Here is a 55,729-nt window from a genome sequence, read left to right as displayed (position 1 = left end):
TGCCGAGCCGATCAGCAGCGGGCAGAAGGCGAAGGCGGAGGAAATCTATCGCTACCTCCGGGACAAGTACGGCCTGACACACAACGAAGCGGTGGCGATCCTCGGCAATATGCAAATCGAATCCAGCTTCAACACCGGGGCCTACAATTCCGCGGAAGGCGCCATCGGCTTGATCCAGTGGGAAGGCGGCCGGGACGACGCGCTGCGAGCCTACGCGGGCAAGAATGTCGGCAGCTGGAAGAAGCAAGTCGACTTCATGATGCATGAAATGAACACCAGCGAATCGTCGGCTTACGCGAAATTCAAGGCAGCCGCCGCGAGATCGCCTTCAGCGGGCGCCGCGGCCTTCGATCAGTACTACGAAAGAAGCGCCGGTACGAGTCGGCAGAAACGTATGGATGCTGCGGAGGCGTTCGCGGACTCCATTCCCGATACTTCGAAGACCTCCGTGTCGGCGTAGTTCGCATATCAGCCCAGGCGTGCCGGACTCGCGAACCCGCTGCCTGATCCGCGAACGCTCAGGCGGTGGCGGTGCGCAGGGCGAACCAGCCCCGGCCAGGATCGGCGAAACCGTGGTACATCAAGCGGATTCGCTGATCGACCTCGAACAGGCGATAGACCGCGAGCATGGCGCGGGCGGTCGCTACTTGCTGGAAGTCGTCGATCCGGCGGTAGCCGATCGAGTGTTCGGGCAGCAGTGCCAGGCGGGTGAGTTCGGTGGGGTCGCCGACGTCCAGGCCCATCGGGGCGACGTCGGTGATGTGGTGGTCGTGCAGGATGTCGTGCACTTGGTGCGGATCGGGGCGGCCGGGACGGAATTCGTGGACCTCGGTGCGCAGTGCTGGACCGGTGGGCTCGGTCTCGACCAGACCGATCAGCTCGGGATCGACGCCGGGTGCGCCGGTGTCATCGGCGATCGGGGTTTGTTCGACCAGGTGCAGCATGTTGCCGCCCGGAATCAGTGGCTCGGGTGCGAGGAATACGGTGACCGTCGGGCAGACGCAGCCCTGGCCGAGCAGACAGACGCGCATGTGGAACGAGTCGGGCATGCGGCCCTCCTCCATCGGGACGGGCCGCGGTAGGCGGCCCTTGCTGATCGGGACATCTGGTTTTGCCGATCGCGGAAAATGCCGTGGCATTTCCTGCGGTCGACCGCGCCGCAGTTCTCCAGTCTAGGAGCCGGGCAATGCCCGCGCACCGGCGTTATGTGGATCGGCGGAAAGTCAGGACATCGGGTCGCATGCATGCGGTGAGGGCGGAGAAGTTGTGCGCAGGATGGCGGTCAGCCGGGCAGATGACAGAGTCCGAGGGTTTTGCTGCGCAGGGCGCCGAGGCTGACCTTGTCGCCGTCGGCGCCGGTGGCCCGTAGGGGCTCGATGTCGGCGAATCCGGCATGAGAGGCGTTGTCGTTCAGGGCGTAGACGGCGCCGTCCGGGCCGATGAACACGGCCAGGTCACCGGGGCGGCATTCCAGAGTGCCCCGATCGACGGTGAGCGGCCACAGGTAGCCCAGGTTCTCGCTGCTTATCGCCTGGCTGCTGGAAGTAGGCGCCGGGAGGGGCGACGGTGTGGGGTGCGCGGGATGCTTCGGGCCTGATCCGCCGCCACATGCCGAGGTCGCCAATGCACCGGCGATGGCGCAGGCGGCCAGTATTCGCGCGACATATCCTGCGCGACTCTCGAGAGCGGTGCGTTCCTTTGACACGGTCATCCGTGCTCCCCCCTTTTTGTTGCGCCGTCCCCAGGCGCTCCGCAGGCAGCTTACTGGTCGAAACCCTCTCGGCGCGAGCGATATCGAGATCGGGTGAGGTGATTGGGAGATTGGGCACTGGTTCCCAGCAGCAGATGTCGCCGAAGGTGTGGATCACTCCGCGAGCACTCTCGGACGGCCACCCTGCCTCGTTCGTGCCGGTCGCGGTTCGATTCCAGGCACGCCGTCGTATGCCGACCGGGCCCGCGACCGGTGCGCGGATGCTTAGCATCGGAACGTGGAGCGAGGATCGTTGCTGAAGGCGCGGGCGGGCGGGAAACTGCACGGCGGCAATCACGGGATCGCGCCGGAAGAGGTGGTGGCCGCGCAGCGGTCGCGCATGCTGGTGGCGATGATCGAGGCGGCCGCGGACAAGGGCTACGCCGCGGCGACGGTGGCGGACGTGCTGAAGCGGGCCGAGGTGTCCAGGATGACCTTCTACCAGCACTTCGCCAACAAGGAGGCGTGTTTCCTGGCCGCCTACGACATGGCCGTGGAGATCGTGATGACCAGGATCGCGGGCGCGCTCGCGGCCGACGGTGCGCCGCTGGAGCGGATCGACCGGGCGCTCGACGCGTATTTCTCCACCCTCGCGCAGGAGCCCCAGGTCGCGCGGGTCTTCTTGGTGGAGGTGTACGCGGCGGGAAGGCCGGTGCTGGAGCGGCGGCTGGCCACCCAGGCGGCTCTGGTGGACGGATTCGCCGCCGCCCTCGGCGCGACCCGCCCGCATCAGCGGCTTGCGGGTGAAGCGGTGATCGGCGCGGTGGTCGCGCTGGCGACCAACCGTGTGGTCGCGGGCGACTTCGCCGCGCTGCCCGGCCTGCGCGAGCCGCTGATGTCCTCGCTGATCAGGAATCTGGTGTGAGGCCGGACAGCCGTCCGGCGACCGCGGGCAGCCGATCCAGCATCGCCACGGTGAAATCGGCCAGCAATGCGATCAGACCGTTCCGATCCACGTCGAGACCCCCGTCCAGCCAGACCAAGACCAGCTCGGCCGCGCCGCCGGTGATCAGCTGGGAGGTCGCGGCGATCGCGGTGTCCTGTCCCTCCGGCAACTCGAGCACCAGGCGGGTCTGCTCGATGATGACGTCGGCGACCTGGCGCATGCCCGCGAACCGGCTGCGCATGAGCGCCTCGTCGCCATAGGTCTGGGCGAACGCCACTTTCGCGCGCCGCGGATCGTCGGTGAGTTCGACGATGAGGGCCGCGACCCCGGCGCGGATGCGGTCGGCGGGCGTGCCCTGGGTCTCGGCGATCGCGGCCTTCGCCCGATCCAGCGCCGCCTGCTGGATTTCTATCAGCACGCCGGAGGCGAGCGCGTCGCGATCGGGGAACGCTTCGTAGAAGAACCGCGGACCGACCTTGGCGTGTTCACACACCCCGCGCACGGTCAACGCCGACAGCCCCTGGGTGCCGATGATGTCGAGCGCGGCGTCGAGCAACCGCCTGCGCCGGTCCTCGCGGCGCTCGGCCGTCGACGCCCCGCGGTAGGTGCCGCTGACGGTTCGGGTCACCAGGTCAGCTTGGCACAGCCAAAATTGGGAAACAAATGTTTACGGAAACGGTCGTTTCCTCTATCGTCGGACTATCGCAGTGTCGCGAAGGGAAAGACGGTCATGAGTCTGCTTGTGCCCCAGTCGCTCGACGAAGTCTCCGGCACGATCCGCCAGGCGCGGACCACGTGGGCCTGGCACGCGCAGCGCGCCGCCGCGCGGGCGGTCGCGCATTACCCCGCTCCGGTGCGTCCGCTCGCCGATCCGCCGCCGGGCAGCGGCCTGAAACCGGTGCCGGGCGACTTCGGGCTCCCCGGGATCGGGTACACCGTGCACGCGCTGGCCGATCCGATCGGATTCGCGCGAGCGCGATTCGATCGACTCGGACCAGTGCAGTGGATGGGCATGCTCGGTCGCCGGATGGTCACCTTCGGCAGTCCGGAGGGGTACGAGGCGGTGATGCTCGACCGGAACAAGGTGCTGTCGGCGCAGCGCGGCTGGGAGTGGCTGATCGGCCCGTTCTTCCGCGGCGGCTTGTTGCTGCGGGACTTCGACGACCACCTCTTCCATCGGCGTGTCATGCAGCAGGCCTTCACCCGGCCACGGTTGATCGGCTACCTCGACATGACCACGCCTCGGATCACCAGCGCCATCGCGCGGTGGGAGCCCGCCGAGGACTTCCGCGTCTACCGGGCGATCAAGAAGCTGCTGCTCCAGCAGGCCACCGAGGTCTTCGCGGGCGCGGAACCCAGCGCGGACGCCGCACGCCTGGAACGCGCTTTCGAGGACGCGGTGCGCGGCGGAGCGGCCCTGATCCGGGCGAACGTGCCGGGCGGGGTGTGGGCGCGCGGCGTGCGCGGGCGCCGGGTGCTCGAGGAACACTTCCGCCGCGAGTTGCCCGCCAAGCGCGCCGGTGACGGCAACGACCTGTTCAGCGTGCTGTGCCGGGCCGGCACCGCCGACGGCGAGAGCTTCACCGACGCCGAGGTGGTCGAGCACATGATCTTCGTGATGATGGCCGCCCACGACACCAGCACCATCGCGGCCTCCATGCTCGCCTACGAGCTCGGCAGGCATCCCGAATGGCAGGAGCGGCTGCGCGCCGAATCCGTCGCGCTGGGCAAGCCGGCGCTGGACTACGACGATCTCGACCGCCTGCCCTCGCTCGACCTCGCGTTCAAGGAGGCGCTGCGGGTCTATTCGCCGGTGGCTCAGCAGGTCCGCGAAACCATCGCCGACACCGACATTCTCGGCTACTACCTGCCGAAGGGAACGTTCATCCTCTGTGGCACGTACGGGCTCATGCGCAACGCGGAGTACTGGCACGATCCCGACACCTTCGACCCGGAGCGTTTCGCCGAGCATCGTCGCGAGGACCGATCGCACCGCTTCGCGTGGGCGCCTTTCGGCGGCGGGGCGCACAAGTGCATCGGCCTCTACTTCGGCGGCATGACGGTGAAAGCCGTGATGCACCAGATGCTGCTGCGGTATCGCTGGAGCGTGCCGGACGGCTATCAGCTGCCGCTGGTCGCGGGGACCGGGCCGGTGCCCGCCGACGGCCTGCCCATCCGGTTGGAGCGGATCGGCCGATGAGGATCATCGCCGACCGCGCCGTGTGCGCCGGTCACGGCATGTGTGAAGCGCTGGCGCCGGACCTTTTCCAGGTCGGCGCGGACGGAGTCGTCGTCGCGGCCGACACCGAAGGGTCCGACCGGGAGTTGCTCGAGCTCGTCGTGGACAGCTGCCCGGTCGGAGCTCTGCGCCTGGGCTGAGGTCTTCCGATCGTTTCGCGCGCACGGCACTGGGTACCGCGAACTGCGATGCTCGAGCCCATCGACGCGAGAGGACCACAGCTCATGGCCACCTGCGACACCTGCGGAAACGAGTACGACAAGACGTTCACCATCACCCGTGACGGCCAGTCCGCCACCTTCGACAGCTTCGAATGCGCGATCACCGCCATGGCCCCGACGTGCACGCACTGTTCCTGCCGGATCGTCGGTCACGGCGTCGAGGCGCGCGGGGACTACTTCTGCTGCGCGCACTGCGCCCATGAAGCAGGTCATCCGGCCCTGGTCGATCACGTCTGAACCCGCTGCCGAGCGGCGATGCGCGCCCGGTCATCCGCGCGGCGCGTGGCCGCGCCGCACCTCGAGCCCCGCGGCCAGCGCCGCTTCGGCCAGCACCGCTTCCAGCATGGTCGGGGTGAGTCGTCCGGTGAAGGTGTTCTGCTGACTGACGTGGTAGCAGCCGAACAAGTGCAGCGGAGCGCGGCCCGCCTCGGACGCCGCCAGTTCGACGTGCGCGCCGTGGCCGAATTTCGGTCGCGGGCGCGGCACGGCCCAGCCGGCGCCCGCCAGCACCGGAAGCAGGGCTTGCCAGCCGAACGCGCCGAGCACCACCACCGCGCGGACGGTGGGCGTCAGCAGGCGCAATTCGGTTTTCAGCCAGTGACCGCAGCGATCCCGCTCGGCCGGTGTCGGCTTGTTGTCCGGCGGCGCGCAGTGCACCGGGGCGGTGACGCGCACGCCGTGCAGCCGCAGACCGTCGTCGGCGCTGACCGCCGTCGGCTGGTTGGCCAGACCCACCGCGTGCAGCGCCGCGAAGAGCACGTCGCCGCTGCGGTCGCCCGTGAACATGCGGCCGGTGCGGTTGCCGCCGTGTGCGGCGGGTGCGAGGCCGACGAGGAGCATCCGCGCGTCCGCCGGACCGAAGCCGGGTACCGGGCGGCCCCAATAGGTCTGGTCGCGGAAGGCGGCGCGTTTGTCTCGCGCGACGAGTTCACGCCACGCGACCAGTCTGGGGCAGGCGAAGCAGTCGGCGACCGCCGCGTCGAGTTCGGCGATGGTCCGGCACACGTCAGTGGCCGTCCGGGGTGGTTCCGGCGCGACTCCCCGGGCGCCGGGATCGGCCGAAGATCGGCGTCTCGTGCATCAGAACTCCGTTCGGTGCTGCCACGGGAGGGACGAACCGGACGATCGCGCTTCGAGGCGACCGGCCGGTGCCGTTGCCCGTTGATCGGTCCCGTCCGGACCGTACCGCTTCGGACATCCGTCCAGTTCAGCGGGGTGATCGAGCGGTCACCGACGGTGATATGTGATCGGTACCACCCGGTCCGGGTTGGTAGCATGGCGGTTCCGACCGACCGGATGCGGTGGTTCACCTCCGGCTTCTTTCGAAAGAGTCTTTCCATGCAGTTTGAGATCGTCGAGCGGGACGAGACGTGGGTTGCCGGGCTGCCGGTACGCAGCCCCAAACGCGCGCTCGGGGAACTGCGTGACCGCGATCTGGAGGCCGCCTGGGCCGCGGTGCTGCACCAGGAACTCGGCGGCCCGCTGGCCAGCGCCTACACCGATTACACCGGTGAGCTGGGCACGTACAACACCCAGATCGTCGGGTATCAGTGCGCGTCCTTCGGTGAAGTCACCCGCGGTCACCTGGTGGCCCGGCTGCCGCGCGGCGCCTACGCCCGGTTCTCCTCGGTGGGCAACTTCCCGCAGGTGATGACCGACCTGTGGACGCAGATCGCCTACGCCGAGGAACACAACCAGATCAAACGGACCTACACCGGCGATTTCGAGTGCTATCCGCACGCCTACAAGATCGATCTGTACCTGGCGGTCGACGCGCGATGAGCTATGCGATCGTGGTGCGGGCCGAGGCGATCTACGGCGGGCTGGTCGTCCCGCGGGTGCGCCCGAGCTTCAAGGTCAGCAACAGCGACCTCATCGAGTTCCTCAAGGACCGGCTGCGCGACCGGGACGGTGCCGACCGTCCGATGTACACGGTGTACGTGCCGGACCCGGCCGGGAACTACAACGCGGTGGTCTGTTTCGAGTATCCCGCGCCGGACGCCGTGCCGGTGGGCGACGTCTTGGTACGCGTCCCCAAAGGCGTCTATGCCCGATTCGCGCCGAACGGCGACTATCACGATCCGGTGGAGGACGTCTGGGCGCAGGTAGACGACGCGACGGCATCCGCGGAGATCACGCGGGCCTACCGTGAAGAGATCGAGATCTGGCACGGCCCGGAATCGGTCGAGTTGTTCATTTCCATCCTCGTTTAGCTTGCTGATAAGTAACTAACCCCGAACCAACTGGTCTCCATGTTATTTCCGATATGGAATACATTCGGTTTGACCTGCGAAGATATCGCGTGTACCGGAGAGTTTTCGGAAGATTAGCCGGACGGCTGGTCAATTCCTGTCCGATGACGGATACTGCCCTGGGCAACTTCGTCTCGGCTCGGGCCGTGGGGGGCTGCATCGGGCTGGACTATCGCGCATGGCAGCGCGGCGATGGAGTAGGAACAACATGACTGTGGATCTGATTGCAGTCGTGCCGAGGAACTCCCGTGGGCGGGGAGTGCGACGGTATTACGACGCGCAATCCGAGTGTGCGTTCTTTGTCTCCGAACCGGACGTGCAACCGGAACTCTGGCGCCGGTATCTGCACGGGGCGCGGGAGGTCTACCGGCGTTTCGGTGTCGAACAGGCGCTCGAATACGAATCGGTCGCCGACGGGGCGTCGTCGTCGCTGTTCTTCGTCGCGCTCGACGCCGGCGGCGAGATGGTCGCGGGGGTGCGGATGCAGGGCCCGTACACCGACGCGCGGCAGGCGCACGCGCTGGTCGAGTGGGCCGGTCAGCCGGGCGCGGACGACCTGCGGCGGATGATTGCCGACCGGATACCGCAGGGCGTGGTCGAGGCCAAAGGCGCGTGGGTCGCTCGTGACGCCGCCCACCGGGGCGAACTCAGTGCCGCGATCTCACGCACCGTGCTGCACGGCGCGCGCCTGCTCGGCGCCCGCTACGGTTTCGCGACGGTGGCCTCCTTCACCGTGGCCCGCCACGAGGCCTGCGGCGCCGTCGCGGCCGAACACATCCGCGCGGTGCCGTATCCGGACGAGCGCTACCGAACCGTTCCATTGTGGTGGGACACCCGCGGCCACGCCGCGATAGCCGAGGAGTCGCAGCGATTCCTGACGCGACGCGAACAGGACGAGCTCGGCCTGCCTGCCGAGCATCCGGCCGACCTGCGATGCGGAATCGGGCGGGCGACGGAGGGCCGGCGCGGACATGGGCGATGACCGCAGCCGAGCGGCGGATCACCGGCCACTGATCCTCGACCCCGCCGAACCCGAGGACGCGCGGACACTCGCCGCGCTGCGCGCCGACCCGCATATCGAATTCCGCGACCTGCGCGCGTCCTTGCGGTCCGAACACGACAGAATGGTGGCCGCGCCGGATTTCACGGAGGGGCCGGAAGCGGATCGCTGGATCTACTATCCCTGGCGCGCCGCGGTGGTCGCATTGCCGGGGCCGCGCACTTTCCGGATGATCCGGCTCGATCGCAATCGCAACAAACTGACCAGGGCCGAACAGGAACGTCTGGCCGGACGCGCCATCGGGATCATCGGACAAAGCGCAGGGCACGCGATCGCGCATCTGCTCGCACTGGAGGGCGTTTGCGGGGAACTGCGGTTGGCCGACCTGGACGATATCGAGTTGTCGAATCTGAACCGGGTCCCTGGAACGCTGTTCGACATCGGCGTCAACAAAGCGGTGGTAACCGCGCGCCGGATCGCCGAGTTGGACCCTTATCTCCCGGTGCGGATCTTCGAGACCGGAGTCGATGAGAATTCGGTGGACGAGTTCGTGGACGGTCTCGCGATAGTGGTCGAGGAATGCGATTCACTGGATATGAAACTCGTGGTTCGCGAGGCGGCGGCGCGGCACCGTGTTCCCGTACTGATGGAAACCAGCGACCGCGGTTTGCTGGACGTCGAGCGTTTCGATCTCGAACCGGGACGCCCCGCGTTTCACGGATTACTCGGCGAGGTCAGCGCGCAGGATCTGCGCGGGCTGACCTCGCGCGAGAAGGCGCCGTTCGTGGTGCAGCTGCTCGGCGCCGCCGGGCTGTCGCCGCGGCTGGGGGCGAGCCTGGTCGAAGTCGGCGAGACGGTGAACAGCTGGCCGCAGCTGGCCGGTGACGTCGCCCTCGGGGCCGCGAGCGTGGCCGCCGCGGTGCGCCGCATCGGTCTGGGCATGAAGCTGGATTCCGGCCGTGTCCGCATCGATGTGGAAGGGCATCTCGACGAGCTGGCCGACCCGCCGCCGAACGACGAGCCGGTGTGGGCCGACGCGCCGCCGGAGCCCGCCTGCGGGCCCGTCGAAAGCGTCCTCGCCTGCGCGCAACGGGCTCCTTCCGGGGGAAACATGCAGCCGTGGTCGTTGCGCGCCGGGCCCGACGACATCTCCATCGAGCTGGCGCCGGAGTACAGCACGGCGATGGACATCGGCTATCGCGGCAGCGCGGTGGCGCTCGGCGCGGCCGTGTACAACGCCCGGGTCGCCGCGGCCGCGCACGGCATCCTCGGCCCGCACGAGTTCGTCGAGGGCGCCCCTGGGTCCGGTCGTCTCCTCGCCCGCCTGCGGCTGGGGAACGATCGCAATGCCGAGCTGGCGGCCGACTATCCCGCTGTGCTGCGCCGCGAGACCAACCGCAGGGCCGGTACCGGGGCCAGGCTGGCCGACGGCGTGCTGGATGAGCTCACGGCTGTCGCCGAAGCGGCCGGTGCGCGTCTGCGCGCGGTCGTGGAACCGGAGGACATCGAAGAAGCTGCGCGTTTGCTGGGGGATTCCGATCGCATTCGCTATCTCACGCCCCGTTTATACGAGGAAATGCTCGCCGAAGTCCGCTGGGCCCACGACGACCCGGAGACCGGAATCGACGCGCGCAGCCTGGAACTGACCGGCGACGAGCGAGCGGCGTTCGAGATCACCGCCCGCGCCGACGTCATGGCGCAGGTGCGGTCCTGGTCGGGTGGTTCGGCGCTGGGGAAATACACCGGTGACCGGGTGCGGTCCAGTTCCGCCATTCTGGCGGTGACCTTCGACGCGATCGACCCGCGATTGACCGACTACGCGGCGGCGGGCGCTGCGGTCGCGCGGGTTTGGGTGCGGGCCGAGCGCCTCGGATTGTGCGTGCAGCCGATTTCGCCGGTATACCTCTACGCCCGACGCCATGGCGAACTTGCTGCGATTTCCCCCGACTTCGCGGATACACTAGCGTCACTTCAGGGCCGTTTCCTGGACCTGCTGGAAGTGCCTGAGCATGAGACCATGGCGTTGGTGCTTCGCCTGAGCTACGCCTCCGCCGCCACCGTACGCAGCAGGCGGCGTCCGGTGCTCGGTGTGGACACCAGTAGTTAGCGCGATCGGAGACAATGTGCCACGGCGGACACTCGACTCGTTGGTGACCCAGGTCGCCTCTGAGCTCATGGGTGTGGACGCCACGACCATGGTCGCCGCCACCGAGCGGGTGCTCGCACAACTGGTCGAGTACTTCGACGTGGATTTCAGCTACGTGCGCCACACCGACCGCGAACGCCGGGCAACCGTGCTCATCGCCGAGTGGCCGCACCGCCAGAACATTCCCGATCCCGATCCGCTCGGCGTCATCTATTTCGACGGCGCCGACCCGGTCTTCCGCGCCCTGGAGAACGCGACCGAGCCGATGGTCGCGCGCCCGACCCCGGAATTCGCCGATTACCAGGAGACCGTTCGCCGCGGCTCCGGCATCGTCGGGGTGACCTCGGCGGCGGTCCCGCTGCTGTCGCGCGGCGAGCCGACCGGCGTGCTCGGGTTCGTGAAGTCGGGTGATCGCGAGTGGAGCAATCGCGAACTCAACGTGCTCAAAGCCATCGCGGCTCTGTTCGCGCAACTGCAAGCGCGGGTGGTCGCGGAGGAACGTCTGCGATATATCGCGCTGCACGACGACCTGACCGGGCTGGCGAACCGGCGTGCGCTGCTCGAGCACATGGAGGAGCGATTACGCGCGGGCAGTCCCGGCCCGGTGGCCGCGTTCTTCCTTGACCTGGATCGCTTGAAAGCGCTCAACGATTTCCTCGGCCACACCGCGGGGGACAACTTCATCCGCACCTTGTCGACGCGATTGCGGGAGAACCTGGACCCGAACGACATGATCGCGCGACTAGGGGGCGACGAATTCGTCATCGTCCCCGCCAAGCCGATGGACGCGGTGGCCGCCGAGTACGAGGCGAACCGCATCCAGCAGTTGATCGCCCGGCGCGTCACCGTGGGCGGCGAGTCGGTCAGCCGGGGCGCCAGCGTCGGCGTCGCGCTCGGCTTCCCCGGGGAGACCACGGTCGCCGATGTGCTGCGCCGCGCCGATCACGCCCTGTTGTCGGCGAAATCCGGCGGCGGCAACGGCGTTGCGGTGTTCACCGACACCATGCGCGCGCAGTTCGAACTCCAGGACGACGTGGAGCTCAACCTGCGCGGCGCGGTGTCGGACGGCTCGCTGCTGTTGCACTACCAGCCCGAGGTGGATCTGCGCACCGGCCGCATCGTCGCGTTGGAGGCGCTGGTCCGCTGGCTGCACCCGACCAGGGGGTTGCTGCCGCCCGCCGCGTTCGTCACCGTCGCCGAGGCGACGAACCTGGCCGGTGAACTGGGGCGCTGGGTGATCCGGTCGGCCTGTGCGCAATTCGCCGAATGGCGCAGGCGCGGCCTTGCGGGCAATGTCGTGATGCGGATCAACGTCTCGCCGGTGCAGTTGGTGAGCCTCGATTTCGTCGAGCGCATCGAGGACATCCTGCGCCTGTTCGGCATCGACGGCAGCTCGGTGTGCCTGGAGATCACCGAGCACGTCGTGGTCCAGGACCTGGCCAGGACCCAGGTCACGCTGCGCGGGCTCAAGCGGATGGGCGTGCAGATCGCCATCGACGATTTCGGCACCGGCTACAGCTCGCTGTCGCATCTGAAGGCGCTGCCGGTGGACGCGGTGAAGATCGACCGAGGTTTCGTGCAGCGGCTCGGCGCCAGCACCGACGATCTGGCCATCGTGAAATCCATCATCGGTCTGGCCGGCTCGTTCGGGCTGGGCGTGGTCGGTGAGGGCGTCGAGACGGCGGTGGCCGCGCGCACCCTGGTCGGCCTCGGCTGCTACCGCGCGCAGGGCTTCCTCATCGCGAAGCCGATGCCGGCCGAGCAGGTCGAGACGCATCTCGCCGCGGGCCGGATTCCGCTGGATCTCGATCTGCCGCGGGCCGGTCGCGGGCTGCCCGCGCACTGAGATCACGGCCTCCGCCGCCGGTTATCCCGTTCTTTCACGGCAGTTCATGCGGCGTTGGGCGCGGGTAACCCGATCCGCTGCACGATCGGCGACGTGCGCATAGTTCAGCTTGCGAACTTCTACGGCCCGCGGTCGGGTGGGTTGCGCACGGCGCTGCACCACCTGGGCGAGGGTTACGTCGCCGCCGGACACGACGTGGTGCTGATCGTGCCGGGCCCGCACCGGTCGGAGGAGATCCTGCCCACCGGGGTCGTGCGGATCACGCTGCCGGCGTTGGCCATTCCGTGGACCGGCGGTTACCGTGCCGCCGATCCACGCCGGGTGGCCGACGTCCTGGACGGATTGCGGCCGGACGTGCTCGAGGTCTCCGACCGGTTGACGCTGCGCGGCTTCGGTCGCTGGGCGCGGCGGCGCGGCGTGACCGGCGTGATGATCTCCCACGAGCGGCTCGACCGCCTGCTCGGTCAGGTGCTGCCCGGTCCGATGGCGCGGCGGTGCGCCGACGTGGCCAACCGGCACACCGCCACCGATTACGACATCGTCGTGTGCACCACCCGCTTCGCGCGGGAGGAGTTCTCGCGCATCGGCGCGGAGAACGTCGAGCTGGTCCCGCTCGGCGTCGACCTCGAGCTGTTCAATCCGCACCGGCGTGATCGCGGGCTGCGGGCCGATCTGGGGGTCCCGGGTCATCCGCTGCTGGTGCACTGCGGCCGGTTGTCGGTCGAGAAACGGGTGGATCGCAGCATCGAGGCGGTCGGCGCGTTGCGGGAAGCAGGCATCGAGGCGCGGTTGGTCGTCGCCGGGGACGGTCCGCGCCGGGAGGCGTTGCGGCGGCGGGCCCGCGCGCTGGCCCCGCTGCCCGGCGGGGTGCCCGCCGTGCACTTCACCGGTTTCATCGCCGAGCGCGCGATGGTCGCCACCCTGCTCGCCACCGCCGACGTCTCGCTGGCGCCGGGCCCGCACGAGACCTTCGGCCTCGCGGCGCTGGAGGCGCTCGCGGCGGGCACGCCCGTGGTGGCGAGCCGATCCTCCGCGCTGGCCGACATCGTGACCGCCGACTGCGGCGCGGTGGCCGCCGACCATCCCTCCGCGTTCGCGCGGGCGGTCAGCGACGTGCTCGCCATGCCGCAGGCCCGTCGGCGCAGCGCCGCGCGCAGTCGCGCCGAGCAGTTCACCTGGCCGCGCGCCGTCGCGGGCATGCTGGCGGTACTGGGTCGTTGACGGCGTCCCGGTCGGCGGCCGTCCGCTGGACTACCCTGCGGAGAACCGATTCGGCGATTCGAGATGGGATGCGCAGTTGCTGGGTAGAGGTCGCGGGCGAGCGGGTCGAACGACGGTGCGCGATGCGAAGGTGCTGGTCACGGGTGCGGCGAGCGGCATAGGCCGGGCCACCGCGCTGGCCGCCGCCGCGCAGGGGGCGCATCTGGTGCTCACCGACATCAACGCCGAGGGCTTGGACGCCACGGTGGCGGACATCCGCGCGGCGGGCGGGGACGTCGCCGCGGCGCGAGCGCTGGACATCACCGACTACGACGCCGTGCGCGCCTTCGCCGACCGGGTGCACGCGGACCTCGGCAGCCTGGACGTCGTGATGAACATCGCGGGCACGTCGGTCTGGGGGACGGTGGAGAACCTGGAGCACAAGCACTGGCGGCGCATGGTCGAGGTCAACCTGATGGGGCCGATCCACGTCATCGAGACGTTCGTGCCGCCCATGGTGCGCGCGGGCAATGGCGGTGCGCTGGTGAACGTGTCGTCGGCGGCGGGCCTGCTCGCGTTGCCGTGGCACGCGGCCTACAGCGCGGGCAAATTCGGCATTCGCGGCGTGTCCGAGGTCCTGCGGGTGGATCTGGCGCAGCACGGCATCTCGGTGCACTTGGTGGCGCCCGGCGCGGTGAACACTCCGCTGGTGCACAGCGTCGAGCTGGTCGGGGTGAACAAAGAGGACCCGAAGATCAAGCGGCTCACCGCGGCGTTCACCGAGCACGCGGTGCCGCCGGAGCGGGTGGCCACGGCGATACTGCGCGGGATCGAACGCAATCGGTTCCTGATCTACAGCTCGTTCGACATCCGTTTCGGTTACTGGTGGAAGCGCAAGTTCGCCTTTCCCTACGAGTTCCTGATGCGGCGCACCAGCGCGCGGTTCAGCAGGCTGTTGGCTTCGACGGGCAGTTGAGCTGCACGTCGAGCACCCGCGCGCCGGGGCCTTCGGCGCCGAGCCGGTCGTGCTCGTTGACCAGGCGGCAGGTGCCGAGGGACAGGCAGCCGCAGCCGATGCAGCCGGTGAGGCTGTCGCGCAGCCGGATCAGCTGGGTGATCCGGTCGTCGAGGTCGGCGCGCCAGGTGGTGGACAGGGTCTCCCAGTCGCGCCGGGTGGGCGTGCGGCCTTCCGGCAGTTGATCGAGGGCGGCGCGGATCTCGCTCAGCGGTATGCCGACGCGCTGGGAGATGCGGATGAACGCCACGCGGCGCAAGGTCTCGCGGGCATATCTGCGCTGATTCCCGCTGGTGCGTCTGCTCGTGATGAGCCCTTCGCGTTCGTAGAAGTGCAACGCGGAGACCGCGACTCCACTACGCTCGGAGAGCTGCCCGGGGGTCAGCTCTTTCGCCCGCCAATCGGCTGCTGTCGACATGCACGCTCCTCCCAATCACCTCAACAATACTTGAGGTTAGGGTGTGTCGGATCGGATTCGCCGATCGCATGGCGATCCGCACGCCGAAGCCGGAATTTCCGTGCTCTCCCGGCCGCGGCGCACTACGGTTCGATCATGGGAGCAGATGCTGTGTCCGCGCGGGAGGGCGCGCGTTTGGCCGTGACATCCGAAGTCGGCACGCTGCGTACGGTGCTGTTGCACCGGCCTGGCAACGAACTGCGCAGGCTGACCCCGCGCAACAACGATCAGTTGCTGTTCGACGGCATCCCGTGGGTGGAGCGCGCACAGCAGGAGCACGACACGTTCGCCGACGTCCTGCGCGGCCGCGGCACCGAGGTGCTGTTGCTGTCGGACCTGCTCGCCGAGACCATCGAGGTCAGCGGCGCGGCGCGGATCCAGGGCATCTCGGCTGCCGTCGACGCGCGCAGGCTGGGACACACGCTGGCCGACGAACTGGCCGCCTACCTGCGCGGCGTGCCCGCGCGGGAACTGGCCGAGATCCTGATGGCGGGGATGACCTTCGACGAGTTGCCGTTCGGGCCCGACGCCACCTCGCTGGTGCGCCGCATGCACCACGGCGGCGACTTCGTCATCGATCCGCTGCCCAATCTGCTGTTCACCCGGGATTCCTCGTTCTGGGTGGGGCCGCGCGTCGCGATCACCTCGCTGGCGCTGCCCGCCCGGGCCAGGGAGACCTCGCTGACCGATCTGATCTACGCGTTCCATCCCCGCTTCCTGGGCGTGCGCCGGGCGTACGAATCGCATACCGCTCCGATCGAAGGGGGCGACGTGCTGCTGCTGTCGGACGGTGTGGTCGCGGTGGGCGTCGGCGAGCGCACCTCGCCCGCGGGGGCGGAAGCGTTGGCGCGCAGCCTGTTCGACGACGACCTCGCCCACACCGTGCTGGTGGTGCCGATCGCGCAGACCCGAGCGACCATGCATTTGGACACGGTGTGCACGATGGTCGACGCCGACGCCATCGTGATGTATCCGGCGGTGCGTGAATCGCTGTGCGCCTTCACCATCCGCAAGGCCGACGACTACGGCGGACGGCTCGGCAGCGGCCGGGTCGACATCAGCGGCCCCGATCCGTTCCTGCCCGCGGCCGCCGAGGCGATGGGCATCGGCAAGCTGCGGGTGATCGACACGGGGCTGGACGGCGTCACCGCCGAACGGGAGCAGTGGGACGACGGCAACAACACCCTCGCGCTCGCTCCTGGCGTGGTCGTCGCCTACGAGCGCAACGAGATGACCAACGCCAGACTGGAGGACGAAGGCATCGAGGTGCTGCGCATCCCCGGCTCGGAACTCGGCTCCGGCCGCGGCGGCCCGCGCTGCCTGTCCTGCCCGCTGTCGCGCGACGAGCTGTGAGCGCGGGCATGTTCACCATCACGGTCTCGCACGACTCCGCTGTGCCGCCCTACGAGCAGCTACGCCTCGGCATCATCGCCCAGGTGCGCTCCGGCGAGCTGACCGCGGGCACCAAGATCCCCACCGTCCGCGCCCTTGCGGCCCAACTCGGCCTCGCCCCCAACACGGTGGCACGCGCCTACCGCGAGCTGGAGGCGGACGGGGTGGTCGAAACCCGGGGCAGGCAAGGTTCGTTCATCGCCTCCTCAGGAGACCCGACCCGCGACGTGGCGGGCCGCGCGGCCACGGCGTACGTCGCGACCGTGCGCAGACTGGGTTTGGACGACGCCACCGCCCTCCGCTACGTGCAGGCGGCGCTGGAAGGTTGAGGTGTCCGGCCGTCTGCCCGGGCTGATCGCCGTCTTCGCGACGGGCTGGTCACACCTCTCACCTCCAGCTGGGCAGCCAGAGGTGGTCGTGCCAGTTGGCCGGGGTGATCGGTAGCGCGGTGAGAATCGGCCACAGCCAGATGAAATTGGCGATCACCAGGCCCAGGTAGAGGCAGACCGCGAGGAGGCCGAGGCTGCGGCGTTCGTTCGGGGGAGCGGGCAGGTAGGTCCCGGCGGGGCTGCGTGGGATGGTGCTCGCCCGCGCGGGGCCGAGCACGTCGCCGAGCACCAGCGCCACGCCCATCGCCAGGAACGGAGCCATCGGGACGGCGTAGAAGTAGTACATCTGCCGGTCGAGGGTGGCGAACCAGGGCAGCAGCGCGGCGCCGTAGCCGACCAGCACCGCGCCGTGGCGCCAGTCGCGCCGGACCACGGCGCGCCACAGCATCCAGGCCAGCACCGGGAAGGCCACCCACCAGATGGCGGGCGTCCCGATCAGCATCACGGCCTTCACGCATTGGGTCTGCCCGCACCCGGTGACGCCGCTGTCGGCGTAGTAGTACAGCATCGGGCGCAAGCCCATCGGCCAGGTCCACGGCTTGGATTCCCAGGGGTGATGGTTGCCCGCCGAATTGGTCAGTTCCGTGTGGAATTCCAGCGATCTGGCATTGAAATACCAGAGCGAACGCAGTGCGCCCGGCACCACGTGCGACCAGAATCCTCCGGTGCCGATCGGATCCGTCGGCGCGGACGGATTGCCCGGCATGTACCGGTACACGCCGGTCTCGCTCGCGAACCAGGCCCAGTAGCTGGCCAGATAGACGCCGAGCGGCACGAGCACCAGCGCGTACAGCGCGGGCCCGATGTCGCGCAGCGCCACCCCGAGCCAGGGACGGCGCACGCCGTAGAGCCGCCGCGCCGAGAGGTCGAAGTAGACGCTCATCAAGCCGAAGGCGGCGATGAAATAGATCCCGGACCATTTGGTCCCGCAGGCCAGCCCGAGCAGCACGCCGGCGCCGAAGCGCCACCAGCGCACCCCGAGGCGCGGCCCCCAGTCGGTCACGCCGATCCGGCCCTCCGCGTCGGCGCGCGCGAACCGGGCGCGCTCCTCGTCGCGGTCGACGATCAGGCAGCCGAAGGCGGCGGTGACGAACAGCGCCATGAAGATGTCCAGCATGCCGATGCGCGAGGAGACGAAGGTCAGCCCGTCGGCGATCAGCAGGATGCCCGCGATCGCGCCGATCAGCGTCGACCGCGTCATCCGCCGCGTGATCCGGATGACCAGCAGCACCAGCAGTGTGCCGGCGAGCGCGGCGGTGAACCGCCAGCCCCAGCCGTTGTAGCCGAACATCGCCTCGCCGATCGCGATGAACTGCTTGCCGACCGGGGGATGCACCACCAGCCCGTAACCGGGGTTGTCCTCCACCCAGCCGCCGGTGAGCATCTGCCAGGCCTGCGGGGCGTAGTGCTTCTCGTCGAACACGGGGGTGCCCGCGTCGGTCGGGTAATTGAGCATGGTGAAGCGCGTCACCGCCGCGATCGCGGTGAGGAACGCCGTCACCAGCCAGCCGCGCGCGCGGTCGGTCGGCCCGAAGTCGCGTGGCGGCCGCAGCGGTCCCGGGCTCGACCAGGAGGGCACGGACGTGAACCGTGCGGTCGCGCGCTGGTCGGTCACCTGGGTCACGCCTCCGATCGTATGCGGCCTCGCCTCTGCGGGTCTTCAGGCCGTACCGGTTGGGTGGCGCCGGACGGGTTGCCGGTGCGCCTGCCCCTCGTTGCCGCCGGTATCTGCCCGGGTCGCGTCGGTGGATAGGCTGCGGGTGGGGCGGTTACATGATGCGGACAGGAGTGCGGTGGTCAACGAGACGGCGGGCGGGCTGGTGCTCGCGGCGACGCCGATGGGCGATGTCGGTGACGCCTCGCAGCGGCTGCGCGATGCGCTGTCCACGGCCGATGTCGTCGCCGCCGAGGACACCCGTCGCACCAGGTCGCTGGCGAAGGCGCTGGGCGTGGAGATCTCCGGCCGGGTGGTCAGTTTCTACGATCACGTCGAGACCGCGCGGATCCCGATGTTGCTCGACGAGATCGCCGACGGCCGCACGGTCCTGCTGGTGACCGACGCGGGCATGCCGTCGGTGAGCGATCCCGGCTACCGCATGGTGGCGGCGTGCGTGGAGCGGGACCTGCCGGTGACCTGTCTGCCGGGGCCATCGGCGGTGACCACGGCGCTGGCCCTGTCGGCCCTGCCGGTGGAGCGGTTCTGCTTCGACGGTTTCCCGCCGCGCAAATCCGGCCAGCGCCGGGAATGGTTGCGCAGCTTGGTCGCCGAACCGCGCGCCTGCGTCTTCTTCGAGGCGCCGCATCGGCTCGCCGACTGCCTGGCCGACGCGGTCGAGATCCTCGGCGCCGACCGCCGCGCCGCCGTGTGCCGTGAGCTGACCAAGACCTACGAGGAAGTGATCCGGGGGACGCTGGCCGAACTGGCCGAGTGGGCCGTCGAGGGCGCACGCGGCGAGATCACCGTGGTGCTCGCAGGCGCCAAGCCCGCTGCCGTGGACCCGGCCGACCTGGTGGACGCCGTCGAATCCCGCGCCGCGACGGGCCTGCGCCTGAAGGACGCCTGCGCCGAGGTCGCCGCCGCGCACGCCGTCTCCCGGCGCGAGCTCTACGACGCGGTCCTCGCCGCGCGCCGCACCTCCTAGCCGCCGCGGATTCCTCCGCGCGGGGTGGTCGACCCGGAGCGCGGGCGGCGGGCATGATCATCGGTATGACTTCTCTGGAGAGCAAGGCCACGACGTTTCTCGGGTTGCACGTGCCGGGTGATCCGGGCGTCTTCCCGACGGTGTGGGATGCCTGGTCCGCGAAAGTCGCCGTGGCGGCGGGCTTTCCGGCCTTGACGGTCGGCAGTCATCCGCTGGCCGATTCGATCGGCCGCTCGGACGGGGAAGGGATGACCTTCGACGAGTCGCTGACCCGGGTCCGGCAGATCACGGCGGCGGTGGACGTTCCGGTGTCGGTCGACATCGAGTCGGGCTACGGGCAGGAGCCGGCGCGACTGGTCGACGGCCTGCTCGAGGCGGGCGCGATCGGACTGAACATCGAGGACACCGTGCACAGCGAGGGCAAGCGCCTGCGCACGGGCGAGGAACACGCCGCCCTCGTGCACGGACTGCGCGAGGCCGCCGACGCCGCGGGCGTGCACCTGGTGATCAACGCGCGCACCGACCTGCTCCTGCGCCAGGACGGGGACGAGGCCGACCGGGTGGACCGCGCGATCGAGCGGCTGAGGCTGGCCGCCGAGGCGGGCGCGGACGTGTTGTTCCCGGTGGGCAGGCACGCCGACGCCGACATGCGCCGCTTGACCGGTGAACTGCCGCTGCCGATCAGCGCGACCGTCCTCCCCGATCAGGCCGACAAGGCCGCCCTCGCCGACCAAGGCGTCGCGCGGATCACCTTCGGCCCGTTCTTGCAGGCCGCGCTGACGAGGGAGATCAATACCCTGCTCGACCGCTGGAAGTGAGAAACGCTCTCGCGATGAGCCCCACCGGGCGACCGGTGGGGCGGGCGGCGCACCGGCCGAGCGCACACGCCGTCTCGATCAGGACGGAACGGGCAGTCCGAGCGCGCTCATGACGAACTGGACGAACAGCGGCGCCAGATCCGGGACGCGCGCCGGTCCGTCGGAGACGATCACTCGCCGCGTCCGCTCGCCGATCGCGTCCGGGATGAGGGCGATCAGGCCGTCGGACAGCTCGGGCAGCGCCGGGTCCGTCGCGCGCGCCTCGTCGTAGAACACCCGGTACAGCTGAGCGAAGCGGTCGACGGCCAGATCGCGATAGCCGACGGCCTCCTGGTTCACCTTGAACGACTCCACGAGCACCAGCCTGGCGAAATCCGGCTCGGTGGCGACGGTCTGGCAGAAGGTGACGACGATGGATTCGATCTTCGCGTAGGCGTCCGCGTCCGGCGGCAGCTGGGCCAGCTCGTCGGCGATCCTGGTCGCCATGATGTCGACGCCGGTGTGCACGGCCTCGGCGAAGCACTCCTCTTTGTTCGCGAAGTGGTCGTAGAAGGTCGTCCGCGAAACCCTGGCTCTGGCAACGATGTCGGTGAGGGTGGTGGCCGGATAGCCCTTGTTGTCGACCGACTCCACCATGGCCTCGACCAGCCTGCCGCGCTGCGACGTGAGCACGGCCTCGCGTGCCGCCCGATGCCGTTCGGCGAAACCGGACCGGTGAACGGATGCCGTCGCGTGCTGCTGGCCCATAAGTGCCCTCTCTGTGCCGGAACCGATTCCGAACGGAACGTCGTCGTACCGATCGCACACGGTCCGGGGCGTCGCCAGGCCGCGAACCGGTGTTTCATTATCCGACAACGCATTCCACGGCGGGAAGGCAGGTGGATCCACCCGTGGGCATGCCGTCGCGGAACACCGGAAAGCGTTGTGCGCGTTGCCGTTACGGCAGGCGAGAAGGGGTCAGTCCTTCGGTTCGACGTACTTCGGGAACACCGGTTCCGGCGCGGGCAGCGTCAGCCCCGGCTCGATCGGCGTCGCGATGTCGGCGAACGTGCGGCTCTGCTGCCCCAGCTGGTCGAGGATGCGGCCCGCCGATCCCGGCATCACCGGCTGCACCAGGATGGCGACGATGCGCAGCACCTCCAGCGTCACGTAGAGCACGGTGGCCTCGCGGGCGAGATCCTCCGGGGTGCCCGACTTCGCCAGCGCCCACGGCGCCTGCGCGGAGAAGTACCGGTTGGTCTCGCCCAGGGTCAGCCAGATCGCCTCCAGGGCGAGATGCATCTGCTGTGCGTCGAATTCGGTCCGGCAGCGCTCCAGCAGGCCGCCCGCCAGATCCAGCAGGGCGCGGTCGTCGTCGGTGAACTCGCCCGGCGTCGGCACCACGCCGCCGCAGTCGCGCGCGACCAGCTTGGTGCTGCGCTGCACCAGGTTGCCGAACTCGTTGGCCAGGTCGCTGTTGATCCGGCTCACGATGGCCTCGTGGCTGTAGCTGCCGTCCTGGCCGTAGGAGATCTCGCGCAGCAGGAAGAAGCGCACCGCGTCCAAGCCGTAGTTCTCCACCAGCTCCAGCGGGTCGACCACGTTGCCGACGGACTTGGACATCTTCTCGCCCTTGTTGTACAGGAACCCGTGCACGAACACGCGTTTCGGCAGCTCCACTCCGGCCGAGAGCAGGAACGCGGGCCAGTACACGGTGTGGAACCGGGTGATGTCCTTGCCGATGATGTGCACGTCGGCGGGCCAGAACTTGCCGAAGGCGGCGGAGGAGGTGTCCGGGAAGCCGACGCCGGTGAGGTAGTTGGTGAGCGCGTCCACCCACACGTACATGACGTGGTCGGGATGGCCGGGCACCGGCACGCCCCAGTCGAAGGTGGTGCGCGAGATGGACAGGTCCTTCAGGCCGGCCTTGACGTAGCTGACGATCTCGTTGCGCCGGGTGGCCGGCGCGATGAACTCCGGATGCTCCTCGTAGAGCGCCAGCAGCTTGTCCTGGTAGGCCGACAGCCGGAAGAAGTAGTTCGACTCCTCGGTCCAGGTGACCGGCGTCTTGGACTCGGTGGAGATGCGGGTGCCGTCCTCCAGCACCGTGGTCTCCTCGTCGGTGTAGAACGCCTCGTCCCGCACCGAATACCAGCCGGAGTAGTTGCCGAGGTAGATGTCGCCGTTGGCCAGCATCCGCTCCCAGATGGCGACGCTGGCCTCTTGGTGGTCGGCGTCGGTGGTGCGGATGAAGCGGTCGAAGGAGATGTCGAGCGTCTTGTCCAGCGCCTCGAACACGTCGGAGTTGCGCGCCGCGAGCTCTTCCACCGGGATGCCCTCGGCGGCCGCGGCCTGCTGCATCTTCTGGCCGTGCTCGTCGGTGCCGGTCATGAAGAACACGTCGTAACCGTCGAGGCGCTTGAAGCGGGCGATGGCGTCGGCCGAGATGTACTCGTACGCATGCCCGATGTGCGGCGCGCCGTTCGGGTAGGCGATGGCCGTGGTGATGTAGAAGGCGGGGCGGTCAGCTGCGCTCATGGTGTGTCTACTGTAATGCGCGTGCATTCTTTCGCTCGCGTGAATATGCCCGTCGCCGCTTCGCGCGTCCCACCGTCCGTGTGGCGGGGTGGCCGCCGATGAGCGCGAAACGCGCCGCGCCGGAGCTGCCCGAGCCGCTGTCGCCGATCGTGGACGCGCACACCCACCTGGACGCCTGCGGCGCGACCGACGCGGCGTCCACCGCGGCGATCGTCGACCGGGCCGCCTCGGTCGGCGTCGGCCGGGTGGTCACCGTCGCCGACGACCTGGATGCCGCGCGGTGGGCGGTGCGGGCCGCGCAGTGGGACGATCGCGTGTTCGCCGCCGTCGCGCTGCATCCGACCAGGGCCAACGCGCTCGACGACGACGCGAAGGCCGAGCTGGAGCGCCTGGCCGACGACCCGAGGGTGGTCGCCGTCGGCGAGACCGGCTTGGACTACTACTGGCCGGGCAAGCTGGAGGGCTGCGCCGACATCGAGACCCAGATCGAGGGTTTCCGCTGGCACATCGACCTGGCCAAGCGGGTGCGCAAGCCGCTGATGATCCACAACCGCGAAGCCGATCACGATCTGCTGACCGTGCTGCTGGACGAGGGCGCGCCGGAGCGGGTGATCTTCCACTGCTTCTCCTCGGACACGAACATGGCGCTGTCGTGCGTGGCCGAGGGCTACATCCTGAGCTTCTCCGGGACGGTGAGCTTCAAGAACGCGCACGAATTGCGCGAAGCGGCCAAGGTGGTGCCCGACGACCAGATCCTGGTGGAGACCGACGCCCCGTATCTGACCCCGCACCCCTTCCGCGGGGCGCCGAACGAGCCGTATTGCCTGCCGTACACCGTGCGCGCGCTGGCCGAGTTGCGCGAACAGGATCCGCTGGAATTGGCGAAGATCACCACCGCCAACGCGCGGCGCGTCTACCGGATCTGAGCGGGACGCCCGCCGAGTCACACGCGTCCGCGTGGGGCGTCACTGCCCGTAATGCATCGGTGTACACGAAATGTGTTCTATGTCACTTTCGGCGTTCCGTTTCGTGATTTACCTGCGGGGTCGATATTCGATCGTGATATTGAAAAGGCGCTGTTCCGGAGCTTGCTGTTGTCGGCGCCCTACCCCCTCGTTATCGTGCTGTGACCATGTCCCCCTTCACGCGGATCAACCAGTCGCGTTCGCCGCTGCTGCACATCGCGGTCGGCGCGCTGCTGCTGACGCTGATCGTCGGCGCCGGCCTCGCGATCGTGAATCGCAAGACGGTGACCGTCGTCGTGGACGGCGAGAAGCTCTTCCAGACCACGATGTCGCGCGACGTGCGCGGCGTGCTGAAGGCCGCGGGCTTCGCCGTGACCGACCGGGACAAGGTGGCGCCGGCCCTGGCCGCGCACATCGCCGACGGCGCGACCATCACGCTCAACCGCGCGCGTGAGGTCGATCTGTCGGTCGACGGGTTGACGCAGAAGGTCTGGACCACCGGAGTGACCGCGGGGGAGGCGCTCGAGCAGCTGAAGATCCCGAAAGAGGTCTACGTCTCGCCCGCCCGCGACGAGCGGCTCCCGCTGCAGGGCGCGTCGTTGACGATCGCGACGCCGCGGGTGGTCTCGCTGGTGGACGGCATCGGCAACCCGGTGGACGTGCGCGCCGCCGCACCCACCGTCGGCAAGTTCCTCGAGGTGACCGGCATCCCGCTGATCGAGCAGGACTCCGTGGAACCGGCCGCGTCCACGCCGCTGACGAACGGCCTGCGCGTCACCGTGACGCGCAAGCGGGTCGAACAGCGCACCGAGACGCTGCCGCTGGATCCGCCGGAGAACGTCATCGAGGACCCGACCATGAACATGAGCCGCACGGTGGTGGAGTCCCCCGGCGCTCCCGGCGTCCAGAACGTCACGTTCGCGGTCACCATGGTCAACGGTCAGGAAGTCGACCGGCAGGCGGTCGGTTCGACGGTGACCGTGGCGGCGCAGCCGAAGACGGTCCGCAAGGGAGCCAAGCCGGGCACCGAGGTGCCCCCGGTGCGGGACGGCGACATCTGGGACGCGCTGGCCCGCTGCGAGTCCACCGGCAACTGGTCGATCAACACCGGCAACGGCTACTACGGCGGCGTGCAGTTCGATCAGGGCACCTGGGAGCGTCAGGGCGGGCTGCGCTACGCCCCCCGCGCGGACCTGGCCACCCGGGAAGAGCAGATCGCCATCGCGGAGATCACCCGGCAGCGGCAGGGCTGGGGCGCCTGGCCCGCGTGCACCGGTCGCCTCGGCATCGGCTGACGCGGGGGAGACGTCGCGCCGCCGGTTGATAGATTCTCGAGGTGTCCGAACCTGATATTTCCGCTCGTGGGAGTGCGGCGCTGCTCGGGCCCGCCGAAGTGCGGGTGCTCGCCGAGCGGTTCGGGGTGCGGCCGACCAAGCAGCTCGGGCAGAACTTCGTGCACGACGCGAACACGGTGCGGCGGATCGTCGCGGCCGCGGGCGTCGGGCGCGGCGATGTGGTGCTCGAGGTCGGGCCAGGTCTCGGTTCGCTGACCCTCGCGCTGCTGGACGTGGTGGACTCGGTGGTCGCCGTGGAAATCGACCCCGTGCTGGCGAGCCACCTTCCGGTGACCGTCGCGGACCGGGCGCCGGAACTCGCGTCGCGCCTGTCGGTGGTCGAGGCGGACGCGCTGCGCGTCACCGCCGCGGACCTGCCCGCCGCGCCGACCGCGCTGGTCGCCAATCTCCCGTACAACGTGGCCGTGCCGGTGCTGTTGCATCTGCTCGCCGAACTGCCCGGCATCGCGGTCGCCCTGGTGATGGTGCAGGCCGAGGTGGCCGATCGCCTTGCCGCCGAGCCCGGCGGCCGTATCTATGGCGTGCCCAGCGTGAAGGCGGGCTTCTTCGGGAAGGTCCGGCGGGCCGGGGCGGTGGGCACCCAAGTGTTCTGGCCGGTCCCGCGAGTCGAGTCCGGTCTGGTCCGGATCGACCGCTTCGCCGAGCCGCCGTGGCCGATGGACGACGAGCATCGCCGCCGTGTTTTCGAGGTCGTCGACGCCGCCTTCGCGCAACGCCGCAAGACGCTGCGCGCGGCGCTCGCCACTTGGGCCGGGTCGCCCGCCGAAGCCGAGCGCCGCCTGCTCGCAGCCGGCATCGCTCCGACCGCGCGCGGCGAAACCCTCGACACCGCCGCGTTCGTCCGGCTGGCAGCCCAGGCGTAGCGCTGTGGGCACGGCAGCGGCCCCGCTACCGGCCTGGGCCGGTGCGCGGAGCCGCTGGGTGCGACCGGGTCAGACGGCGACTTCGTAGCCCGCTTCGTCCACGGCGGCGACGATATCGGCGTCGGCGATCGGCGCTGTGCTGTCGACGCGGACGGCGCCGCTGGCGAGATCCACCTCGACTCCGGTCACGCCGTCGATCTTGCCGATCTCGGTCTTGACGGAGCTGACGCAGTGCCCGCAGGTCATCCCGGTGACGGTGTAGGTGGTGGTGGGCATGTCCGACTCCTTCGCATCCAGTTCTTCATACGGCCGGGGGGTACCCGACACTGAAAGATACCCCCTGAGGGTATATGCGGGCAAGGGTGCCCGCGCGGGCTCCGGAGTGGCACATCCCTTCCTGAGCCCCGGTCCTGCTGGGCGAGCCGAGGCTCACACGCCGTCGGCCAGTTCCAGCCAGCGCTCTTCGGCCGTTTCCTTCTCCGCGAGCACCTGCTTGAGCTCCGCGCCGAGGGTGACCAGCTTGTCCGGGTCGGTGGCGGCGTCGGCCAGCGCGACGTGCAAGCGCTGCTCGCGCTCGGACAGCTTGTCGATGGCGCGTTCCAGCCGGGTCAGCTCCTTGCGGGCCGCGCGGTAGGCCGCGGAGTCGGTGGCCGGGGCGTCGGCGGGTTTGGCCTCCGGTGCGGCGCCGCGGATCTGGCTCGCGGCGAGGGCCGCGCGCTTGGTCAGATACTCCTCGATGCCGCCGGGCAGGTTGGTGAGCTTGCCGTCGCCGAACAGCGCCCAGGTCGAGTCGCAGATCCGCTCGATGAGGTACCGGTCGTGACTGATCACCACCAGCGTGCCCGCCCAGTTGTCGAGCAGGTCCTCCAGTTGTTGCAGGGTGTCGATGTCCAGGTCGTTGGTCGGCTCGTCGAGCAGCAGCACGTTCGGTTCCGACATGAGGATGCGGGTCAGCTGCAGGCGCCGCCGCTCGCCGCCGGACAGGTCGCCGACCGGCGTGCGCTGCCGGGCGGGGGTGAAGCCGAGCCGCTCGGCCAGCTGTCCGGCGGAGATCTCCTTGTCGCCCAGCATGATTCGCTGCGCGATCTGCTGCACCGCTTCCAGCACGCGCAGGTCGGTCGGCAGGTCGTCGAGTTCCTGGCGCAGCCAGCCGATCTGGACGGTCTGGCCTTGAATGCGCTTGCCCGCGGCCAAGGTCGCGCCGGTGTCTCCCCCCAGGGTGCGCAACAGCGTCGTCTTGCCCGAGCCGTTGACGCCGACCAGGCCGACGCGCTCGCCCGGCGCCAGCCGCCAGGTCAGGTCGCGGACCAGTTCCCGGCCGTCCGGCGTGGTGAGCGTGACGTCCTCGAGTTCGACGACAACGCGCCCGAGGCGTTTGCGCGCGAAGGCCGCCAGCGAGACGTTGTCGCGCGGCGGCGGCACGTCGGCGATCAGGGCTTCGGCGGCCTCGACCCGGTAGCGCGGCTTGGAGGTGCGCGCCTGCGGGCCGCGCCGCAGCCAGGCCAGTTCCTTACGAGCCAGATTGCGCCGCCGGGCCTCCGACGCGTCCGCCTGGCGGGCGCGCTCGGCCCTGGCGAAGATCCAGTCGCCGTAGCCGCCCTCGTAGCTTTCCACCTTGCCGCCGACCACCTCCCAGGTGCTGGTGGCGACGGTGTCGAGGAACCAGCGGTCGTGGGTCACAACGACCAGCGCGCTGCGGCGGCCCAGCAGGTGCGCGGCCAGCCACTGCACGCCCTCGACGTCCAGGTGGTTGGTCGGCTCGTCGAGCACGAGCAGGTCGAGTTCGCGCACCAGCGCGGCGGCGAGCGCGACCCGGCGACGCTCACCGCCGGAGAGGTTGTCCACCGAGGTGTCCATGCCGAGGCCCGCGATGCCGATGCCGTCCATCACCGAGCGGATGCGCGGGTCGGCGGCCCATTCGTGTTCGGCGACCTCGTCGGTCATCGCGTCGTCGGCCAGCCCGGCCAGCACCACCGAACCGACCGTCGCGCCCGCGGGCAGCGTGCCGCGCTGGGTCACCACCGCCATGCGCAGGCCGCCTAGCCTGCTGACCCGGCCGCTGTCGGGTTCCTCGATGCCGGTGAGCACCTCGAGCAGGGTGGTCTTGCCGCCGCCGTTGAGGCCGACGACTCCGATCCGTTCGCCGGCGTGCACGCCGAGCGAGACGTTCTCCAGCAGCGGCTTGATCCCGAAGCTCTTGTGGACCTGTTCGAGATTGATCAGGTTGGACATGGATCCTTCCGTGTCTTGCGGGGGCGGTCCGATAACGCCCCGGGCCAGCGTACCGACCTGGGTGGACCGTCTGCCGTCCCGGCGAACGACGGCGAGCTTGCGTCGACGAACGGTGTTCGTCTAGATTGGCCGGTAGAACGAACGCTGTTCGTTCGATGACACCGAATCGGCGCTCCCCAGAAGTACAGCCGCAGAGTGGGACGCCCGCCTCGAGCAGAGGCGTCGGCGGGCGGCTCCATCCCATTCCGCATGTTCTCTGGAGGATTCCCATGCACGTCGGCCTCGGCCTGCCCATTTCCGATCCCGCCGCGCTGCTCGACTGGGCCCGGCGCGCCGACGCGGGCCCGTTCCGCACGCTCGGCCTGCTCGATCGGCTGGTCTACGACAATCCCGAGCCGCTGATCGCGCTGGCCGCGATCGCGGGTGCGACCAGCCGCGTCCGCGTTCAGACCGAAGTGCTGCTCGCGCCGCTGCGCGACCCGGTGCTGCTCGCCAAACAGGCCGCCACCCTGGACCGGATGTCCGGCGGACGGTTCGTGCTCGGTCTCGGTGTCGGCGGTCGCGCCGACGACCACTCGGCCTCCGGCACCGACCTGCGCACCAGGGGCCGCCGCCTGGACGAACAGCTCGCGCTCATGCGCCGCCTGTGGGCCGGTGAGCCCTACGGCGACGAGTGTGGGCCGATCGGCCCTGCGCCGCTGCGCCCGGAGGGGCCCGAGATCCTGTTCGGCGGTTTCCAGCCCGCGGCGCTCGAGCGCGTCGGTCGTTGGGGCGGTGGGTTTCTCGCCGCCGCCCCGCCCTCGTGGGCGGGCAAACTCTTCGACACCGTCCGCCTTTCCTGGAAGAACCACGGCAGACCGGGCGAACCCAGGATCGTCGCCCAAGTCAACGTGGCCCTCGGTCCGGACGACGTGATCGAGGACGCCCGCGCATCGATGGGCGCTTACTACGAGTTCAGCGGCTATACCGAGGGCATCCTCGCCGGCCTGCTCACCACACCCGCGCAGATCCGCGCCGCGCTGGCCGAATTCGGTGATCTCGGCGCGGACGAGGTGATGTTCTATTGCTACGGGCGCGACGCCGATCAAATCGATCGGCTGGCCGACCTGCTGCCCTGAGCAAGGCCGCGCATCGGCCGTGCGGGGCGCTCGGTGATGCCGAGCGTTCCCGCTGGATCGGCTCGGCCTGCGTCGTGTGCGGGTCGAGCCCTTCCGTGATGCCGAGTATTCCCGTCGCGTATCGGCGGCAGGCCACGGATATTCGTGCGCGCCGCAGTGTCATCGCAGCATCGTGCAGTGGACACCCCATCGGAACTCGAGCCGTTCGGCCGCGCCTGCCCGGATCGTACGGCGCGGCCGACAATACGCGGAACCGATGCGTTGGGCCGCGCGGTGGACGAACGCGTTCGCGACTGCGGTGTAGTTGCCGGCACCGTGGTGCTGCGCGCTTCGGCCGGGGCGCGCTCGGGTGGCACTCGGCGACTTCCCGCGCCGGAAGCCGCATCTGTCCGCGGCCTCCGGCGGTCAGTGCTTTCCCGGCGCGTCGCCGCTGAGGACGCGCGCGCCCGGCACGGGTCCGCTGGCCGTCCGCACGCTGCGGCAGACGCCCGCGCCCGCGAGTTCGGCGGCCACCGCGATCGCCGATTCCTCGCTCTCGCACAGGAACGCGCAGGTGGGTCCGGAGCCGGAGACGAGTCCGGCCAGCGCGCCCGCGCTGACGCCCGCGCGCAGCGTGCGGCGCAGTTCCGGTTTCAGCGACACCGCGGCGGCCTGCAGATCGTTGCCGAGCAGCGGGGCGAGTTGCCGAGGGTCGCCGGAGGCCAGCGCCTGCATCAACTGCTGCGGCTCGCCGAGCCGGGGCGGTTCGCCGTGCTCGCGCAACCGGTCGAGTTCGGCGAACACCGCAGGCGTGGACAATCCGCCTTTGGCGAAGGCGAGCACCCAGTGAAATGTATTGCGCGACAGCACCGGTAACAGGCGCTCGCCGCGTCCTGTGCCGAGCGCGGTGCCGCCGTGCAGGGCGAACGGAACATCGCTGCCGAGTTCGGCGGCCACCGCGCTCAGTTCCTCCCTGGACAGTCCCAGATCCCACAACTCGTTCAGCCCGACCAGCGCCGCGGCGGCGTCGGCGCTGCCGCCTGCCATGCCGCCGGCCACCGGAATGCCTTTCGTGATGGCGATTTCCACCAGGGGAGCGCGGCCGCCGAGATGCGCGAGCCGGACGGCGGCTTTCCACACCAGATTCGTCCGGTCGGTCGGCACCTCCGCGGCGCCTTCTCCGGTGACCCGGACGGCCAGCGAGCCGGCCGGCGCGATCTCCAGATCGTCGCTCAGGGACAGCGCTTGGAACACCGTGGTCAGGTCGTGGTAGCCGTCGGCCCGCAGGTCGCCCACTCCGAGATGGAGGTTCACCTTCGACGGCGCCCGCACGGTGACGGGACTCGGCACAACTGACAGCACGGTGCTCAAGCGTAATGGGTGCGGTCGGACGGAGTCCGTCTTCAGCCTGCGCATGGCCGGAGCGAAGGCGGAGGTACGCCTTATAGCAGCGCGCCGCCGGTGGCATCGATCCATTGCCCGGTCACCCAGCGTGCGTCGTCGGAGGCGAGGAACCCGACGACGTCGGCGACGTCGGCGGCCTGCCCCACGCGCCGGAGCGGGGACATCGTCGCCACCGAGGCCTGCGCTTCGGCGTTGCGCAGCCAATTCGCGTTCATGTCGGTGTCGATGATGCCGGGCGCCACCGCGTTCACGGTGATGCCGCGCGCGCCGACCTCCTTGGCCAGCACGCTGGTGAAACTGTCGATCGCGGCCTTGGTCATGGTGTAGGCGATCAGTTGCGGCATGTGTGCGCCGTGGGTCAGTCCGGTGGAGATGTTGATGATGCGCCCGCCCGTGCGCAGGCGGTCCAGGCCGAGGCGGGTGATGAAGAACGGGGCTTTGGCGTTGACCGCGAAGACCCGGTCGAACGCCGCTTCGTCGGTCCCGGCGATCGGCTCCCTGATGCCGTCGATGCCCGCGTTGTTCACCAGGATGTCCAGTCCGTCGGCGTGCGCGTCGAACGCCGCCCACAGCGCCTCCGCGTCGCCGGGCACGCCCAGTTCGGCGCGAATCGCGAACGCCGCGCCGCCCGCGGCCTCGATCGCGGCGACGGTCTCCTTCGCGGCCTGTTCGTCGCGGTGGTAGTGCACCGCGACGCGCGCGCCGTCGCGTCCCAGTCGTTCGGCGATAGCCCGTCCGATGCCCCGGCTGCCTCCGGTGACCAGTGCCGTCTTGCCCGTCAGTGCGCCCATGACGCCTTCCTTTCTCTATCGACCGCTACAGAAAGCAAGGTAGCACATTATCTAGTGAGCGCTATAGAATTGCGCCATGAGCACGACGACCCGAGGGCGGCCGCGGTCTTTCGATCGGGACGCGGCGCTGGAGAAGGCCATGCGGCTGTTCTGGGCCCGCGGGTACGAGGCCACCTCGATCGGCGACCTGACCGCGGCCATGGGCATCGGCGCGCCAAGCCTGTACGCGGCGTTCGGCGACAAGAAGACGTTGTTCACCGAGGTGGTGGCGAATTTCGGCGCGCGCTACGGCGGATTCGTCGCGCGGGCGCTGGCCGAGGAGGACACCGCGGACGCGGCGGTCCGGCGGATCCTGCGCGAGGCCGCGACGGAGTACACCCGGCCGGAATGTCCGCACGGCTGCCTGGTGATCAGCGCGGGCGTGAACACCACCAGCCCCGAGATCGCCGATTTCCTGCGCGAGCTGCGCAATCGGAACATCGACACGTTCGCCGCACGCATCCAGGCCGACATCGACGCGGGCGTGCTGCCCGGCCATCTCGACGCGCGCGCACTGGCCCGCTACGTCGGCACGGTGATGCAGGGCATGTCCCAGGCGGCGCGGGACGGGGCGAGTCGCGCCGAACTCCAGCGCGTCGCCGAGATGGCGCTGCGCGGCTGGGCGACCTAGTGGCCCGAGGCGCGTCCGTCCTGCACGACCACCGGCAGGCAGGTGCGCACGAAGTCCACGCCGAAATCGGTGAGCACGACGCTGCGGTAGATCACCTTGGTGCCGAAGCCGGAGCGCTTCAGCATCTCGCGCACCGGTGACTGCGCCTCCAGCAGCTGATACCGGTTCGGGTTGCCGACCGGCTCGCGCGCGTGCTCGATCAAGCCGAGCCTGCGCAGGTTGGTCAGATACTGCTGGATCCGGTTCGGAAAGCGCAGGCCGGCGTGCTCGCCGATCAGCGTGAGCATCGAGCCGAGGCGTTCGGAGCCGAGCGCGCGCGGGCGGCCGGTGCGGATGTCGATCGAGGGCTGCGGCCCGTCCAGATGCAGGAAGCGCAGGATGCGCGCCTCATCCGGGGTCAGCTCGCCGAGCATGCCCGCGAAGGCCGGGTGGTTGTCGTCCTCGCCGTGCGGACTGGCCGACAACCGCAGCAGCGCGGCGCCCTGTTCACGCAGCGTCGGCACCGCCTCCTGCGCGGCCGGTTCCGTGGCCGCGGGCATCCCGAGCGCCTTGCGCATCGCGTCGCGAACCTCGGACTCGGCTTCGGCCAGCACTTCTCGCGGCGGGGCTCCCTCGATGCTGCGCCGCACGACGGTCGAGGTGACGCCGACCGCGGTGCCGACGCCCCAGGACGTCACCCCCGTGACCGCCGTCCACGCGACCCGTGCCACACCCGTGGCGGCGCGCACCGTGGCCAGGGGAACCGTTACCCGTCTTGATGATTCGTCGGTGTGCGCGATATCCGAAGCCGGCCGCCGGGCGATCTCCTGCGATGGCTCGGCATCCGCCGTCGCCGCGCCGAGGTGCTCGACGGCCTCGATATCGCCGTCGTCCGGACCCGCTACAGCCATGATGTCGCCACTCCCGTTCCGAAGATCAGGATATGAGCGTATCCGGCGAACAGCCCCAACACGCCGCCATGGACGAAAAGGAGCCATTCGTCCTGCTTGATGGCGGCGCGCAGCATGTCGACGAAGTCCGGCGGCGACAGCATCGCCATCTGCCGCGCGATGTACTCGTTGATCTGCCTGCCCTGGCGGACGTTGAATTCCGGGTCGGCGAACGCGATCGGCGCGATGGCCATGGCTTCGCTGGTGAAGGTCGACTGCAGCGAGTCGTATTCGCGGCTGCCGAGCATGAACTTGACCGCGGGGCGCGCCGGCCCGAGCGCGCGGTCGGCGGCCGGGCGCAGCGTGTCCTCCAGCATCTGCATGGTGCGGTCCGAACGCGGGCCGTTGAGCAACTCGTCGCCGATATTCGCCACGGTGATCACCTGGCTGGAAACCAATTCCGCGTATCCGTCGGTGATTTCGGACTTCCGTTTGATCAGCAGGCCCTGCCGCCACGGGACCCACCACTTCGGATATGCGGGCGCGAAGATCATATTGATGCCGATCCAGTTGACCACCCAGCCGATGATGACGCCGCCGATCGGCAGCACCGCCAGACTGGGCCAGCCGGTCAGATGCAGGACTGCGACCAGCAACACGCCCATCGGCGCGCCGAAGTAGAAACCGAAGTTCTGCATGAAACGCAGTTCCTTCGCGCCGAGCACCTGGAACAGCGTGTTGAGCAGATGCGGCCTGGCCTGGAAGTAGCGGATCACCATCTGCTTCACGTCGAGCAGCTGATCGATATTCGCGCCCAATTCCTCGGTCAGCTCGCGCAGGATCTCCGGCAGCTGCTGGCGCACCCTGGCGTGCACCATGTCGCGCACCTGGGCGGGCAGGTTGTACCAGAGTTGCGGGTGCTCGCGGCGCAGGATGTCCTCGACGATGTCCTTGATCTGCACGTCGGCGATGCTCGCGAGATGCTCGGCCAGCTTGTCGGGCTCGAGCTCCCGGTAGAAGTCCGAGACGCTGCCCAGTTTGGCCAGGCCCTTGTCGACCGCGATGCTGGCCATCTTGTCCGCGCGGGACGGGACGATGCCCTGCCACCCGAACCGGCCGTCGTAGCTGAGCAGCGGCAGGACCTGAATTCGCTTGGGAAGGAAGGGATACAGCGCGCGCAGGCCGGGAACACGGACGCCGTGGAAGGCGACCGGCTTGAACAGCATGAGCACGCCGGTCCAGTTGGTGATGTAGCCGATCACTCCGGTGAAAAGCGGTATGGTCACGAGCTCGAGGAGGATCGTCGGGTGGATTCCGAAAACACTCTCTAACACGACACCCTCCTGCCGATACACCGGTGATCGCCGCCTCACCGGCACCCAAAACTAGCACCCCCTCGGCGAAGAAACCTTATTGCGCGCCGTGTGCCGGTCGCACTGTCCGAGTCAGACGGTGCGAATGCCCCGCCACCCAAGGGGAAGTAATCTGTGGGACGGATTCGTTCCCCCGGCGATATCGGAGAAAACGTGGCAGACGACAGGACCGGACAGGACGTGGCGCGGCCAGGTTCGCGCGCCGTCGAGCGCAGTTCGGATGTCGAACAGCGGCAGATCAGCAATGAGGCCCGGCTGATCCGCGGCGTGTTCCGCGCGGCCGGAGTGGCCGCGGGCACCGTCGTGCGCGGGAGCCAATGGGCGGTCGGCACGACCTATGAGGTCACCAAGGAGATCACCCAGGCCGCTCTGGACGGGGAGTCCTCGGCGGAGATCGCCGAGCGGACCGGGAACGCGTTGCGCTCCATCGCCCGTAGCGCGCTCGGCGTCACCGAGGGATCGGTCCGGGAGATCGTCAGCTATGTCCCCACGTCCAACGGACCCACCTCGCAGCAAGCGCTGGCCGTCGGGCCGTACCTGCGCTCGGCGAGCACGGAGGAGTTGCGCCGCCGCGGCGACGCGCTGCTGGCCAGGTCCGCCGACGTCTACTTCACCGAGGACGTGCACCCGGCCTACGACCGCATCCTCGACGAACTCGCGCCCGACGAGGCGCGCATTCTGCGCTTCATGGCGCTCAACGGCCCGCAGCCGTCGGTCGACGTGCGTACCAACCGTCCACTCGGCATCGGTTCGGAACTGGTGCAGGGCGATCTGACCTCCGTGCCCGAGCAGGCCGGGGTGCGCTACCCGGACCGGGCGCGGTCCTACCTGATCAACCTCAACCGCCTCGGGCTGACGCTGACCTCGGACGACCCGGTGGTGCTGAGCCGGTACATGGTGCTCGAGGTGCAGCCCGTGGTGGAGGCGGCGCTGAAGAAGGCGGGTCGGGCGCCGAAGATCGTCCGCAAGAGTCTCCGGTTGACCGAGTTCGGCGAGGACTTCTGCCGCACCTGCTTCACGATCAACAGCTGACGTCCCCGAAGTTGATCTTCGTGGGAATGTTGCGGCTCGTCGTGATAGCAATCTGATACAACTCTCCCAATCCGGCACTCGGGATGGGATTGTTGAGAGTATGGATCAGCGAACCGGCGGGCAGGGGCGCGGCGACCCAGGGTTGGGCATCGCCGGGCAAACGCGTAACGACCGGGGCAAGGGTCCCGGTAATCTGCAGCGCGACGACTCGGGATTTCCCCCGGGCCGCCAGGAGCGCGGCGGGGTGGACATAGATTCGAGCGGGCCGGAGCCCGAGGAGCGAGACATCGATCCGGCCGCTTCCGGGCCGAGCCGCGGTCAGCGGGCGGCGAGCACCGGCGAACGCGATCCGGGCGACCGGCGTTCCGACGACCGGCCGCGCTTCGACGCGGGGCCGATCGACTTCGGGCGGGTGCGAGACGATCCGCGGTCGGCCCGCGGTCGCGACGAGGGCCGCGAGCCCGACGACGTATCGGCGATCTCGCGGCTGAAGTACCGGTATCTGCGCACCCTCGACACCAAATCGTGGGATGACTTCGCCGACACCATGGTGCCCGAGGCGACCGCCACCTACAGCGAATACCTCCAGTTCGAATCGCGCGAGGCGTTCATCGCGTTCATGCGCAACACGCTCGGGCCGCACGTGATCACCGAGCACCGCTGTGATCACCCCGAGATCGATGTCGACGGCGACACCGCCACCGGCACCTGGTACCTCGCCGACACGGTGCTCATTCCGGGCCACAACATGCTGCTGCGCGGCGCGGCGTTCTACACCGACCGCTACGTGCGCTGCGACGACGGGCGGTGGCGGATCTCGCACACCGGCTACGAACGCACCTATGAAGTGGTGCTGTCCCTCAGCGATCTGCCGAGCCTTCGCCTGACTTCCAGCCGTTGGGGCCTGATCGCCAAAGAGGACGGCATCTCATCGATCGAACGTGACCCCGGCACCGCGCCGCCGCGACCGGAGTCCGAGGCCGGCTGACTCAGTCGGCGGTAGCGACCAGGGGCTCCAAGGTGAGCGCCGGGTGCTCCTTCTCGATGTATTGCAGCCGCCACTTGTCGCTGAACAACGCCAGCAGCGCACCGTCTGAGCGAGTGAACACCTCCACCCCGCGCTGGCGCCCGAGTTCGTCCGCCGACGCGGCGTCGGTCCGCCGGGCCAGCGTGTACCCGAGGTGCTCCATCGTGGTCTCGACGTTGAACTCCGCGAGCATGCGCGCGGTCACCACTTCGAACTGCATCGGGCCGACCGCGGCCAGCACGGGGGAGGCGTCGCCGCGGATGTCGTTGCGCAGCACCTGCACGACGCCTTCGGAATCGAGCTGGTCGACGGCCTTGCGGAACTGCTTGTACTTGCCCGCGCTGCGTGCACGCAGCACCGCGAAATGCTCCGGGGCGAACGACGGGATCGGCGGGAACTCCACCTTCTTGTCCACGAACAACGTGTGCCCTGGAGCCAGCGCCGTCGCGTTGACCAGGCCGACGACGTCACCCGGGTAGGCGGTGTCGACGGTGGCGCGCTCACGGCCGAACACGGTCAGCGCGTACTTGGTGGCGAACGGTCGCCCGGTCTGCGCGTGGGTGACCACCATGCCGCGTTCGAATTCGCCGGACACGATCCGCATGAACGCCAGGCGGTCGCGGTGGGCGGCGTCCATGCCCGCCTGCACCTTGAACACCACCGCGCTGAACGGGTCACCGGTCTCGCGCGGCTTGCCGTCGATGTCGCGCCGCGGACCCGGCGCCGGCGCGAGCGCCACCAAGGTCTCCAGCAGCTGCCGCACGCCGAAGTTCAGCATCGCCGAGGCGTAGATGACCGGCGATGTCTGTCCGGCCAGGAACAATTCCTGGTCGTGGTCCTGGCCGGTGGCCGAGAGCAGCTCGCTCTCCTCCGCGGCGGTGCTCCACGCTTCTCCTTCGCGCGCCTCGGCGGCTTCGGGCGTGAGCGACTCCTCCGGCGCGATGGTGGCGCCGCCCGCGGTACGGGTGAAGTGGATGTATTCCAGCGCGGCGCCTTCCGGGCCGCGGCGCAGGAGGCCGCGGAAGTCCCCCGCGATACCGACCGGCAGGAACAAGGGGGTGGGGGTGAGCCCGATCCGCTCACTGATCTCGTCGAGCAGTTCCAGCGGCGCGCGGCCCGGCCGGTCCCACTTGTTGATCACGGTGATCACCGGGATGCCGCGGTGGCGGCAGACCTGGAACAGCTTCAGCGTCTGCGGCTCCAGGCCCTTGGCCGCGTCGATCAGCATCACCGCGGCGTCGACGGCGGTGAGCACCCGGTAGGTGTCCTCGGAGAAATCGGAGTGGCCGGGAGTGTCCACCAGGTTGATGACGCTGTCCACGTCGGAGCCCGCGGCACGGTAGTTGAACTGCAGCGCGGTGGAGCTGACCGAGATGCCGCGCGCCTTCTCCATCTCCATCCAGTCCGAGACGGTGGACTTGCGCCCGGCCTTGCCGTGGATCGCGCCCGCCTCGGAGATCATCCTGGCGTGCAGGGCCAGCGCCTCGGTGAGCGTTGACTTGCCCGCGTCGGGATGGGAGATCACCGCGAACGTGCGCCGGCGGGCTACCTCGGCGGATAACCCACGGGATGCGGGCGCGACAACACCCTCAGGGGAGGCGCTCAACGCAAGACAACCTTTCGCAGACGATCGATCGGCAACCACGCCAGCGTACGCGACGCGCTCGAGCGCGAGCCGAACCGCCGGTGACCACCCGATTCAAAGAGCGCCTCTGCGCTGGGGTATGGTGTTCGGGTTGTCTCGGCGAGGGTGACCGCAGACCAGTTTTGCGACACCGTGATCGACGCGGCGCGGCTTCCGGCCGTCCCTGTTCGGTCTTCGCCCCGACGAATAGACCATCCGTCAGGTGTGCAGCACCCCTGACGTGTAACTGACAGCCCGGAAGAGCCGTAGGAGTAGATCCAGTCATGTCCGACGTCAACCTTCTCGAAGCAGCCGTACGCACGGAGTTCGGCAAGGGCGCCGCGCGCCGCACCCGCCGTGCGGGCAACGTCCCCGCCGTGCTGTACGGCCACCAGTCCGACCCGCAGCATCTCTCGGTGAACGCCCAGGCCTTCGCCGCCATCCTGCGTGAGCACGGCACCAACGCGGTGCTGAACCTGGTCATCGACGGCAAGAAGCAGCTCGCGCTGACCAAGTCCGTCGTGGTGCACCCGATCCGCCGCTACATCGAGCACGCCGACCTGCTGATCATCAAGCGCGGCGAGAAGGTCACCGCCGACGTGAACGTCACCGTCACCGGCGACGCCGCCCCCGGCACCTTGGTCACCCAGGAAGCCACCACCGTCTCCGTCGAGGCCGACGCGCTGAACCTGCCCGAGGCCATCGAGGTCTCCGTCGAGGGCGTCGAGGCGGGCACCCAGATCACCGCGGGCGAGCTGCGGCTGCCCGAGGGCGTCAGCCTGGCCGCCGATGCCGAGACCCTGATCGTCAACGTCATCGCCGCCCCGGCCGCCGAGCCCGTCGAGGGCGAGGGTGCGGCCGAGGCCGAGGGCGAGAGCGCTGAGTAGTACCGAATCGTCCGCCGGGCCCGCGCTCGTCGTCGGACTGGGCAACCCCGGTCCCGAGTACGAGCGCACCCGGCACAATGTCGGTTTCCTGGTCGCCGACGTGCTCGCCGAGCGCGTCGGCGGCCGTTTCGGTGTGCACAAGAAATCCGGCGCCGACCTGCTGCAGGCGCGGCTGGACGGGCGTCAGGTGCTGATCGCCAAGCCGCGGTCGTTCATGAACCTGTCCGGCAGGCCGGTGGCCGCGCTGGCGAAATTCTTCTCCGTGCCGCCGACCGAGGTGATCGTCGTGCACGACGAACTCGACCTGCCGTTCGGCGCGATCCGCCTCAAGCGCGGCGGAGGTGAGGGCGGGCACAACGGTCTTCGCTCCGTTTCCAGCGCCCTGACCACCAAGGACTACCTGCGCACCCGGATCGGCATCGGCCGCCCGCCGGGCCGCCAGGACCCGGCCGATTACGTGCTGAAGCCGTTCTCGGCGCCGGAGCGCAAGGAAGTCCCCGTGATCGTCGAGCAGGCCGCCGACGCGGTGGAACTGCTGCTGCGCGTGGGGCTGGAGACCGCGCAGAACCAAGTGCACTGAGCCGGGAACGAGCCGGCCTTCGCCAACGCTCGCCGTAGAGGAGCGATCGCGCTGCGGCGTCCCGGCCCGCCCAACCCGTCGGACGGGCGGGGCGACGCCAGGGCGGCCGCTGACAAGCGGTTCGGTGACCGGTGCTCCGGATCCGTTCACAGATGGATCGCGGTCGCCGCCCTGCGCAGTTTGCCGGAGGACGTCTTCGGCAGCGCCCCCGGGCCGAGCACGGCGACGGTGCGCGGCCGTGCGCCGACCTCGGCGAAGACCGCGTGCACGATCTCGCGCTCGATGCGCTTGACCTCTTCGGGATCCTGGTGGGAGCCGCTCTCCACCACGACCGCGAAACTCTCCCGCTTCTGGCCCGCGTCCAGGCGCACCGCCACCGCGTTGCCGGGCCGCACGCCGTCCACCCTGGCCGCCGCGCGCTCGATATCGGTGGGGTAGATGTTGCGGCCACCCATGATGATCACGTCTTTGATCCGGCCGCACACCACGATCAGTCCCTCGTCGGTGAAGTAGCCGATGTCGCCGGTGTCCAGCCAGCCGTCTTCGTCCTGGGCCGATTGGAATCCGTCCACCGTCAGGTACCCCGAAGTGACTGCGGGACCGCGCAATTCGATCACACCCACCGAACGGGCCGGGAGCGGTTGACGTTCGCTGTCGACGATCCTGCCCTCCAAGTTGTCGACCAGGTAGCCGAGGGTGGGCAATCGCCGGATGTTCGCCGGTTGGCCGTGTTCCTCCGGAACCGGCACCGCCTTGCCGATCGCCTCGAGCAGGTCGGCGTCGATCACGTCGAGCACCTGTCCGTGTCCGGGATCGGGGATCGACACGGCGAGCGTGGTCTCGGCCATGCCGTAGACCGGGGTGAGCGCCATCGGGTTGAGGCCGAAGCGCTTTCCGGCGTCGGCCAGCGCCTCCATGGTGTCCGGGTCCACCGGTTCGGCGCCGTTCCACATGTACCGCACACTGCTGAGGTCGAACGCGCCGTCGTCGGCCTGCCGCAGCCGCCTGGCCAGCAGCGAGTAGGCGAAGTTCGGTGCGGCGGTGACGGTTCCGCGGTACTTGCTGATCAGCTCGGCCCACAGCAGCGGCCTGGTGAGGAAGTCCAGCGGCGTCACGCACACCACTTCGGCGCCGATTTGCATGGGGACACTGAGGAATCCGACCATGCCCATGTCGTGGAACAGCGGCAGCCAGCTGACCATCACGTCGTCGTCGAGCTGGAATTTCACCCGATCGAACATGGCGTAGGCGTTGACGAAGAAGTTCTGGTGCGTGATCCGCACCGCCTTGGGCGAGCCGGTCGAGCCGGAAGTCAACTGCTGCAAGGCGATATCGTCCTCGGCGGTGGGCACCGGGTCGATATCGGGGCCGTCGGGCAGCTGGTCGATGCGCACGACGGTGATGCCGCGTTCGCGCAACAGCGGCTCGGCCGCCTCGAACGGCGCGCCGAGCACGACCGCGCGCGCCTGGATCATGGTCAGCACGGTTTCGGTGTCGCGCGCCCAGACCACCAGGTCGGTGCGCGGAGTCGGCTGATGCAGCATGGTGATCGACGCGCCGCGCATCCAGACGGCCTGGCAGGCGGGCGCGATGTCGACCGGCATGCCCGCGAGCACGCCGACCGCGTCACCGTGCCCGATGCCTGCTTCGGCCAGCCCGCCCGCCATGCGCCGGGCGATTCGGTGGATCTCGGCCCACGTGCGCCGCAGCGGGGCGCCGGGCTCGCCGGTCACCAGTCCGCGCTCGGAGGTCTGTGCGGTCGCGTACATCTCGTCGGTGAATCTGCTCAAAGTCCCAACTCCTCCATCACCCACCGTTGCCGGGGACCGGCCTCCCCCAACTATCACGCCATAGTGGCTCAGCGTTAACCCCATTTCCAGGGGCGCAGGTCAGGGGCGCGAAACAGCCGCCGGAAAGGTTGCGGCGTAACGATCGACGTAGCAGCGTCCCGAGCGGGCGGCCAGTTCGCGCATCAACTCGTCGGTCGCGGCGCGCACCTGGTGACGCTGCGCGGCGGGGGGATAACGGCGCTGCGCGCCGAACGCGATGCGCACCTTGCCGAAACGCAGCAGGCGGCTGCCGCGCGGATTCACCCGATCGGTGCCGGAGATGGTCACCGGAACGACGGGCGCGCCGGTGGCCATGGCGACCCGCAGCGCGCCGGTGCGGCCGCGATAGATCCGCCCGTCGGGTGAACGGGTGCCTTCGGGATGAATCGCCCAGACCCCGCCGTCGGCCAGGATGCGAGTGGCGGCGGCCAGCGCGGCGGCGGCCGCGTCACCGCCGGTCCGATCGACCGGCACCTGTCCGGAGACCGAGTAGAACCAGCGGTTGATCCGGCCGCGCAGACCTTTTCCGGTGAAGTACTCCTGTTTCGCCAGGAACGTGACGCGCCGTGGCACGACCAGCGCGAGGTAGAGCGAGTCGATGACGGCGAGGTGGTTGGCCGCGATGATCACCGGCCCGGTGCGCGGAATGTTGTCCAGTCCTTCGACCACGGGCCTGCCGAGCAGCCGCAGCAGCGGACCGAGCAGGACGTACTTGAACAGCGGGTACCACACGACGAAGACCTCCAGGAGAGTAAGCGTAGACATTGTCTACCCGATCTCGTAGACAGTGTCTACGCCCGGGTGCGGTGGCGCGGCGGCAGCTGTGGACAATGTCCACATGGCCGAGAGCGAGTCGCTGCGAGATCGACTGGTCGACGTCGGCGTCGATCTGCTCGAAGAGGTCGGCGCCGCCGGGCTGGGACTGCGGGCGATCACCAGGGCCGCGGGCGTTTCACATGGTGCGCCGCGGCGGTATTTCCCCACCCATCGCGCACTGCTGGCCGCCATCGCCGCGCGCGGGTTCGCCGACCTCGCGGACCGGTTCGCCGCGGTGGACGCCGGGGCGGCGCGCGACCGTCTCGCCGGGATGAGCGCCGAGTACATCGAGTTCGCGGCGCGGCGGCCGGAGATGTTCACCTTGATGTTCCGCCACGACCTGCTCGAAGGCTCCGGCGAGAATCTGCGGTCGGTCAGCCTGCCGCTGTTCGCGCGGTTCGCCGAGCTGGTCGGCGCGGCGGCGGGATCGAGCGCGATCGACCCGCGCCACCGTGCGATCGCCCTGTGGACCAATGTGCACGGAATCGCCACCGCCCGGGCCAATCGCAGCCTGCGTTTGGTCGATCCGGAAGCGGACGCCGCGGCTCTGGTGGCCAGGGCACTGGCCGTGCACCTGGCCTGAGGTTCCCGGCGGCTCAGGCTCGCAGCCGCGCCACCGCGTCGACGAAGCGGTCGAGTTCGTCGAAACCGACGAAGCAGTGCGGCGAGGCGCGCACGACGGAGGCGAGGCCGCGGCCGGTCATGTCGAGCAGGGTGGAACTCGCGTGACTGACCGTGACGGTGATGTCCTGCGCCAGCAGCCGGTCGCGCACCGCGACGGGCTCCACGCCGTCGACGGTGAACGACACGATGCCGCTGTGCCGGATGCCGAGATCGCGCACGGTGACGCCGGGAATCTCCGGCAGCGCCTTGCGCAGGTGCTCGGCGCGGGCCGCGATCGCGGCGTAGACGTTCTCCGGGCCCAGCTCGAGCAGATAGCGCACGGCGGCGCCGAGGCCGAGGCGGGCGGCGACGTCGCATTCCCAGAACTCGAAGCGACTGGCGTCCGGCGCGAGCCGGTAGTCGTGCGGGCCGGTCCATTCCGCGCTGTGCAGGTCGAGCCGTCCTGGTTGCATCGAACGCGCCAACTCCGGCCGCACATACAGGAAACCGGTGCCGCGCGGGCCACGCAGCCACTTGCGGCCCGTGGCCGACAGGGCGTCCACACCCAGCTCGGCCACGTCCAAGGGCAGCTGCCCGGCGGACTGACAGGCGTCCAGCAGCACCAGCGAGCCGACCGAGTGCGCGATCCTGGTCGCCTCGGCGGCCGGGTTGACCAGTCCGCCGTTGGTCGGCGCGTGCAGCACCGAGACCAGCTTGACCCGTTCGTCGACCAGCGCGGCCAGGGCGTCGAGGTCGATCTGCCCGCTGCCGTCGCTGGGGATCCTCTCCACCGTGGCGCCGGTGGCGCGGGCGCGCTGCAGGGCGGCGATGGCATTGCTGGCGTAGTCCGCCTCGGAGACCAGGATGCGGTCGCCCGGCGCGAGCGGGACCGAGTAGAAGAAGTCCGCCCAGGACCGGGTGGCGCTGTCGCTGAGCGCGATGCTTTCCGGCTCGGCGTTGATCAGCGCACCGATCGCGGTCTTGACGTCGGCGAGGTCGTCGAGCCGCTCGTTCGCGGCGCGGTAGCCACCGATCTCCGCTTCGCGCCGCAGATGCGCGACGACGGTGTCGGTGACGACCCGAGGCGGCAGCGACGATCCGGCGCTGTCGAGGAAAACGGGTCCGGGTTCCGGCCCGGATGAGCATCCGGGAGTGTCGGCTCGTACGCGGGCGTCATCCAGCATGGAGCCGACCTTATCGGGTGAATTGTTCGGCTTCATGTCGGTTTCTTGTCGGTCGCCATGGCTACGCTGGATGGATCGCCGCATCGGAATTCCGGCCGGGGAGTGGAATACCACCGCGCCGAATGGCGATAACCAAGAACAGCGGACAACGTCCCGACGCCCACTGGAGGTTGGCATGGCGGTCACGCTCGAGAGTCCTGAGTCGGCCGGTTGTGCCACCGAGCAGGGGGAACTGTCCTCCCGCGCGGCGGCGGAAGCCTATATCGGCGGAGTGTGCTTCAAGCTCGGGCCACCCGCGCTGATCGGCGCCGAACTCGAATGGCTCACGGTGCAGGGTGAGTGTTCGGCGTCGGGTCCTTCGGCGGCTCCCCGCCCCCAGCTGTCCGCGTTGGCGGACGCACTCGGACCGTACGCACCACGGTCCATCGCCCCTGATTCGCAGGCGCTCACGTTGCCCGGGGGCAGCCGGGTCACTCTGGAACCCGGGGGTCAGATCGAACTCTCCAGCGCTCCCTACGACGCTGCCGCCCAGCTGTGTGATCGCCTGGGCGACGATGCCCGCCTGTTGCGGGAACTTCTCCAATCCCGGTCCATCCGCACCGTTTCCGTCGCCGCCGACGCGGACCGCCGTCCCAAACGCTTGCTTCAGCTGCCGCGCTATCGCGCGATGGAGCGCTCCTTCAGCGGCATCGGGCCGTTCGGCAAGCTGATGATGTGCAATACCGCGGCCACCCAGGTCAGCGTCGACGCGGGCGCCGATCGCGCGGAGGTCACCGCGCGGTGGACCGCCCTGTACGCCGTCGGCCCCGCGCTGCTGGCCGCCTTCGCCTGTTCACCCGCCCTGCGTGGCGCGCCGCCGGGGTCGTGGGCCTCCCAGCGCATGCGAGCCTGGCTGCGGCTGGACAACACGCGCACCCGTCCGCCGGTGCTGGACTGGACCGACCCGGTGGCCGCGTATGGCAGATGGGCGCTGGACGTGCCGCTGCTGTGCGTGCGCGGGCCCGGCGGCGAAGGGGAATGCGGCGACGGCGCGGAGTGGTCGGCGCCGCCGGGGGCCACCTTCGCGGACTGGCTGTGCGGCGCGCTGGACGACGAGGTGGGCCGCCGCCCCGATACCGGCGATCTCGACTACCACCTCACCACGCTGTTTCCGCCGGTGCGCGCGTCCGGCCACCTCGAGGTCCGCTACATCGACGCGCAGCCCGGTGACGCGTGGACCGTTCCGGTGCAGGTGTTCGACGCGCTCATGTCCAGCCCCTCGGTGGTCGCGGAGGCGACCTCGATCGCGGCGCCGCAGGCCGGGCGCTGGGTCGATGCCGCCCGCTACGGATTGGCCGATCCGGACATCCGGGCCTGCGCCGTCGCGCTGCTGCGCCTCGCGGCCGAGCACACCGCGACCGACGAGGCGGCGCGCGCCGTCGCATCCGCCGCCGAACGATGTCGCCGTGGTCGCACGCCGACCGAGGACACCACCGAGCACGACCTCGATCCGCAGCCTCCGGAGGCCGTCACGTGACCAGCGTGAAGCCGCGCTTTCCCGATGGCGACCCGGTCCACCGGACCGGCGTGCGCCCCATCGGCGGCCGCACCGAAGCCGGCCGCGCCGACGCCGATCAGCACGAATCTCGGAGACGTTTCCCGTGACCACTTTCCATCCCGCCCCCACCGACAACTCCGGCACCGAACAGCTCAGGGACCGGATCGCCGACGTTCTCACCCGCGCCAGGCAGCGAACTCTCACGCTGACCGACTGCCTCGACGAAGCCGAACTCGTGGCCCAGCATTCCCGGCTGATGAGCCCACTGGTGTGGGATCTGGCGCACATCGGCAATCAGGAGGAACTCTGGCTCGTGCGCGACGTCGGCGGACGCGAACCGGTGCGTTCCGACATCGACGAACTCTACGACGCCTTCAAACACGCTCGCGCGAACCGGCCCGCGCTGCCACTGCTCGATCCCGCCCAGGCGCGCGACTATGTCGGCACCGTGCGCGACAAGGTCTTCGACGTGCTCGAGCGCAGCGACCTGCGCGGCCGTCCGCTCATCGACGGCGGATTCGCCTTCGGCATGATCGCCCAGCACGAGCAGCAGCACGACGAGACCATGCTGGCCACCCACCAGTTGCGCACGGGCGCCGCCGTGCTCTCCGCGGCGGACGCGCCGTCCGCCGCGGCGACGGTCGGCGGGGAAGTCGTCATCCCGGCGGGGGAGTTCACCATGGGCACCTCGACCGACCCGTGGGCGCTGGACAACGAGCGCCCCGCCCATCCGGTCCAGGTGGCCGGTTTCGCGATCGACGCCGCGCCGGTGACCAATGAGCAGTACCTCGCCTTCGTCGACGACGGCGGCTACGAGCGCCCCGAACTCTGGTCCGAGCGCGGCTGGGCGCATCGCGTCGAGGCGGGTCTGGTCGCGCCGCAGTTCTGGGAGCGCGATCCGTCGGGGCGCTGGTGGCGGCGGGTTTTCGGGGTGATGACCCCGCTGCGTCCTCGGCAGCCGGTCGTGCACGTGTGCTGGTTCGAGGCCGAGGCCTACGCGAACTGGGCGGGCAAGCGCCTGCCCACCGAAGCGGAATGGGAGAAGGCGGCCAGATTCGATCCGGCCACCGGCGCGTCGCGCCGATTCCCTTGGGGCGACGCCGATCCCGATGACGCCACCGCGAACCTGGGGCAGCGGCACCTGGAACCCGCCGAGGTCGGCGCCTATCCGGCCGGTGCGTCGCCCGCGGGCGTGCACCAGCTGATCGGGGACGTGTGGGAATGGACCGCTTCGGGTTTCGAGGCGTACCCGGGGTTCCGCGCGTTCCCGTACCGGGAGTACTCCGAGGTGTTCTTCGGCGGTGACTACCGCGTGTTGCGCGGCGGTTCGTTCGGCACCGATCCGGTGGCCTGCCGCGGCACCTTCCGCAACTGGGACCACCCCATCCGCCGCCAGATCTTCGCCGGATTCCGCCTGGCGCGCGATCTGCGACCGGGAGAAGGGGAGTGAGCGACGCCGGTCGCGCCGGGCGATGGTGCGTGGTGGTCGGCCCGCGCCCGGCGACGGCGGGTGCGGATGTGTAGACACCTGGGCTACGTCGGCCCTCCGGTGCGGGTGGGTGACATGGTGACCCTCGGTTCCCATTCACTGCGCACCCAGGCGTGGGCGCCGCGCGACATGCGGCACGGCGGCACCATCAACGCCGACGGTTTCGGCGTCGCCTGGTGGCGCGGCTCGGAACACGACACGGTCACCGCCAGCCGTTACCGCAACGCCGCGCCGATCTGGACCGACCCGGCCGTGGAGGAGGTACTGCCGCAACTGGAGTCGGCCGCGGTGCTGGCGGCGGTGCGCTCGGCCACGGTCGGCATGCCGGTCGAGCGATCGGCGTGCGCGCCGTTCACCCGGGACCGCTGGGCGTTCAGCCACAACGGCGTGGTGCCCGACTGGCGGCGCACCCTCACCGGCGTGGCGGCCGAGTTCGCCGTGGTTGCGAGCGAACTCGGCGCCGCGGACCTGTTCACTCCGGCGCGGCTGCTGGAGGCGGAATCGGCCACCGACGCGGCCACGCTCTGGGTGCTGCTGTGCGATCTGCTGTCCACCGGAGCACCCGACGGCGAGTGGTCGGCGGCTCCGGCGGCGCTGCGGCTGCTCGTGTCCGCGATCCTCGACCGGGAGCCGCAAGCGCGCCTGAACCTCCTGCTCTCCGATGGTGCGCAACTGTGGGCGACCACCTGCCACCACTCTTTGTCGGTGCTGGTCACCGATGATTTCGCCCTGGTGTCCTCCGAACCGTTCGACGACGACCCCCGCTGGCAGTCGATCCCGGACCGCAGCCTGGTGAGCGCCAAGCCCGGTGTGCTGTCCGTCGACCCCCTCCTCTGAAAGGCCGGTGCCATGACCGCAGTCACGCTGGACATCCACCTGACCGAAGACGACCTGAACACCGCGCTGCGCTCGGACGCCGAGCTCGGCCTGACCTCGAACCCGAAATGGTTGCCGCCCAAGTGGTTCTACGACGCCAAGGGCAGCGAGCTGTTCGAGCGCATCACCGAGCTGCCCGAGTACTACCCGACGCGCACCGAGCGCGCGCTGCTCGAGCGGGTGGTCGACGAGATCGCCGACGCCGCCCAGGCCGAGGTGCTGGTCGAACTCGGCGCGGGCTCGGCGGCGAAGACCCGCCTGCTGCTGACCGCTCTGAGCGCGCGCGGTCCGTTGAAGAAGTATGTGCCGCAGGATGTCTCCTCCACGGCGCTGCGCGCGGCCGCCGATCAGGTCGCGGTCGAATTCCCCGGCCTCGGGGTGCACGGTGTGGTCAGCGATTTCACCGACACACTGGACAATCTGCCGCGCGGCGGACGCCGGATGATCGCGTTCCTCGGCGGCACCATCGGCAACCTCGTCCCCGAGGAACGGGCGGAATTCCTCAGCAGGATCCACGACGTGCTCGAGCCGGGGGAGCAACTGCTGCTCGGCGCCGGGCTGGTCACCGACCCGGCGGTACTCGTTCCCGCCTACGACGACGCCGCTGGCGTCACGGCCGAGTTCAACCGGAACGTGCTGCATGTGCTGAACGCTCGCCTGCGCGCCGACTTCGCGCCGGAGAAATTCCGGCATGTCGCGGTCTGGGACGCCGAACGGGAGTGGATCGAAATGCGGCTGGAGGCGGGCGAGGACATGACCGTCACGGTCGGCGAACTCGGCCTCACCGTGCGCTTCGGCCGCGGCGAACAGATGCGCACCGAGATCTCCGCCAAGTTCCGGGTCGACAGCCTCGCGGCCGAACTCGCCGCCGCTGGCTTCGCCACCGGACACGTGTGGACCGATCCGGACGATCGCTTCGCACTGCTGCTCGCCGGGCGGCGCTGACCGCGGACCTCCCGGCGGCGCTCACCACGATGGAGCGCCGCCGACCACCGCGCCGAGCCACTCGACCAGCGGCCGCATCGTCTCCCAGGCGGCGCGCACCTCCTTCGCGGTGCGCGGCGTGTCCAGCCAGGCGGGCGCGCCGAATTCCCGGCCGCACGTGATGGACTTGTGCCGCAGCAGGTCGATGCGGGGGTGGTCGGCGTCGTATCCCTTGGGTTTGGTCTTCAGCTTCTCGCCGCCGATCGTGAAGCCCGCGTCGGTGAGGTCCGCCAGGATCGCCGCCAGCTCGGGTCCGCGCACCTCGTCATCGATGGTGGCGCGCAGCTGCGCGAGTTGCTCGGGCGAGCCCTGGTAGAAACCGCCGCCGACGAACAGGCCCGCGGCGTTGATCTGGACGTACCAGCCGACTCCCGCCGCGGCGCGCACCACAGCGCCCTGCGCGGTCTTGTACGGGGATTTGTCCTTGGCGAAGCGCACGTCGCGGTAGGGCCGGAAGATCTTGGCCGTCCCGAAGTCCGGCTCCAGCTCCGCGACGAGCGCCTTCATGGGCGCGAGCACCGACTCGTCGTAGATCTTCTTGTGCGCGGTCCAGAACGCCTTGGAGTTGTCGGCCTCCAGGTCCTCGTAGAAGTCCAGCCCAGCCAGCGGAAAACCCGCGAATCCGGTCATGCCCGCACACCCGCCGCGCTGATGTCACCCGATTGACGCATACCGAAAACCTACGTGGTGATGTCTCCGCCGAACACCGCGAATCCCACGATGAGGCCGATCACCATCCCGACGGCCGCCGCGATCGCTGCCCATTTGCCGAGCGATTCGCCCTTGTTGCGTCCGATCAACCCGAGGATTATCCCGGCCGGACCGAACAGGATCGGGCAGAACAGCACCGCGGTGATCGCGCAGACGAATCCGATGATCGAGTACACCTGGCTGCCCGGCTGCTTCGGCGGGGTGCCGTAGGGCTCGTATCCCTGCGGCGGATAGGGCGGGTACCCGTACTGCGGCTGCTGTGGGCCGGACGCCGGATAGCCGTAGCCACCACCCGGCGGGTACTGCGGCTGCCCGGTCGGCGGATAGGGCGGTTGTCCGCCCGACCCGTACTCCGCGTGCTCGTCCGGCGTGAACCGGTTCGTCGGTTCGTCGGCCGGCGACTGCGGCTCGAAAGCCGACGAGGGCGTCCCGGGCGCGGCGGGCTCGGCGCCCCACGACTGCTGTTCACCACCGCCGTTGGCGCCCCACGGGCGGGGTTCGGCGGGTTGGCCGCTGGGCTCGGCGCCCCACTGGCCGCCCAGCGGTCCGGTGGACGCCGGGCCGCCGGACTGCCACCATTGATCGGCCGCGCCCGGCTCGTGCTCCTGCGGTCGTGCGGCGGCGGGATCGTGCTCGGTGGGCTGCCCGGCGCCGGTCGCGGGCTCGGCGGGCTTGTCACCGGAGGTCTCCCTGGTCGGCTCCGATGACGACGCCGGCGGCCGTTGCTCGTCGTCGGTGTGGTCCGGATCCTTCGGCGTGCTCATCGCACCCTCCTCGTGTCGTCCCGGTCACGCAACCTATGCCTACCACGGCGAACGCCCGGCCATAGCCGATTGCTACAGGCGCGTCGGGAACGGAGCGGGCTCAGAGGTCATCGTCGTCGACGATCTCGATCGCGGCCACCTCGGCGGACCGGTCGTCCGCTTGGTCCTCGGCGCGCGTGTCACGGGCCGTCCACTCCTGATCCAGCTCGTCCTCGATGCCGATCGCGCCGTCGTCCTCGTCCTCGTGGTAGCGAATGCGCAGGTCGTCGGGCGGATCCTCGATGTTGCGCCGGTACTCGCGGATCTCGTCGTCCTGGTCGTCGTCGCCCATGTCGGTCTCCAACGGGTCACGGTTCATACCCTCGGTATCCCCATTGCTCGCCTGGGCTAACGCGGCCACGAAAACGGCGGCCCCGGCCGAAGCCGGAGCCGCCGTTCGCGCGCTAGGAGTCCTATGCGTTGCCGTTGAAAAGACCGGTCACCGAGCCGTTTTCGAAGACCTCGCGGATGGTGCGGGCCAGCAGCGGCGCGATGGAGAGCACGGTCAGCTGCGGGAACTTCTTCTCCTCGGTCAGCGGCAGGGTGTTGGTCACCACGACCTCCTTGGCGCCGCAGTTGGCGAGGCGCTCGGCGGCCGGCTCGCTCAGCACGCCGTGGGTCGCGGCGATGACCACGTCACCCGCGCCCGCGTCCTTGAGCACCTTGACCGCGCCCGCGATGGTGCCGCCGGTGTCGATCATGTCGTCGATCAGGATGCAGGTGCGGCCCTCGACCTCGCCGACCACGCGGTTGGACTTGACCTGGTTGGGCACCAGCGGGTCGCGGGTCTTGTGGATGAAGGCCAGCGGCGAGCCGCCCAGCGAGTCGGCCCACTTCTCGGCGACGCGCACCCGGCCGGAGTCGGGGGAGACGACGGTGATGTGCTCGAGGCTGTAGTTGGTGCGGACGTACTCCGCCAGCTGCACCTGCGCGTGCATGTGGTCGACCGGGCCGTCGAAGAAGCCCTGGATCTGGTCGGTGTGCAGGTCGACGGTGATGATCCGGTTGGCGCCCGCGGTCTTCAGCAGGTCGGCGACCAGTCGGGCCGAGATGGGTTCGCGGCCGCGGTGCTTCTTGTCCTGGCGGGCGTACGGGTAGAACGGCAGCACCGCGGTGATCCGCTTGGCCGAGCCGCGCTTGAGCGCGTCGATCATGATGAGCTGTTCCATCAGCCACTGGTTCAGCGGAGCGGGGAAGCTCTGCAGGACGAAGGCGTCGGAGCCGCGCACCGACTCCTCGAACCGGACGAAGATCTCGCCGTTGGCGAAGTCTCGCGCGACCTGCGGGGTGACGTGGACGTCGAGTTCCTTGGCGACCTGCTCGGCCAGCTCAGGATGGGCGCGTCCCGAGAAGAGCATCAGGTTCTTCTGGTTGTCGATCCATGACGCGGTCACTGCTGATTGCCATCCTTTTGCTCTATTGCCTGACCCGACATCTCCTTGGCCGCGATGGCTTCCGCCGCCGCGCGCGCCGCGTCCGTCCCTGGACGGTGTCGCTGCACCCAGCCCTCGATGTTCTTCTGCGGTCCACCGGACACCGCGAGAGCTCCGGGCGGAACGTTTCTGCGCAGTACAGTACCCGCCGCCGTATAGGCCCCGTCACCCACCGTCACCGGCGCGACGAACATGGTGTCGCTGCCGGTGCGCACGTGCGACCCGACTACGGTGTGGTGCTTGCTGACGCCGTCGTAGTTGACGAAGACGCTGGACGCGCCGATGTTGCTGTACTCGCCGATGGTGGCGTCGCCGACGTAGGTCAGGTGCGGGACCTTCGAATGCGCGCCGATCGAGGCGTTCTTGGTCTCGACGAACGCGCCGAGCTTGCCCGCGTCGCCCACGATGGTGCCGGGACGCAGGTAGGCGAACGGGCCGATGGTGGCCTTCGGGCCGATGGTGGCGCCCTCGCCGTGGGTGCGGACGACCTTCGCCCCGTCGCCGACGATCACGTCGGTGAGCGTGCTGTCCGGCCCGACCTCCGCGTCCTCGCCGACAACCGTGTTGCCGAGCAGCTGCACGCCGGGCCGGATCACCGCGTCCCTGCCGATGCGCACGCTGGCGTCCACCCAGGTGGAAGCCGGATCCATGATCGTGATGCCCGCGCGCATGTGACGTTCCAGGATGTAGCGGTTGAGCGTGCGGGCCGCCGAGGCCAGCTGCACCCGGTCGTTGACCCCGGTGACCTTGGCCGCGTCGACCAAGCGCGCGCCGTGCACGGGGTGACCGGCTTCCCTGGCCAGGCGCAGCACGTCGGTCAGGTACAGCTCGTGCTGGGCGTTGGCGGTGGAGAGGCGGCTGATCATGGTGCGCAGCACCGCGGCGTCGAACGCGTACACGCCGGAATTGACCTCGGTGATCGCGGCCTGTTCCGGGGTGGCGTCGGCGTGCTCGACGATCTCGGCGAGCTGGCCTTCCGCGTCGCGGACGATGCGGCCGTAGCCGTTGGGGTCCGGCGGCACGAAGGTCAGCACGGTGACCGCGGGGCGTTCGGCGTAGCTGCGGTGCTCGTCGAGCAGCGCGGCCAAGGTGTGCCCGTCCAGCAGCGGCACGTCGGCGGAGGTGACCAGCACGTCGCCGGTGAAGCCCACCGGAAGGGCGGCCAGCGCGCACTGCACCGCGTGCCCCGTGCCGAGCTGCTGTTCCTGGATCGCCGGGGTGATCTCCCTGGCGAGGTCGTCGGCCACCGCGGCCACCGCCGCGCCGACCTGTTCGCGATCGTGCCCCACCACGGTGATGAGGTACGCGGGGTCGATCTCGTTCGCCGCATGCAGCGCGTGCGCGAGCATGCTCCGTCCGGCCAGCGAATGCAGGACCTTGGGGGTCTTCGACCGCATTCGTGTCCCGGCACCGGCTGCGAGAACGACGACGGCGGTCTGCTGTGGCATGGATCTCCCTCGGCTGCCTGTCCTCGTGCTGGGCGTCGTCGTGCTTGGTCAGCGATGTGCGGGCCAACGATAAGTCATCGTGCTCTCGAGCTCCGCCGCCAGGACTCGAACCTGAACTCTCTGAACCAAAATCAGATGTGCTGCCATTACACCACGGCGGATTGCCACATCGGCGGTTGGCGAAACCCCCGCCGGTGTGCCACGGCACGGGATGAATCCTCGCATACTCGGCCGCCTCCCCGCGAATTGTTCTCCGCGTCGCATCTGGTATTCGCGCCCGACCAGCGGAGGAGCGCCGGCGTCCTCCGACCGGGCAGCTCGGATCGCGGATCGCCGGAGACCGCCGACTCCGGCGGAGCTCGCCCCACGCTGGTCGGTCGCCGCAGCCGCCGGCCGAGCGCTGCCCGCCGAGCACTGCTTGCGGCGACCACAGCCGGGCGCTCGACGGCTGGATTCCGGCAATCAACCGATCCGTCAGGTGACCCCCTGATTCCGCTCGGACATGGGTAACTCACCGGAACGTCCGAAAGCCGAGCGGCACCTCACGCAGGACCTGCACGCGAATCGCGCGCTCGCCACCTGGTACGGCCCGCAATACGCGGCGAGGCGGTCTGCCGGAATACACGGAGAGGCGGTCTGCGCGCAGAGGCGATCTGCGCGAGCCCCGGAGAGGCGGACCGCCGACCGGTCTGGGACAGTGGTATCCGAATGTCGGTGTCGTGCGTCGGAGCCGATGCGACGGCTGACTCGGCACGCACGAGGGCAATCCGCCGGGCCCCGGCTGCGACTGTCGGCTCGGAGGGACCGTCGCGGCACTCACAACCGGCAACAACGCGGGAAGGGCGGAGGAGCAGGGGTGTCTTCGGGTGAGTCGCATCGAGTGTCCCGGCCGCGGATGACCGGCACCCAGCGGCGTCAGCAGCTGATCGAGATCGGGCGCGCGCTGTTCGCCGAACGCGGTTACGACGCGACCTCCATCGAGGAGATCGCGCAACGCGCCCAGGTCTCCAAACCCGTGGTGTACGAACACTTCGGCGGCAAAGAAGGGCTGTACGCGGTCGTCGTCGATCGGGAGATGTCCATGCTGCTGGACATGATCACCTCCTCGCTCACCCGCAACCGCTCGCGCATCCGGCTCGAACAGGTCGCGCTGGCGCTGCTGACCTATATCGAAGAACGTACTGACGGGTTTCGAATTCTGGTGCGCGATCAGCCCGCCGCCGCCGCCGAGGGCAGGTACTCCAGTTTGCTCAACGAGGCGACCAATCAGGTGGCGCACATCCTGGCCGGGGATTTCGAGCGGCGCGGGTTCGACACCAGTCTGTCGACCTTGTACGCGCAGGCGCTCGTCGGGCAGGTCGCCACCGCCGCGACCTGGTGGCTGGACGAGCGCAAACCGTCGAAAGAGGTTGTGGCGGCCCACTTGGTGAACCTGTGCTGGAACGGGCTGAGCCATCTCGAGGCCGATCCGCAGCTGAGTTCGGAATGGCGCGCGGGCGCCGGTGAGTGACCCGGATTGTTAACCAGCAAATTGCGCGGCGGGTCTCGCCGAATGCTCGAATTGGCTGCCGGGCGCGCGCCTGGTGGTACGGTTCACCCATCCTTTGGGTGCTGTTCGGGCGGTAAGTCGGTCAACTTCGGGATGTCGGTCTACTTCAGGATGGCTGGTTTTTGGGATGACAGGCGGATCTGATGGCTAGGCAAGCGCGCGCGGAGATCACCCGCGACTCCGTCCTGGCAGGCGCTGCCGATGTCTTTCTGCGCTTGGGGTATGCGAACGCGAGCCTGAGCGAGATCATCGCGCAGTCCAACGTGACCAAGGGCGCCTTGTATTTTCACTTCGGCTCCAAGGAAGAGCTGGCGCGCGCCGTGGTCGACCAGGGCAACGAGCGGCTCACCAGCTCGTGTCAGGGCTTCTTCGATCCCAGGGTGCCCGCGCTGGAGGCGTGCATCGGCATCACCTATGTCGTCGCCGATCTATCGATGAACGACCCGATGGTCGGCGCGATGCTGAAGCTCAACCACCAGATCGGCGACTACCGCGGCGCCCAAGGCGACAACATCGCCAAGAACTGGGGCGACACCTACCGGCTGCTCGCCGAGCGGGCTATCGCCCAGGGCGACCTGATCGCCGACCTGGACGCGGAGGTCATCGGCCTGCTGTGGCAGGAGATGGCCGCGGGCGTGCACATCATCGCCGTCGGCACCGAATCCATCGACCAGATGGCGGTCCGGATGGAACGCGCCTGGTACTTCCTGCTCCCGGCCATCGTTCCGGCCGAAAAACTGTCGTACTTCCGGGAATTCGCGGCAAGGCGGTTGCGGCGCTACGTGCCGTGATATTGGCCGCGACTTCGTCGCGGCGTGTTCGCGGCCCCCTTATGGCTCGCGTCCGAGCGACCGCCGCTGGCGACTTCGTCGCGGACGCGGCGGCCACTCGGACGCGAGCCGGGCCGCGAACGGCGGATGCTCGGTCT

Annotated in this window: 55 protein-coding genes and 1 tRNA gene (1 of these 56 cut by a window edge); 32 read left to right on the top strand and 24 right to left on the bottom strand. The window is 69.4% G+C overall.

Translation table 11 applies throughout. The annotated features are described in order from the left end of the window. Nucleotides 1-460, top strand: partial view of a phage tail tip lysozyme gene (locus tag ACWDMM_RS06915; protein ID WP_195082442.1) — the 3' end only. Its footprint begins 686 nt before the window's first position; 460 of the gene's 1,146 nt are visible here — the last part of the coding sequence; its start codon lies beyond the left edge, outside the window; its stop codon occupies nt 458-460. A gap of 58 nt (nt 461-518) precedes the next feature. Here the strand turns inward: ACWDMM_RS06915 and ACWDMM_RS06910 are convergent, their stop codons facing one another. Together ACWDMM_RS06910 and ACWDMM_RS06905 are read right to left on the bottom strand one after the other, a co-directional pair. Further along, a complete protein-coding gene (locus ACWDMM_RS06910; RefSeq protein WP_195082443.1) occupies nt 519-1,049 on the bottom strand; it encodes a hypothetical protein in 531 nt (176 codons plus the stop codon). 233 nt (nt 1,050-1,282) lie between these two features. Next, nucleotides 1,283-1,711: a DUF2511 domain-containing protein gene (locus ACWDMM_RS06905; RefSeq protein ID WP_323124154.1), complete on the bottom strand. Its 429-nt coding sequence runs from the start codon at nt 1,709-1,711 to the stop codon at nt 1,283-1,285. Nucleotides 1,712-1,988: 277 nt separating this feature from the next. Here ACWDMM_RS06905 and ACWDMM_RS06900 point away from each other — a divergent pair, with 277 nt between their 5' ends. Next, nucleotides 1,989-2,615, top strand: a complete 627-nt coding sequence (locus ACWDMM_RS06900; protein WP_195082444.1) for a TetR/AcrR family transcriptional regulator — start codon at nt 1,989-1,991, stop codon at nt 2,613-2,615. On the opposite strand, the gene ACWDMM_RS06895 is transcribed toward ACWDMM_RS06900, so the two are convergent. Then, entirely contained in the window at nt 2,599-3,264 is a 666-nt protein-coding gene (locus tag ACWDMM_RS06895; RefSeq protein ID WP_195082445.1) for a TetR/AcrR family transcriptional regulator, read from the bottom strand. The two genes, ACWDMM_RS06900 and ACWDMM_RS06895, sit on opposite strands and share 17 nt — an antisense overlap. Nucleotides 3,265-3,366: 102 nt before the next feature. On the opposite strand from ACWDMM_RS06895, the gene ACWDMM_RS06890 reads away from it, so the two are divergent. From ACWDMM_RS06890 to ACWDMM_RS06880, 3 genes are all read left to right on the top strand, one after another. Next, on the top strand, nt 3,367-4,836 hold the full coding sequence (locus ACWDMM_RS06890) for a cytochrome P450 (protein WP_195082446.1): 1,470 nt from the start codon (nt 3,367-3,369) through the stop codon (nt 4,834-4,836). Further along, nucleotides 4,833-5,015: a ferredoxin gene (locus ACWDMM_RS06885; protein WP_357103794.1), complete on the top strand. Its 183-nt coding sequence runs from the start codon at nt 4,833-4,835 to the stop codon at nt 5,013-5,015. Before ACWDMM_RS06890 ends, ACWDMM_RS06885 begins: the two co-directional genes overlap by 4 nt. Before the next feature lie 84 nt (nt 5,016-5,099). Further along, nucleotides 5,100-5,333, top strand: a complete 234-nt coding sequence (locus ACWDMM_RS06880; protein ID WP_039801014.1) for a hypothetical protein — start codon at nt 5,100-5,102, stop codon at nt 5,331-5,333. A gap of 30 nt (nt 5,334-5,363) precedes the next feature. On the opposite strand, the gene ACWDMM_RS06875 is transcribed toward ACWDMM_RS06880, so the two are convergent. Further along, nucleotides 5,364-6,101 (bottom strand): uracil-DNA glycosylase, encoded by a 738-nt coding sequence (locus ACWDMM_RS06875; protein ID WP_449936400.1) that lies wholly within the window; start codon nt 6,099-6,101, stop codon nt 5,364-5,366. 333 nt (nt 6,102-6,434) lie between these two features. Here ACWDMM_RS06875 and ACWDMM_RS06870 point away from each other — a divergent pair, with 333 nt between their 5' ends. The 7 genes from ACWDMM_RS06870 (at nt 6,435) to ACWDMM_RS06840 (ending at nt 14,516) form a co-directional block, all read left to right on the top strand. Beyond that, complete coding sequence (locus ACWDMM_RS06870; protein ID WP_195082449.1) at nt 6,435-6,878, top strand: GyrI-like domain-containing protein; 444 nt, start codon at nt 6,435-6,437, stop codon at nt 6,876-6,878. Continuing rightward, complete coding sequence (locus tag ACWDMM_RS06865) at nt 6,875-7,309, top strand: effector binding domain-containing protein (RefSeq protein WP_039801008.1); 435 nt, start codon at nt 6,875-6,877, stop codon at nt 7,307-7,309. Before ACWDMM_RS06870 ends, ACWDMM_RS06865 begins: the two co-directional genes overlap by 4 nt. Nucleotides 7,310-7,664: 355 nt before the next feature. Continuing rightward, complete coding sequence (locus ACWDMM_RS06860; protein WP_195082450.1) at nt 7,665-8,330, top strand: hypothetical protein; 666 nt, start codon at nt 7,665-7,667, stop codon at nt 8,328-8,330. Continuing rightward, nucleotides 8,320-10,455, top strand: a complete 2,136-nt coding sequence (locus tag ACWDMM_RS06855) for an Rv1355c family protein (protein ID WP_449936397.1) — start codon at nt 8,320-8,322, stop codon at nt 10,453-10,455. Before ACWDMM_RS06860 ends, ACWDMM_RS06855 begins: the two co-directional genes overlap by 11 nt. 43 nt (nt 10,456-10,498) lie before the next feature. Then, complete coding sequence (locus tag ACWDMM_RS06850) at nt 10,499-12,340, top strand: putative bifunctional diguanylate cyclase/phosphodiesterase (protein WP_323124167.1); 1,842 nt, start codon at nt 10,499-10,501, stop codon at nt 12,338-12,340. A 93-nt stretch (nt 12,341-12,433) separates the two neighbouring features. Continuing rightward, nucleotides 12,434-13,561 (top strand): glycosyltransferase, encoded by a 1,128-nt coding sequence (locus tag ACWDMM_RS06845; protein ID WP_357208028.1) that lies wholly within the window; start codon nt 12,434-12,436, stop codon nt 13,559-13,561. 115 nt (nt 13,562-13,676) lie between these two features. Continuing rightward, a complete protein-coding gene (locus ACWDMM_RS06840; protein ID WP_357208026.1) occupies nt 13,677-14,516 on the top strand; it encodes an SDR family oxidoreductase in 840 nt (279 codons plus the stop codon). Here the strand turns inward: ACWDMM_RS06840 and soxR are convergent. Continuing rightward, nucleotides 14,485-14,973: a redox-sensitive transcriptional activator SoxR gene (soxR, locus tag ACWDMM_RS06835; RefSeq protein WP_449936394.1), complete on the bottom strand. Its 489-nt coding sequence runs from the start codon at nt 14,971-14,973 to the stop codon at nt 14,485-14,487. The genes ACWDMM_RS06840 and soxR overlap by 32 nt on opposite strands. Before the next feature lie 135 nt (nt 14,974-15,108). On the opposite strand from soxR, the gene arcA reads away from it, so the two are divergent. Both arcA and ACWDMM_RS06825 read left to right on the top strand, forming a co-directional pair. Next, nucleotides 15,109-16,365, top strand: coding sequence for an arginine deiminase (gene arcA, locus ACWDMM_RS06830; RefSeq protein WP_195082454.1), 1,257 nt, complete (start codon nt 15,109-15,111; stop codon nt 16,363-16,365). An 8-nt stretch (nt 16,366-16,373) separates the two neighbouring features. Continuing rightward, a complete protein-coding gene (locus tag ACWDMM_RS06825) occupies nt 16,374-16,733 on the top strand; it encodes a GntR family transcriptional regulator (protein WP_195044206.1) in 360 nt (119 codons plus the stop codon). 58 nt (nt 16,734-16,791) lie between these two features. Here ACWDMM_RS06825 and ACWDMM_RS06820 read toward each other — a convergent pair whose 3' ends face one another. Then, nucleotides 16,792-18,417: a dolichyl-phosphate-mannose--protein mannosyltransferase gene (locus tag ACWDMM_RS06820; protein ID WP_195082455.1), complete on the bottom strand. Its 1,626-nt coding sequence runs from the start codon at nt 18,415-18,417 to the stop codon at nt 16,792-16,794. A gap of 169 nt (nt 18,418-18,586) precedes the next feature. Here ACWDMM_RS06820 and rsmI point away from each other — a divergent pair, with 169 nt between their 5' ends. Together rsmI and ACWDMM_RS06810 are read left to right on the top strand one after the other, a co-directional pair. Continuing rightward, nucleotides 18,587-19,435 (top strand): 16S rRNA (cytidine(1402)-2'-O)-methyltransferase, encoded by an 849-nt coding sequence (gene rsmI / locus ACWDMM_RS06815; protein WP_323124155.1) that lies wholly within the window; start codon nt 18,587-18,589, stop codon nt 19,433-19,435. 65 nt (nt 19,436-19,500) lie between these two features. Beyond that, on the top strand, nt 19,501-20,253 hold the full coding sequence (locus tag ACWDMM_RS06810; RefSeq protein WP_195082456.1) for an isocitrate lyase/PEP mutase family protein: 753 nt from the start codon (nt 19,501-19,503) through the stop codon (nt 20,251-20,253). A gap of 78 nt (nt 20,254-20,331) precedes the next feature. Here the strand turns inward: ACWDMM_RS06810 and ACWDMM_RS06805 are convergent, their stop codons facing one another. Beyond that, nucleotides 20,332-21,000: a TetR/AcrR family transcriptional regulator gene (locus ACWDMM_RS06805; RefSeq protein WP_195082457.1), complete on the bottom strand. Its 669-nt coding sequence runs from the start codon at nt 20,998-21,000 to the stop codon at nt 20,332-20,334. A 210-nt stretch (nt 21,001-21,210) separates the two neighbouring features. After that, a complete protein-coding gene (metG, locus tag ACWDMM_RS06800) occupies nt 21,211-22,797 on the bottom strand; it encodes a methionine--tRNA ligase (RefSeq protein WP_323124156.1) in 1,587 nt (528 codons plus the stop codon). Nucleotides 22,798-22,868: 71 nt separating this feature from the next. On the opposite strand from metG, the gene ACWDMM_RS06795 reads away from it, so the two are divergent. From ACWDMM_RS06795 to rsmA, 3 genes are all read left to right on the top strand, one after another. Then, the gene (locus ACWDMM_RS06795) at nt 22,869-23,696 is read left to right on the top strand and encodes a TatD family hydrolase (RefSeq protein WP_195082459.1); all 828 of its coding nucleotides are present in this window, start codon (nt 22,869-22,871) and stop codon (nt 23,694-23,696) included. A 206-nt stretch (nt 23,697-23,902) separates the two neighbouring features. Next, nucleotides 23,903-25,030, top strand: coding sequence for a transglycosylase family protein (locus tag ACWDMM_RS06790; RefSeq protein WP_357103777.1), 1,128 nt, complete (start codon nt 23,903-23,905; stop codon nt 25,028-25,030). 41 nt (nt 25,031-25,071) lie between these two features. Continuing rightward, the gene (gene rsmA, locus ACWDMM_RS06785; protein ID WP_357103774.1) at nt 25,072-25,953 is read left to right on the top strand and encodes a 16S rRNA (adenine(1518)-N(6)/adenine(1519)-N(6))-dimethyltransferase RsmA; all 882 of its coding nucleotides are present in this window, start codon (nt 25,072-25,074) and stop codon (nt 25,951-25,953) included. Between the two features lie 69 nt (nt 25,954-26,022). Here the strand turns inward: rsmA and ACWDMM_RS06780 are convergent, their stop codons facing one another. Beyond that, nucleotides 26,023-26,229 (bottom strand): heavy-metal-associated domain-containing protein, encoded by a 207-nt coding sequence (locus ACWDMM_RS06780; protein WP_195082461.1) that lies wholly within the window; start codon nt 26,227-26,229, stop codon nt 26,023-26,025. 153 nt (nt 26,230-26,382) lie between these two features. Continuing rightward, entirely contained in the window at nt 26,383-28,185 is a 1,803-nt protein-coding gene (locus tag ACWDMM_RS06775; RefSeq protein ID WP_449936388.1) for an ABC-F family ATP-binding cassette domain-containing protein, read from the bottom strand. A 269-nt stretch (nt 28,186-28,454) separates the two neighbouring features. Between ACWDMM_RS06775 and ACWDMM_RS06770 the strand changes: the two genes are divergently transcribed. Further along, nucleotides 28,455-29,303, top strand: coding sequence for an LLM class flavin-dependent oxidoreductase (locus tag ACWDMM_RS06770; RefSeq protein ID WP_449936386.1), 849 nt, complete (start codon nt 28,455-28,457; stop codon nt 29,301-29,303). A gap of 405 nt (nt 29,304-29,708) precedes the next feature. On the opposite strand, the gene ACWDMM_RS06765 is transcribed toward ACWDMM_RS06770, so the two are convergent. Then, on the bottom strand, nt 29,709-30,644 hold the full coding sequence (locus ACWDMM_RS06765; RefSeq protein WP_195082464.1) for a 4-(cytidine 5'-diphospho)-2-C-methyl-D-erythritol kinase: 936 nt from the start codon (nt 30,642-30,644) through the stop codon (nt 29,709-29,711). 80 nt (nt 30,645-30,724) lie between these two features. Next, complete coding sequence (locus ACWDMM_RS06760; protein WP_195082465.1) at nt 30,725-31,477, bottom strand: SDR family oxidoreductase; 753 nt, start codon at nt 31,475-31,477, stop codon at nt 30,725-30,727. A gap of 76 nt (nt 31,478-31,553) precedes the next feature. Here ACWDMM_RS06760 and ACWDMM_RS06755 point away from each other — a divergent pair, with 76 nt between their 5' ends. Beyond that, on the top strand, nt 31,554-32,147 hold the full coding sequence (locus tag ACWDMM_RS06755) for a TetR/AcrR family transcriptional regulator (RefSeq protein ID WP_195082466.1): 594 nt from the start codon (nt 31,554-31,556) through the stop codon (nt 32,145-32,147). Here the strand turns inward: ACWDMM_RS06755 and ACWDMM_RS06750 are convergent. Both ACWDMM_RS06750 and ACWDMM_RS06745 read right to left on the bottom strand, forming a co-directional pair. Then, nucleotides 32,144-33,037 carry an Abi-alpha family protein gene (locus tag ACWDMM_RS06750; protein WP_449936383.1) on the bottom strand — a complete coding sequence of 298 codons (894 nt, stop codon included), beginning with the start codon at nt 33,035-33,037 and terminating at the stop codon, nt 32,144-32,146. The genes ACWDMM_RS06755 and ACWDMM_RS06750 overlap by 4 nt on opposite strands. After that, complete coding sequence (locus tag ACWDMM_RS06745) at nt 33,028-34,302, bottom strand: hypothetical protein (RefSeq protein WP_244891732.1); 1,275 nt, start codon at nt 34,300-34,302, stop codon at nt 33,028-33,030. Before ACWDMM_RS06745 ends, ACWDMM_RS06750 begins: the two co-directional genes overlap by 10 nt. Nucleotides 34,303-34,542: 240 nt before the next feature. Between ACWDMM_RS06745 and ACWDMM_RS06740 the strand changes: the two genes are divergently transcribed. Next, nucleotides 34,543-35,421, top strand: coding sequence for an Abi-alpha family protein (locus ACWDMM_RS06740; RefSeq protein WP_323124158.1), 879 nt, complete (start codon nt 34,543-34,545; stop codon nt 35,419-35,421). Nucleotides 35,422-35,833: 412 nt separating this feature from the next. Beyond that, complete coding sequence (locus ACWDMM_RS06735; RefSeq protein WP_323124169.1) at nt 35,834-36,409, top strand: nuclear transport factor 2 family protein; 576 nt, start codon at nt 35,834-35,836, stop codon at nt 36,407-36,409. 1 nt (nt 36,410) lies between these two features. Here ACWDMM_RS06735 and ACWDMM_RS06730 read toward each other — a convergent pair whose 3' ends face one another. Beyond that, nucleotides 36,411-38,054: a peptide chain release factor 3 gene (locus ACWDMM_RS06730; RefSeq protein WP_195082468.1), complete on the bottom strand. Its 1,644-nt coding sequence runs from the start codon at nt 38,052-38,054 to the stop codon at nt 36,411-36,413. Nucleotides 38,055-38,356: 302 nt separating this feature from the next. Here ACWDMM_RS06730 and ACWDMM_RS06725 point away from each other — a divergent pair, with 302 nt between their 5' ends. Together ACWDMM_RS06725 and pth are read left to right on the top strand one after the other, a co-directional pair. Then, nucleotides 38,357-38,959: a 50S ribosomal protein L25/general stress protein Ctc gene (locus ACWDMM_RS06725; protein WP_357103761.1), complete on the top strand. Its 603-nt coding sequence runs from the start codon at nt 38,357-38,359 to the stop codon at nt 38,957-38,959. Beyond that, nucleotides 38,925-39,539 carry an aminoacyl-tRNA hydrolase gene (gene pth / locus ACWDMM_RS06720; protein WP_350906490.1) on the top strand — a complete coding sequence of 205 codons (615 nt, stop codon included), beginning with the start codon at nt 38,925-38,927 and terminating at the stop codon, nt 39,537-39,539. Before ACWDMM_RS06725 ends, pth begins: the two co-directional genes overlap by 35 nt. A gap of 146 nt (nt 39,540-39,685) precedes the next feature. Here the strand turns inward: pth and ACWDMM_RS06715 are convergent, their stop codons facing one another. Then, nucleotides 39,686-41,329, bottom strand: coding sequence for a fatty acyl-AMP ligase (locus tag ACWDMM_RS06715; RefSeq protein ID WP_195082470.1), 1,644 nt, complete (start codon nt 41,327-41,329; stop codon nt 39,686-39,688). 99 nt (nt 41,330-41,428) lie between these two features. Then, nucleotides 41,429-42,100, bottom strand: a complete 672-nt coding sequence (locus ACWDMM_RS06710; RefSeq protein ID WP_195082651.1) for a lysophospholipid acyltransferase family protein — start codon at nt 42,098-42,100, stop codon at nt 41,429-41,431. A gap of 106 nt (nt 42,101-42,206) precedes the next feature. Between ACWDMM_RS06710 and ACWDMM_RS06705 the strand changes: the two genes are divergently transcribed. Next, nucleotides 42,207-42,767 (top strand): TetR/AcrR family transcriptional regulator, encoded by a 561-nt coding sequence (locus ACWDMM_RS06705; protein ID WP_195082471.1) that lies wholly within the window; start codon nt 42,207-42,209, stop codon nt 42,765-42,767. A gap of 13 nt (nt 42,768-42,780) precedes the next feature. Here ACWDMM_RS06705 and ACWDMM_RS06700 read toward each other — a convergent pair whose 3' ends face one another. Beyond that, nucleotides 42,781-43,971: an aminotransferase class V-fold PLP-dependent enzyme gene (locus tag ACWDMM_RS06700; RefSeq protein WP_195082472.1), complete on the bottom strand. Its 1,191-nt coding sequence runs from the start codon at nt 43,969-43,971 to the stop codon at nt 42,781-42,783. A gap of 175 nt (nt 43,972-44,146) precedes the next feature. Here ACWDMM_RS06700 and egtA point away from each other — a divergent pair, with 175 nt between their 5' ends. The 4 genes from egtA (at nt 44,147) to egtD (ending at nt 48,818) form a co-directional block, all read left to right on the top strand. Further along, a complete protein-coding gene (gene egtA / locus ACWDMM_RS06695; protein WP_195082473.1) occupies nt 44,147-45,487 on the top strand; it encodes an ergothioneine biosynthesis glutamate--cysteine ligase EgtA in 1,341 nt (446 codons plus the stop codon). Nucleotides 45,488-45,611: 124 nt separating this feature from the next. Further along, nucleotides 45,612-46,958 carry an ergothioneine biosynthesis protein EgtB gene (gene egtB, locus ACWDMM_RS06690; RefSeq protein WP_195082474.1) on the top strand — a complete coding sequence of 449 codons (1,347 nt, stop codon included), beginning with the start codon at nt 45,612-45,614 and terminating at the stop codon, nt 46,956-46,958. A gap of 66 nt (nt 46,959-47,024) precedes the next feature. Further along, the gene (gene egtC / locus ACWDMM_RS06685) at nt 47,025-47,834 is read left to right on the top strand and encodes an ergothioneine biosynthesis protein EgtC (RefSeq protein ID WP_195082475.1); all 810 of its coding nucleotides are present in this window, start codon (nt 47,025-47,027) and stop codon (nt 47,832-47,834) included. A 12-nt stretch (nt 47,835-47,846) separates the two neighbouring features. Beyond that, nucleotides 47,847-48,818: an L-histidine N(alpha)-methyltransferase gene (gene egtD, locus ACWDMM_RS06680; RefSeq protein ID WP_195082476.1), complete on the top strand. Its 972-nt coding sequence runs from the start codon at nt 47,847-47,849 to the stop codon at nt 48,816-48,818. A gap of 21 nt (nt 48,819-48,839) precedes the next feature. Here egtD and ACWDMM_RS06675 read toward each other — a convergent pair whose 3' ends face one another. The 6 genes from ACWDMM_RS06675 to ACWDMM_RS06650 form a co-directional block, all read right to left on the bottom strand. Beyond that, nucleotides 48,840-49,487 (bottom strand): DUF2461 domain-containing protein, encoded by a 648-nt coding sequence (locus ACWDMM_RS06675; RefSeq protein WP_195082477.1) that lies wholly within the window; start codon nt 49,485-49,487, stop codon nt 48,840-48,842. A 50-nt stretch (nt 49,488-49,537) separates the two neighbouring features. Next, entirely contained in the window at nt 49,538-50,332 is a 795-nt protein-coding gene (locus ACWDMM_RS06670; protein WP_195082478.1) for a hypothetical protein, read from the bottom strand. A 100-nt stretch (nt 50,333-50,432) separates the two neighbouring features. Continuing rightward, nucleotides 50,433-50,690: a hypothetical protein gene (locus ACWDMM_RS06665; RefSeq protein WP_195082479.1), complete on the bottom strand. Its 258-nt coding sequence runs from the start codon at nt 50,688-50,690 to the stop codon at nt 50,433-50,435. A 94-nt stretch (nt 50,691-50,784) separates the two neighbouring features. After that, complete coding sequence (locus ACWDMM_RS06660; RefSeq protein ID WP_195082480.1) at nt 50,785-51,765, bottom strand: ribose-phosphate diphosphokinase; 981 nt, start codon at nt 51,763-51,765, stop codon at nt 50,785-50,787. Next, nucleotides 51,762-53,252: a bifunctional UDP-N-acetylglucosamine diphosphorylase/glucosamine-1-phosphate N-acetyltransferase GlmU gene (gene glmU, locus ACWDMM_RS06655; RefSeq protein WP_195082481.1), complete on the bottom strand. Its 1,491-nt coding sequence runs from the start codon at nt 53,250-53,252 to the stop codon at nt 51,762-51,764. Before glmU ends, ACWDMM_RS06660 begins: the two co-directional genes overlap by 4 nt. A 90-nt stretch (nt 53,253-53,342) precedes the next feature. Next, nucleotides 53,343-53,413, bottom strand: a tRNA-Gln gene (locus tag ACWDMM_RS06650). Nucleotides 53,414-54,147: 734 nt separating this feature from the next. Here ACWDMM_RS06650 and ACWDMM_RS06645 point away from each other — a divergent pair. Continuing rightward, a complete protein-coding gene (locus ACWDMM_RS06645) occupies nt 54,148-54,762 on the top strand; it encodes a TetR/AcrR family transcriptional regulator (protein WP_067795280.1) in 615 nt (204 codons plus the stop codon). Nucleotides 54,763-54,944: 182 nt separating this feature from the next. Next, nucleotides 54,945-55,592: a TetR/AcrR family transcriptional regulator gene (locus tag ACWDMM_RS06640; protein ID WP_067795276.1), complete on the top strand. Its 648-nt coding sequence runs from the start codon at nt 54,945-54,947 to the stop codon at nt 55,590-55,592. Nucleotides 55,593-55,729 lie beyond the last annotated feature (137 nt).

This window comes from Nocardia sp. NPDC003726 (assembly GCF_053586955.1).
This window is presented reverse-complemented; position numbering and strand designations above follow the sequence as displayed.

Bases quoted from the DNA above. Each gene is read 5' to 3' on its own strand.
- ACWDMM_RS06910 (WP_195082443.1), bottom strand. From the start codon at position 1,049: ATGCCCGACTCGTTCCACATGCGCGTCTGTCTGCTCGGCCAGGGCTGC.
- ACWDMM_RS06905 (WP_323124154.1), bottom strand. From the start codon at position 1,711: ATGACCGTGTCAAAGGAACGCACCGCTCTCGAGAGTCGCGCAGGATAT.
- ACWDMM_RS06890 (WP_195082446.1), top strand. From the start codon at position 3,367: ATGAGTCTGCTTGTGCCCCAGTCGCTCGACGAAGTCTCCGGCACGATC.
- ACWDMM_RS06885 (WP_357103794.1), top strand. From the start codon at position 4,833: ATGAGGATCATCGCCGACCGCGCCGTGTGCGCCGGTCACGGCATGTGT.
- ACWDMM_RS06880 (WP_039801014.1), top strand. From the start codon at position 5,100: ATGGCCACCTGCGACACCTGCGGAAACGAGTACGACAAGACGTTCACC.
- ACWDMM_RS06870 (WP_195082449.1), top strand. From the start codon at position 6,435: ATGCAGTTTGAGATCGTCGAGCGGGACGAGACGTGGGTTGCCGGGCTG.
- ACWDMM_RS06865 (WP_039801008.1), top strand. From the start codon at position 6,875: ATGAGCTATGCGATCGTGGTGCGGGCCGAGGCGATCTACGGCGGGCTG.
- ACWDMM_RS06855 (WP_449936397.1), top strand. From the start codon at position 8,320: ATGGGCGATGACCGCAGCCGAGCGGCGGATCACCGGCCACTGATCCTC.
- soxR (WP_449936394.1), bottom strand. From the start codon at position 14,973: ATGTCGACAGCAGCCGATTGGCGGGCGAAAGAGCTGACCCCCGGGCAG.
- arcA (WP_195082454.1), top strand. From the start codon at position 15,109: ATGGGAGCAGATGCTGTGTCCGCGCGGGAGGGCGCGCGTTTGGCCGTG.
- ACWDMM_RS06825 (WP_195044206.1), top strand. From the start codon at position 16,374: ATGTTCACCATCACGGTCTCGCACGACTCCGCTGTGCCGCCCTACGAG.
- ACWDMM_RS06810 (WP_195082456.1), top strand. From the start codon at position 19,501: ATGACTTCTCTGGAGAGCAAGGCCACGACGTTTCTCGGGTTGCACGTG.
- ACWDMM_RS06805 (WP_195082457.1), bottom strand. From the start codon at position 21,000: ATGGGCCAGCAGCACGCGACGGCATCCGTTCACCGGTCCGGTTTCGCC.
- metG (WP_323124156.1), bottom strand. From the start codon at position 22,797: ATGCACGCGCATTACAGTAGACACACCATGAGCGCAGCTGACCGCCCC.
- ACWDMM_RS06795 (WP_195082459.1), top strand. From the start codon at position 22,869: ATGAGCGCGAAACGCGCCGCGCCGGAGCTGCCCGAGCCGCTGTCGCCG.
- ACWDMM_RS06790 (WP_357103777.1), top strand. From the start codon at position 23,903: ATGTCCCCCTTCACGCGGATCAACCAGTCGCGTTCGCCGCTGCTGCAC.
- ACWDMM_RS06780 (WP_195082461.1), bottom strand. From the start codon at position 26,229: ATGCCCACCACCACCTACACCGTCACCGGGATGACCTGCGGGCACTGC.
- ACWDMM_RS06775 (WP_449936388.1), bottom strand. From the start codon at position 28,185: ATGTCCAACCTGATCAATCTCGAACAGGTCCACAAGAGCTTCGGGATC.
- ACWDMM_RS06770 (WP_449936386.1), top strand. From the start codon at position 28,455: ATGCACGTCGGCCTCGGCCTGCCCATTTCCGATCCCGCCGCGCTGCTC.
- ACWDMM_RS06760 (WP_195082465.1), bottom strand. From the start codon at position 31,477: ATGGGCGCACTGACGGGCAAGACGGCACTGGTCACCGGAGGCAGCCGG.
- ACWDMM_RS06755 (WP_195082466.1), top strand. From the start codon at position 31,554: ATGAGCACGACGACCCGAGGGCGGCCGCGGTCTTTCGATCGGGACGCG.
- ACWDMM_RS06750 (WP_449936383.1), bottom strand. From the start codon at position 33,037: ATGGCTGTAGCGGGTCCGGACGACGGCGATATCGAGGCCGTCGAGCAC.
- ACWDMM_RS06725 (WP_357103761.1), top strand. From the start codon at position 38,357: ATGTCCGACGTCAACCTTCTCGAAGCAGCCGTACGCACGGAGTTCGGC.
- ACWDMM_RS06705 (WP_195082471.1), top strand. From the start codon at position 42,207: ATGGCCGAGAGCGAGTCGCTGCGAGATCGACTGGTCGACGTCGGCGTC.
- ACWDMM_RS06700 (WP_195082472.1), bottom strand. From the start codon at position 43,971: ATGCTGGATGACGCCCGCGTACGAGCCGACACTCCCGGATGCTCATCC.
- egtA (WP_195082473.1), top strand. From the start codon at position 44,147: ATGGCGGTCACGCTCGAGAGTCCTGAGTCGGCCGGTTGTGCCACCGAG.
- egtC (WP_195082475.1), top strand. From the start codon at position 47,025: ATGTGTAGACACCTGGGCTACGTCGGCCCTCCGGTGCGGGTGGGTGAC.
- egtD (WP_195082476.1), top strand. From the start codon at position 47,847: ATGACCGCAGTCACGCTGGACATCCACCTGACCGAAGACGACCTGAAC.
- ACWDMM_RS06675 (WP_195082477.1), bottom strand. From the start codon at position 49,487: ATGACCGGATTCGCGGGTTTTCCGCTGGCTGGGCTGGACTTCTACGAG.
- ACWDMM_RS06670 (WP_195082478.1), bottom strand. From the start codon at position 50,332: ATGAGCACGCCGAAGGATCCGGACCACACCGACGACGAGCAACGGCCG.
- ACWDMM_RS06665 (WP_195082479.1), bottom strand. From the start codon at position 50,690: ATGAACCGTGACCCGTTGGAGACCGACATGGGCGACGACGACCAGGAC.
- glmU (WP_195082481.1), bottom strand. From the start codon at position 53,252: ATGCCACAGCAGACCGCCGTCGTCGTTCTCGCAGCCGGTGCCGGGACA.
- ACWDMM_RS06645 (WP_067795280.1), top strand. From the start codon at position 54,148: ATGACCGGCACCCAGCGGCGTCAGCAGCTGATCGAGATCGGGCGCGCG.
- ACWDMM_RS06640 (WP_067795276.1), top strand. From the start codon at position 54,945: ATGGCTAGGCAAGCGCGCGCGGAGATCACCCGCGACTCCGTCCTGGCA.